50 protein-coding genes and 2 other annotated features (1 of these 52 running past the window's edge) are annotated in these 57,671 nt (G+C 42.0%); of the genes, 4 read left to right on the plus strand and 46 right to left on the minus strand.

Annotated elements, in window-relative coordinates:
• The 4 genes from safA to nadB form a co-directional block, all read right to left on the minus strand.
• Positions 1–1,757: SafA/ExsA family spore coat assembly protein (gene safA / locus J7I93_RS25390; RefSeq protein ID WP_214724947.1), on the minus strand; the 1,757-nt coding region annotated here is incomplete at its 3' end.
• 298 nt (positions 1,758–2,055) lie between these two features.
• Positions 2,056–3,162: a quinolinate synthase NadA gene (gene nadA, locus J7I93_RS07775; RefSeq protein ID WP_214724949.1), complete on the minus strand. Its 1,107-nt coding sequence runs from the start codon at positions 3,160–3,162 to the stop codon at positions 2,056–2,058.
• Positions 3,163–3,195: 33 nt separating this feature from the next.
• Positions 3,196–4,032: a carboxylating nicotinate-nucleotide diphosphorylase gene (gene nadC / locus J7I93_RS07780; RefSeq protein ID WP_214724951.1), complete on the minus strand. Its 837-nt coding sequence runs from the start codon at positions 4,030–4,032 to the stop codon at positions 3,196–3,198.
• Positions 4,001–5,587: an L-aspartate oxidase gene (gene nadB / locus J7I93_RS07785; RefSeq protein ID WP_214725117.1), complete on the minus strand. Its 1,587-nt coding sequence runs from the start codon at positions 5,585–5,587 to the stop codon at positions 4,001–4,003. Before nadB ends, nadC begins: the two co-directional genes overlap by 32 nt.
• A gap of 385 nt (positions 5,588–5,972) precedes the next feature.
• On the opposite strand from nadB, the gene J7I93_RS07790 reads away from it, so the two are divergent.
• Both J7I93_RS07790 and J7I93_RS07795 read left to right on the plus strand, forming a co-directional pair.
• A complete protein-coding gene (locus tag J7I93_RS07790) occupies positions 5,973–7,055 on the plus strand; it encodes an IscS subfamily cysteine desulfurase (RefSeq protein WP_353050262.1) in 1,083 nt (360 codons plus the stop codon).
• 66 nt (positions 7,056–7,121) lie between these two features.
• Positions 7,122–7,661, plus strand: a complete 540-nt coding sequence (locus J7I93_RS07795; protein ID WP_214724952.1) for a transcription repressor NadR — start codon at positions 7,122–7,124, stop codon at positions 7,659–7,661.
• A gap of 555 nt (positions 7,662–8,216) precedes the next feature.
• Here the strand turns inward: J7I93_RS07795 and pheA are convergent.
• The 23 genes from pheA to J7I93_RS07910 all read right to left on the minus strand — a co-directional run bounded on the left by pheA (position 8,217) and on the right by J7I93_RS07910 (position 32,447).
• Positions 8,217–9,095, minus strand: coding sequence for a prephenate dehydratase (gene pheA / locus J7I93_RS07800; protein ID WP_214724954.1), 879 nt, complete (start codon positions 9,093–9,095; stop codon positions 8,217–8,219).
• Between the two features lie 205 nt (positions 9,096–9,300).
• The gene (locus tag J7I93_RS07805) at positions 9,301–9,756 is read right to left on the minus strand and encodes an ACT domain-containing protein (RefSeq protein WP_214724956.1); all 456 of its coding nucleotides are present in this window, start codon (positions 9,754–9,756) and stop codon (positions 9,301–9,303) included.
• Positions 9,757–9,781: 25 nt separating this feature from the next.
• Positions 9,782–11,077: a GTPase ObgE gene (gene obgE / locus J7I93_RS07810; RefSeq protein WP_214724958.1), complete on the minus strand. Its 1,296-nt coding sequence runs from the start codon at positions 11,075–11,077 to the stop codon at positions 9,782–9,784.
• Positions 11,078–11,222: 145 nt separating this feature from the next.
• Positions 11,223–11,774: a sporulation initiation phosphotransferase B gene (locus tag J7I93_RS07815; RefSeq protein ID WP_214724960.1), complete on the minus strand. Its 552-nt coding sequence runs from the start codon at positions 11,772–11,774 to the stop codon at positions 11,223–11,225.
• Between the two features lie 493 nt (positions 11,775–12,267).
• Positions 12,268–12,561, minus strand: coding sequence for a 50S ribosomal protein L27 (rpmA, locus tag J7I93_RS07820; protein ID WP_026585361.1), 294 nt, complete (start codon positions 12,559–12,561; stop codon positions 12,268–12,270).
• Positions 12,562–12,903: a ribosomal-processing cysteine protease Prp gene (locus J7I93_RS07825; RefSeq protein WP_214724962.1), complete on the minus strand. Its 342-nt coding sequence runs from the start codon at positions 12,901–12,903 to the stop codon at positions 12,562–12,564.
• 14 nt (positions 12,904–12,917) lie between these two features.
• Positions 12,918–13,226, minus strand: coding sequence for a 50S ribosomal protein L21 (gene rplU, locus J7I93_RS07830; protein WP_076257366.1), 309 nt, complete (start codon positions 13,224–13,226; stop codon positions 12,918–12,920).
• Between the two features lie 13 nt (positions 13,227–13,239).
• Positions 13,240–13,364 (minus strand) — a sequence feature (ribosomal protein L21 leader region).
• A 187-nt stretch (positions 13,365–13,551) separates the two neighbouring features.
• A complete protein-coding gene (locus J7I93_RS07835) occupies positions 13,552–15,027 on the minus strand; it encodes an Rne/Rng family ribonuclease (protein WP_214987890.1) in 1,476 nt (491 codons plus the stop codon).
• Positions 15,028–15,377: 350 nt separating this feature from the next.
• Positions 15,378–16,244 carry a M50 family metallopeptidase gene (locus J7I93_RS07840; protein ID WP_214724965.1) on the minus strand — a complete coding sequence of 289 codons (867 nt, stop codon included), beginning with the start codon at positions 16,242–16,244 and terminating at the stop codon, positions 15,378–15,380.
• Complete coding sequence (locus J7I93_RS07845; RefSeq protein WP_214724967.1) at positions 16,237–17,013, minus strand: M23 family metallopeptidase; 777 nt, start codon at positions 17,011–17,013, stop codon at positions 16,237–16,239. Before J7I93_RS07845 ends, J7I93_RS07840 begins: the two co-directional genes overlap by 8 nt.
• Before the next feature lie 137 nt (positions 17,014–17,150).
• Complete coding sequence (gene minD, locus J7I93_RS07850) at positions 17,151–17,954, minus strand: septum site-determining protein MinD (protein WP_214724969.1); 804 nt, start codon at positions 17,952–17,954, stop codon at positions 17,151–17,153.
• Between the two features lies 1 nt (position 17,955).
• Positions 17,956–18,633 (minus strand): septum site-determining protein MinC, encoded by a 678-nt coding sequence (gene minC / locus J7I93_RS07855; RefSeq protein ID WP_214724971.1) that lies wholly within the window; start codon positions 18,631–18,633, stop codon positions 17,956–17,958.
• A 751-nt stretch (positions 18,634–19,384) separates the two neighbouring features.
• Positions 19,385–19,900 carry a rod shape-determining protein MreD gene (gene mreD, locus J7I93_RS07860; RefSeq protein WP_214724973.1) on the minus strand — a complete coding sequence of 172 codons (516 nt, stop codon included), beginning with the start codon at positions 19,898–19,900 and terminating at the stop codon, positions 19,385–19,387.
• On the minus strand, positions 19,897–20,781 hold the full coding sequence (gene mreC, locus J7I93_RS07865) for a rod shape-determining protein MreC (protein WP_214724975.1): 885 nt from the start codon (positions 20,779–20,781) through the stop codon (positions 19,897–19,899). Before mreC ends, mreD begins: the two co-directional genes overlap by 4 nt.
• Positions 20,782–20,981: 200 nt before the next feature.
• Entirely contained in the window at positions 20,982–22,004 is a 1,023-nt protein-coding gene (locus J7I93_RS07870; protein WP_214724977.1) for a rod shape-determining protein, read from the minus strand.
• A 186-nt stretch (positions 22,005–22,190) separates the two neighbouring features.
• On the minus strand, positions 22,191–22,880 hold the full coding sequence (radC, locus tag J7I93_RS07875; protein WP_214724979.1) for a RadC family protein: 690 nt from the start codon (positions 22,878–22,880) through the stop codon (positions 22,191–22,193).
• A gap of 52 nt (positions 22,881–22,932) precedes the next feature.
• A complete protein-coding gene (locus tag J7I93_RS07880; protein WP_214724981.1) occupies positions 22,933–23,502 on the minus strand; it encodes a Maf family protein in 570 nt (189 codons plus the stop codon).
• Between the two features lie 223 nt (positions 23,503–23,725).
• Positions 23,726–24,787 (minus strand): hypothetical protein, encoded by a 1,062-nt coding sequence (locus tag J7I93_RS07885; protein ID WP_214724983.1) that lies wholly within the window; start codon positions 24,785–24,787, stop codon positions 23,726–23,728.
• Between the two features lie 156 nt (positions 24,788–24,943).
• On the minus strand, positions 24,944–25,705 hold the full coding sequence (locus tag J7I93_RS07890) for a prepilin peptidase (protein ID WP_214987853.1): 762 nt from the start codon (positions 25,703–25,705) through the stop codon (positions 24,944–24,946).
• 601 nt (positions 25,706–26,306) lie between these two features.
• Entirely contained in the window at positions 26,307–28,022 is a 1,716-nt protein-coding gene (locus J7I93_RS07895; protein WP_214987851.1) for a sensor domain-containing diguanylate cyclase, read from the minus strand.
• A gap of 84 nt (positions 28,023–28,106) precedes the next feature.
• On the minus strand, positions 28,107–29,420 hold the full coding sequence (locus J7I93_RS07900) for a bifunctional folylpolyglutamate synthase/dihydrofolate synthase (RefSeq protein WP_214724985.1): 1,314 nt from the start codon (positions 29,418–29,420) through the stop codon (positions 28,107–28,109).
• Positions 29,421–29,642: 222 nt separating this feature from the next.
• Complete coding sequence (locus J7I93_RS07905) at positions 29,643–32,291, minus strand: valine--tRNA ligase (RefSeq protein WP_214724987.1); 2,649 nt, start codon at positions 32,289–32,291, stop codon at positions 29,643–29,645.
• A gap of 3 nt (positions 32,292–32,294) precedes the next feature.
• The gene (locus J7I93_RS07910) at positions 32,295–32,447 is read right to left on the minus strand and encodes a hypothetical protein (protein WP_214724989.1); all 153 of its coding nucleotides are present in this window, start codon (positions 32,445–32,447) and stop codon (positions 32,295–32,297) included.
• Between the two features lie 183 nt (positions 32,448–32,630).
• Positions 32,631–32,901: a binding site (T-box leader), on the minus strand.
• Positions 32,902–33,187: 286 nt separating this feature from the next.
• On the opposite strand from J7I93_RS07910, the gene J7I93_RS25135 reads away from it, so the two are divergent.
• Positions 33,188–33,379, plus strand: a complete 192-nt coding sequence (locus J7I93_RS25135) for a hypothetical protein (RefSeq protein ID WP_110067415.1) — start codon at positions 33,188–33,190, stop codon at positions 33,377–33,379.
• A gap of 14 nt (positions 33,380–33,393) precedes the next feature.
• Here J7I93_RS25135 and ysxE read toward each other — a convergent pair whose 3' ends face one another.
• The 8 genes from ysxE to hemA all read right to left on the minus strand — a co-directional run bounded on the left by ysxE (position 33,394) and on the right by hemA (position 42,491).
• Positions 33,394–34,452, minus strand: a complete 1,059-nt coding sequence (ysxE, locus tag J7I93_RS07915) for a spore coat protein YsxE (protein ID WP_214724991.1) — start codon at positions 34,450–34,452, stop codon at positions 33,394–33,396.
• A 307-nt stretch (positions 34,453–34,759) separates the two neighbouring features.
• Entirely contained in the window at positions 34,760–35,980 is a 1,221-nt protein-coding gene (gene spoVID, locus J7I93_RS07920; protein ID WP_214724993.1) for a stage VI sporulation protein D, read from the minus strand.
• Positions 35,981–36,226: 246 nt separating this feature from the next.
• Positions 36,227–37,513 (minus strand): glutamate-1-semialdehyde 2,1-aminomutase, encoded by a 1,287-nt coding sequence (gene hemL, locus J7I93_RS07925; protein ID WP_214724995.1) that lies wholly within the window; start codon positions 37,511–37,513, stop codon positions 36,227–36,229.
• Positions 37,514–37,543: 30 nt separating this feature from the next.
• On the minus strand, positions 37,544–38,524 hold the full coding sequence (hemB, locus tag J7I93_RS07930) for a porphobilinogen synthase (RefSeq protein ID WP_214724998.1): 981 nt from the start codon (positions 38,522–38,524) through the stop codon (positions 37,544–37,546).
• The gene (locus tag J7I93_RS07935; RefSeq protein ID WP_214725000.1) at positions 38,524–39,315 is read right to left on the minus strand and encodes a uroporphyrinogen-III synthase; all 792 of its coding nucleotides are present in this window, start codon (positions 39,313–39,315) and stop codon (positions 38,524–38,526) included. Before J7I93_RS07935 ends, hemB begins: the two co-directional genes overlap by 1 nt.
• Entirely contained in the window at positions 39,312–40,247 is a 936-nt protein-coding gene (gene hemC, locus J7I93_RS07940) for a hydroxymethylbilane synthase (protein WP_214725002.1), read from the minus strand. The genes J7I93_RS07935 and hemC overlap by 4 nt, the downstream gene beginning before the upstream one ends.
• 49 nt (positions 40,248–40,296) lie before the next feature.
• Positions 40,297–41,130 carry a cytochrome c biogenesis protein gene (locus tag J7I93_RS07945; protein ID WP_214725004.1) on the minus strand — a complete coding sequence of 278 codons (834 nt, stop codon included), beginning with the start codon at positions 41,128–41,130 and terminating at the stop codon, positions 40,297–40,299.
• Positions 41,131–41,144: 14 nt separating this feature from the next.
• Positions 41,145–42,491 carry a glutamyl-tRNA reductase gene (gene hemA / locus J7I93_RS07950; protein WP_214725006.1) on the minus strand — a complete coding sequence of 449 codons (1,347 nt, stop codon included), beginning with the start codon at positions 42,489–42,491 and terminating at the stop codon, positions 41,145–41,147.
• A 216-nt stretch (positions 42,492–42,707) separates the two neighbouring features.
• Here hemA and J7I93_RS07955 point away from each other — a divergent pair, with 216 nt between their 5' ends.
• Positions 42,708–43,193, plus strand: coding sequence for a LiaI-LiaF-like domain-containing protein (locus J7I93_RS07955; RefSeq protein ID WP_214725008.1), 486 nt, complete (start codon positions 42,708–42,710; stop codon positions 43,191–43,193).
• Between the two features lie 53 nt (positions 43,194–43,246).
• Here J7I93_RS07955 and J7I93_RS07960 read toward each other — a convergent pair whose 3' ends face one another.
• The 11 genes from J7I93_RS07960 to leuC form a co-directional block, all read right to left on the minus strand.
• On the minus strand, positions 43,247–43,984 hold the full coding sequence (locus tag J7I93_RS07960) for an amino acid ABC transporter ATP-binding protein (protein WP_285289067.1): 738 nt from the start codon (positions 43,982–43,984) through the stop codon (positions 43,247–43,249).
• Positions 43,985–43,999: 15 nt separating this feature from the next.
• Positions 44,000–44,647 carry an amino acid ABC transporter permease gene (locus J7I93_RS07965; RefSeq protein WP_214725010.1) on the minus strand — a complete coding sequence of 216 codons (648 nt, stop codon included), beginning with the start codon at positions 44,645–44,647 and terminating at the stop codon, positions 44,000–44,002.
• A gap of 381 nt (positions 44,648–45,028) precedes the next feature.
• Complete coding sequence (locus tag J7I93_RS07970; protein ID WP_214725012.1) at positions 45,029–45,811, minus strand: transporter substrate-binding domain-containing protein; 783 nt, start codon at positions 45,809–45,811, stop codon at positions 45,029–45,031.
• A gap of 326 nt (positions 45,812–46,137) precedes the next feature.
• Positions 46,138–46,719: a ribosome biogenesis GTP-binding protein YihA/YsxC gene (yihA, locus tag J7I93_RS07975; protein ID WP_214725014.1), complete on the minus strand. Its 582-nt coding sequence runs from the start codon at positions 46,717–46,719 to the stop codon at positions 46,138–46,140.
• Positions 46,716–49,043 (minus strand): endopeptidase La, encoded by a 2,328-nt coding sequence (lon, locus tag J7I93_RS07980; RefSeq protein WP_214725016.1) that lies wholly within the window; start codon positions 49,041–49,043, stop codon positions 46,716–46,718. Before lon ends, yihA begins: the two co-directional genes overlap by 4 nt.
• Positions 49,044–49,316: 273 nt before the next feature.
• A complete protein-coding gene (gene lonB, locus J7I93_RS07985; protein ID WP_214725018.1) occupies positions 49,317–50,984 on the minus strand; it encodes an ATP-dependent protease LonB in 1,668 nt (555 codons plus the stop codon).
• Positions 50,985–51,167: 183 nt separating this feature from the next.
• Complete coding sequence (gene clpX, locus J7I93_RS07990; RefSeq protein WP_144543496.1) at positions 51,168–52,433, minus strand: ATP-dependent protease ATP-binding subunit ClpX; 1,266 nt, start codon at positions 52,431–52,433, stop codon at positions 51,168–51,170.
• A 682-nt stretch (positions 52,434–53,115) separates the two neighbouring features.
• Complete coding sequence (gene tig, locus J7I93_RS07995) at positions 53,116–54,402, minus strand: trigger factor (RefSeq protein WP_214725020.1); 1,287 nt, start codon at positions 54,400–54,402, stop codon at positions 53,116–53,118.
• Between the two features lie 159 nt (positions 54,403–54,561).
• Positions 54,562–55,593 (minus strand): tetratricopeptide repeat protein, encoded by a 1,032-nt coding sequence (locus tag J7I93_RS08000; protein WP_214725022.1) that lies wholly within the window; start codon positions 55,591–55,593, stop codon positions 54,562–54,564.
• Between the two features lie 107 nt (positions 55,594–55,700).
• Complete coding sequence (leuD, locus tag J7I93_RS08005; protein ID WP_214725024.1) at positions 55,701–56,288, minus strand: 3-isopropylmalate dehydratase small subunit; 588 nt, start codon at positions 56,286–56,288, stop codon at positions 55,701–55,703.
• 16 nt (positions 56,289–56,304) lie between these two features.
• Positions 56,305–57,671: the 3' portion of a 3-isopropylmalate dehydratase large subunit gene (gene leuC / locus J7I93_RS08010; protein WP_214725026.1), read on the minus strand. Its footprint extends 49 nt past the window's final position; 1,367 of the gene's 1,416 nt are visible here — the last part of the coding sequence; its start codon lies off the right edge, out of view; its stop codon occupies positions 56,305–56,307.

A 57,671-nucleotide genomic window follows, 5' to 3' on the forward strand; every position in this document is an offset into this window, starting at 1 on the left:
AATCCTGGGCCTGCTCCAAATCCTGGACCGTACCCTCCAGGTCCCATCTGCGGTCCACCACAGCCGCAATCGTCTGAAGCACCCATTACCGAATCAGGCATCAATGGCATTTGACTTTGAGACGGCATAAGAGGCATTTGTGCCATGCCTGGAGACTCTTCCATTACTCCTTGAACCTGAGGCATTTGATGCGGCATCTGGTGTGGCATCTGGTGCGGCATCTGCTGGCCATACTCGGCACCCATCACTCCCGTCGGCATTTGGTGCGGCATCTGCTGACCATACTCAGCACCCATCACTCCGGTTGGCATTTGGTGCGGCATCTGCTGGCCATACTCAGCACCCATCACTCCGGTCGGCATTTGGTGCGGCATCTGCTGGCCATACTTAGCGCCCATCACTCCGGACGGCATTTGGTGCTGCATCTGCTGGCCATACTCAGCACCCATCACTCCGGTCGGCATTTGGTGCGGCATCTGCTGGCCATACTCAGCACCCATCACTCCGGACGGCATTTGGTGCTGCATCTGCTGGCCCATTTGCTCGGCACCCATTACTCCTGTTGGCATTTGAGGCATTTGGGCCGTTGGCATAAACGGTGACGATTCATCGTAATCAGGGCTCTCAACTCCGGCCATCATACCCATGTGCGGCATTTGATGCTCTGGCATCATCGCACCCTGGACTTGCGGCATTTGATGCGGCATTTGGGCCATCGGCATCATTGCACCCTGGACTTGCGGCATCTGGTGTGGCATTTGAGCCATCGGCATTTGGTGTGGCATCTGAGCCATCGGCATTTGATGCGGCATTTGGTGTGGCATCTGCTGGCCCATATATTCTGCTCCCATTACTCCGGATGGCATTTGGTGCGGCATTTGGTGTGGCATCTGCTGGCCCATATATTCTGCTCCCATTACTCCGGATGGCATTTGGTGCGGCATCTGATGAGGCATCTGTGGCATCATTGCACCCTGGACTTGCGGGAAAGGCATTTGTTGGAAACAATTGGGATTATATGGATACATTGGCTGATATTGACCTCCTTTTTGTGTGTAAACAGGTGATTCACTTTCAGGCGATTCCGGACTTTCATCTGCAATCGGCTTTGCCTGCGGGAGGATATTGACTGGTTTAGGCGGGAGCTGCGGCTGTGGTTTAGTCTCTGAAATAGGCAATGGCTTTTGCTGGGGCTTAACTTCTGAAACAGGCAGCGGTTTTTGCTGTGGTGCCGGCTGTTGGACAGACATATTCATCATGTAATAATTGTTTATATCAATTTCTGGCATGACTGGCTTAGGCATCTTTGGAGTATAAGGTTTTTTGGGTAATTCCTTTGGTACTTCTGCTTTTGGCGCAGTTACTTTTGGAACTTCCTTTGGAATTTCAACCTTTGGTGCCGTAACCTTGGGCATTTCTTTCTTTGGCGGTGCCGGTTTTGGCACTTCTTTTAGAGGCTGCTCCTTAGGTGCTTCAACAACAGGCATGGTAATAGGCTTCTCTTTGGCAAAAGGATATTCTGCTTTTGGCATTTCCTTTTTGGCACCCATATTTATTTTAGCTTCCGGTTTGCCCCCGATTGGAGCTTCTTTTTTTATAGAGCCTCCAGTTGCGGGAACTTTTATTTTCATACCGGGCATAATCATATCAGGGTTGCTGAGCTGTGTATTCATCTTTTTCAGCTCTTCAAAATTCACGCCGTACTTCTTGGCAATCTTCCAAAGAGTGTCCCCTTTCTGTACGATATGGATTTTCACTCTGAATTCCCTCCTATGCGTAAGGTGATACTTCCATCAGCAATGTATCGCTGATGGTTAGTAGAACCAATCGGGCATTTACGGGCCGTTCATCCATCTTTTGAAAGGTGTAGATCACTGCCCGTTAAATCGCGATAAGTCCATATAGTGTATGAAGAAATGGGCAAATTGCTAACAATCTACACAAAAAGATATGCTGTATTTCCAATAATTATGATTTATTCTTATCTTCAAACCCTATTAAGAGAGGCTTTAATGACAAATAAAAATCCTCCCAATTGGGAGGATTTTATTTTTATTATGGCCGTTCCATCATTCTGTCCAATGCTAGTTTGGCAAAAGCTGCTGTATGCTCTTCTACTTGGATAAGATTGTTTTCCTGACCCTGTTCAATTGTTTCCAGGCACCAAACCAGGTGCGGCAAATCAATCCGGTTCATGGTCAGACAAGGGCACATATGCGGATTAAGAGAGATAATCTGCTTATCAGGATGCTGATTGATAATCCTGTTGACCAGATTCATTTCCGTTCCAATCGCCCATGAAGAACCCGGTTTGGAATTTTCGATTGCCTCTATTATATAATTCGTCGATCCAGCCATATCGGAGATTCCTACAACTTCCCTCTTGCATTCAGGGTGAACAATGACTTTCATTTCCGGGTACTGTTTCCGGACTTCTTTTACATTTTCCACAGTGAAATTTTCATGAACGGAACAATGGCCCTTCCAAAGGATCACTTTAACGTTCTCAGGGGAGCCCTCATATTCCAGCTTATCTGAAACCGGGTTCCATACAGCCATTTCATCGAGCCCAACTCCTAAATTATAGGCAGTATTTCTGCCTAAATGCTGATCAGGCAGGAATAATATTCTCTGCTTTTGCTCAAATGCCCAGCTCACCATCTTTTCAGCATTTGAAGAAGTGACCGTTGCTCCCCCATGACGGCCCACGAAAGCTTTAATGGCTGCCGTGGAGTTTACATAAGTTAAAGGAAGCATGGTTTCGCCGAATAAATCAGTGAGCTTTGTCCAGGCTCTTTCTGTTTGGTGTATATCTGCCATATCAGCCATGGAACAGCCCGCACGCATGTCAGGCAAAAGTACTTTTTGTGCCGGAGTTGTCAATATATCGGCGGTTTCAGCCATAAAGTGAACTCCGCAAAATACTATATATTCTGCATCCTTATTCTCCTTTGAAAGCTGGGCAAGCTTTAAGGAATCACCAGTGGCATCCGCAAACTGAATAACCTCATCTTTTTGGTAATGATGGCCCGGGATAAATAGCTTCTTCCCCAGCCTTCCTTTTATCTCCCTTACTCGCGACTCGAGTTCCAATACGGTCATCCCGCGATATTTTTCCGGAAGAATATTTGCTTGTTTTTCTGCTGTCTGAAAAATATTCATACCTTCATACCCCTTTGCCATATATGCTTGTTTTTATTCGACTGTAACTTTCACACTGATATCAAGCGCCTTTACTGAATGTGTGAGAAAACCGATCGAAATAAAATCAACCCCTGTATTGCTAAAACTCGCCAGGTTTTCTAATGTTATGCCCCCGGACGCTTCTGTCAAGGTTCTTTCAGGAACAAGGCTGATCCACTCTTTAATTTCTTCAGGCTTTCTGTTGTCAAACATAATAACATCCGAACCTGCCTCAACTGCTTCGATTACCTGTTCTTTTGTCTCTGTTTCAACTTCGATTTTTACCATATGCCCTATTCTCGACCGTACCGCTTCTACTGCTCTTCCAATCGAACCAGCAAAAGAAATGTGGTTATCTTTAATCATAACTGCATCATAAAGACCGTAACGATGGTTAAATCCGCCTCCGCACCGGACAGCGTATTTTTCCAGCATCCTTAGGCCCGGAGTTGTTTTCCTTGTATCGCAGATTTTTGTATGGGAGCTATTAAGAACTCTTATAGCCTCATTTGTTTTCGTTGCAATCCCGCTCATTCTTTGGAGCAGATTCAAAATAACTCTTTCCCCTTTTAGAAGGATGGCTACTGGGCCATGTGCTTCCGCAAGGATTTGGCCATTTTCAATCCTTTCTCCATCTCCCACTCTTAAATCGATATCCACACGGGAGTCAAGAACAGCATATCCGGATCTGATAATTTCTTCCCCGCAAAAAATACCATTCTCCTTGGCAATGAAAACAACCTTCCCTGTGTTTCCTTCCCCAAAAATCAGCTCGCTTGTCAGGTCACGGTCGCCGATATCCTCCAGAAAAAATTGTTCAAGTTGCAATCGCAGTTTTAATTTGTTCATTTTTACCATCCTTTTCTATTTTACGGCATTGAATAATTCTTTTTCGAAGCCATTCATGATTGTTTTCGACTGGATAATCCTGGCGGAAATGGCCACCCCGGCTTTCTGTCCTTTTTAAGGCAGAATCGGTTACAAGCCATGCCGTAATAAGCATACATGCCCTTGTAATTTCATCAGGGGAAAGATCATCAAATTCCGTTGCTATCCATTTTTCGATTTGAAAGCTTTCCAGCCAAGCAAGCTGATTCAGCAGTCCTTCCTTCGTTTTGATAATACCTGCATGCTTCATCATTTTTTTCTTTATATCTTCTTTGGAAGGTAAATAACCGGTTGAAGGAACCCTTCCTTTTGACTCTGGACTCGAACTCATTTTACCGATTTCACAGGGTGGCTGTTCATTTACCCATTCCGCTAGTTTTTTTCCGAAGAATAAGCCCTCAATCAGTGAATTGCTTGCAAGCCGATTTGCGCCATGAATGCCTGTGCACGCTGCTTCACCAATTGCATACAAACCGGGTATACTGCTCCTTCCCAGTAAATCGGTTTTAATACCGCCCATCAAGAAATGGCTGCCAGGTGAAACAGGTAACCTTCCGAGACTTACGTTTACATCATTTTGCTTACAGATAGCGGTAATGGTGGGAAATCTTGATTCAAAGTTTTCTATTGAAGATATATCCAAAAAGACCGATCTTCCCTCTTTCAACAGATTGTAAATAGCTTGTGATACAACATGCCTTGGTGCCAGATCTCCTAGTGGATGAATGCCTTCCATCACTGGTTTGCCCTCATCAGTGACCAGACGGCCACCTTCCCCCCTCACCGCTTCAGAGACGAGGCCTAAAGCTGTGCCGTTTTTATAGAGCAGTGTAGGATGAAACTGTATAAACTCCATATCTACAATCTCTGCTCCTGCCCGGTATGCAAGGGCAATGCCGTCTCCTGTTACGGTTTCCGCATTGGATGTAAATTCATATAGCTGTCCGCACCCGCCAGTAGCCATCACAACATGGTTTGAAAAGAACCTATGAATATTGCCATTAGTGTCTTTCCCTTTTGCGCCTATGCACCTGCCTTCCGACTCATTTATCAGCAAGTCAAAAACATGCATATTTTCTATGATTCTAATGTTTTCGTTTATCTTTGTTAACATAAAGTCCATTAATGTCTTTCCGGTTGCGTCTCCGCCTCCATGGACAATTCTATTTTCTGTATGGGCGCCTTCCCTGCCCAATGCGATGTCTCCTTTTGAATCTCTATCAAACATGCATCCCTCTACAAAAAGGCCATTAATGAGGGAGGGGGCTTCACTTGTAAGAGCCAAGACTGCATCAAAATCATTATGGAATCTTCCTGCCTCAAGTGTATCCATGTAGTGCTTTGAGGGATGATCGTTGCTTCCGAGGGCAGCAGCAATGCCCCCCTGGGCCATATTTGAATTTCCATTTTTCACAGCGGACTTTGTGAGAATTATCACATTCAAGTCTCGGCGCAGCTTCTTTGCCAGCTGCAAAGCGGCCACCCCGCTTCCAATAATTAGAACGTCGGCGTACATCATTATTTACCTCCTGTTTTTACAGGTGTCTTGACACCTATATTTACATAGATTTAGAATTATGACAAGAGTTTTCATAGAATAAGAGGAACTTCTATGTGTTTTAATTTTGGAACAAGGTAAATGCAAACTCATTTCCATCGTTCGATGCTTATTCGCGGATGCTCATTCATAGTCAGCGGGAGAAGCGATTCCCAGGGAGACCCACAGGCCAAGTGCTTGAGGAACGTCGGGCTGCGCGCGGTTCGCTGATCGCCTTAAGGGGAAATTTACAGGCAAAGTTAACAGAGCCAAAGATTTATAAAAATCGAAAGCAGGTGAGATTATAAAATACTTTGATTATGCCGCCACATGTCCACTGGATAGTGAAGCGGCAGATGCCTATATAAAAGCTTCAAGTGAATTCTTTGGCAATTCAAGAAGCCTTCATGATACAGGCAGTGAGTCTGAAGGGCTTCTCGAAAATTGCCGTAGTGAACTCGCAAGAATTCTGGGTACAGAGAGTGAAGGAATCTACTTTACAAGCGGGGGTACAGAGGGGAATTTCCTTGCGATTCATGCTTTGCTTTCTTCCTCAGAGAAAATAGGGAAACATATAATCATGGGGATGGCCGAACACTCTTCCATTCATAGCATAGTGGAAAAGGTCAGTCTGGATAAAGGCTATGAAATTACCAAGGTCCCTTTTGATATGGATGGACGCATTGACCAGGAAAAATTAAAGTCAGCCATAAGGGATGATACCGTATTAATTACTATTCAGCATGGTAATCCTGAAATAGGCACATTGCAGCCAATCCCTGAAATTAGGAGTATTTGCAAGACGAAAGGGATTTTGCTGCATAGTGATTGTGTCCACACATTTGGCAAAACAGACCTAAAGGAAGTAGCCAGGAATGTTGACAGTTTATCTTTTTCAGGCCATAAATTTTATGGTCCAAAAGGGGTTGGAGCCGTTTATCTCCAACCAGGATTGCGTTGGGATGCATTTTTACCAGGAGTATCCCATGAAAAAGGATTTAGGCCGGGAACAGTGAATGTTCCAGGGATTGCAGGGATGACAGTAGCTGCCCAGAAAGCATATGAAAATCTTGATGTCCACAACAGCCATTTTCAACTGTTGCGCAATGCCCTTCTGCTTGAACTTGAGCCAGCAAAAGGGAATTTCGTGATTTACAACTTTGAGCGTGAGTACCAGCTCTCTTCTACATTAGGTATGCGTATGAATGGACTTGAAGGGCAACATGTCATGCTCGAATGCAATAGACACGGATTTGCCATTTCAACTGGCAGTGCATGCCGGAGCGGAATGAAGTCTATATCAAAAACGATGGAGGCACTCGGAGTGTCCGGAAAAAGCGGCAAAGAATTTTTCCGAATCTCTTTTGGCTGGAAAACTTCTGTGGAGGAAGCAAAAGCTTTAGGCAGAACACTTGCACAAATCGCACACTTAGCAGTGCCCCTCTAAGTTTTTATCTTCTTCCGGTTATTATGTTAGAATGAGACATTATCGGAAAGTAAGGGAGAGTAAAACATGAAGGAACAAAAAAAGGTACTCGGAGAAGAACGAAGATCCTTTTTGCTCCAGCTTCTTAAAGAAAGCGGGCAGCCCATTACGGGCGGTGAGCTTGCTGCGAAAACAAATGTAAGCAGGCAAGTTATTGTAGGAGATATAACATTGCTTAAAGCTAGAGACGAGCCGATTATTGCAACAAGCCAGGGGTATATGTACCTTCAGCAGGCGTCACCTTCTGTTATGGCGGAACGGACCATTGCCTGCCATCATCACCCTGAGAGGACCGAAGAAGAATTAAATCTACTTGTGGATCACGGGGTCACAATAAAGGATGTAAAAATCGAGCACCCTGTATATGGGGACTTAACCGCTTCTGTTATGGTGTCGACCCGTAAAGAAGTAAAGAAGTTTATGGAAAAAATAAAATCCACAAATGCGGCTTTCTTATCAGAATTAACAGACGGCATACACCTTCACACGATCTCGGCGCCATCCGAACAAAAACTGGATGAAGCGGAACAGTCATTAAAAAAAGCCGGTTTTCTTATTGACCTTTAATATGAGAAGCACATCCGGCAGTGCTTTTTTATAATGGCTGCTTTCTAAAAGATTATTGTTTTTGAATAGGTATAAGAGATAAACAAGGTTGGTTAATTGGAGCGGAAGGTGCTAACCCCGCGAAAATGCATTTCGCATTCGTTCGTTGTGTTAATGCAAGGAAGCTTATTCAAAGTCCAGCGAGAGGAGTGGGACAGGTGAGAGCCTACAGCCGCTGTTCGCTGATCATCCTGGAGCGGAAATCAACCTCTCCTCACTACTTGTTTAAAAAGCAGCAAAGTTTGCGAAAAGTGGCTTTATAATCAAAATAAATCTGCGCCAGAACATGAGTGTCGCAAAAAAGGATCCCGTCTAAACGCGGATCCTTTTTCATACACCCAAGATGTTCATTAATACTAAGGCAGTGTTAGAGCTCATTGTTAATCTTGGCACCCTGTTGATTGGAGCGGGAGGAGAATCAGACCGCCCGAGATTCAATAAACTCCTGGAGCCGGAATCAGCAGGCAAGTTTAACAGAACCTACACTAAAATTGTTTAACCCAAGATAAAGCCATATTAATCTTGAAGAACCTTGTTCTTCTTCTTATGGAGCTGAAAATACGGGTAGCTCCCCAATATTTTCACACTGCATCCTAATGCTTCCAATTCCGCAACCGCCCCGGGTATCAGTACATCATCCTGTTTCATATCTACATCTATGATAAAAAAGTAATTGCCCAGTCCGGTTTTCATTGGTCTTGATTCAATTTTAGTTAAATTTAATTTCCTCCAAGCAAACGCAGAAAGCACCTGGTGAAGTGCTCCTGCCCTGTCAGCTGGCAATGTAACCATGACAGTCGTTTTATGTCCGGAAAACTCTTCTCTGTCTTCTTTAATTGTAATTTGTTTATTGGATAAAACAATGAATTTTGTATGGTTGAAATCAAAGTCGTGAATATCCTCTTTTGCAATAGCTAATCCGTAAACCTGTGCAGCTAATTCATTTGCAATGGCACCAGCTTTTTCACCTGGGTGGTCTTTAACATATTGTGCTGCAGCAGCCGTGGAGGTTGTGCTTTCACACGGGATTCCTTTCAGCTCTTTATGTAAAAATTTGTGGCACTGGGCAATTGCATGGGAATGGCTGTAAACCACATCTGTTTCAGCCCAATCTTCCAAATTATCGGGATGAACCATAAAATGCTGGCGTATAGGTGCCGTTAGTTCACCAACAATCGGCAAATCTACCTCATGGATTAAATAATCTAGAGTAATGTTCACTGAACCTTCCAATGCATTCTCAAGAGGAACTACCGCCAAGTCTATTTCATTACCAATCAAAGCATCAAAACAGGCAGGTATAGTCGGATAGGGAACAGCTATCTCTTCCGGAAATAAGCCTCTAACCGCTATATCTGTGAACGTAGCCTTTGGGCCCAAGAATCCAATTTTCACGGTAACTCCCTCCCTTCGTCAGAGTTGTTTTAACTTACTGAAAACTTTCTTTATACTTTATCACTTTAACATATGTGTGTAAAATACAAAATAATAATTTTAGAAAAACCTGCTTAGCCAACCTCTTATATTCGATATTGTGCAATCATTTACCTGCATTAAACTCCTTAGCGAAAAAAAGGGCCGGATACCGGAGCGTAATTCCTTACGCACCTGTTCCCAGCACCTCTACTTTCTCTACAAATTCCAATTTTCGGAGCCTGGTTAAAAGCTCATCAATGTCTATCCCCATTTCCGTTACATTTAAGGATAAAGTGACATTAGCTCTCCCTTGAAGGGGTATAGTCTGGTGAATCGTGAGGACATTGCATCCTGATGATGCTACTACTCCCAGCAAATGGGATAGGGTCCCCGACCGGTCTTCCAAATGAAAAAATAATGTTATAAGCCGTTCTTTTACAACGGTATGAAAAGGAAACACAGTGTCTCTGTATTTATAAAAAGCACTCCGGCTCAAATCAACCTTCTGGACGGCGTCCCAAACCGATTCAGCCTTTCCCCTTTCGATCATTTCCTTCGCATCCAATGTTTTCTTCATTGCTTCAGGCAAAACATCTTCGCGAACCAAATAAAATTTTTTATCGAATCTATCTTTTCTCATTTCTCCACCCCGTCAATCGAGAAGGTTAGTCAATAAACTCGAATTCATAATCAAGAAGCTTGACGATGTCGCCGTCTTTTGCTCCCTTTTCGCGAAGAGCATCATCTACTCCCATACCGCGCAGCTGCCTTGCAAATCTGCGGACAGATTCGTCTCTTGAGAAATCCGTCATCTTAAAGAGCTTCTCAATTGCATCTCCAGATACAACAAAAACTCCAGCAGGATCCCTTGTAATAACAAACTCTGTTTGATCGGCTTCATGTTTGTAGAGAACACGATGGACTCCTGTTTCTTCTCCCTCTTCTTCATGCGCAAGAGGAAATTCAGGTGTTTCTTCAATCTTATCTGCAATTGCAAATAATAAGTCTCTTAGCCCTTGGCGTGTAACAGCCGATATAGGGAAGATTGGGTAATCCTCCTCTAATTGCTCTTTAAACTTCTTAAGGTTTTCCTCGGATTCAGGCATATCCATTTTATTCGCAACAATAATTTGCGGTCTTTCTGTCAATCGCAGGTTGTATTCTTTCAGCTCGTTATTGATTGTTAAATAATCTTCATAAGGGTCTTTTCCCTCTACTGCTGCCATATCAATAACGTGAACAATGACTCTTGTCCTCTCGATATGCCTCAAAAATTGATGCCCAAGGCCAACTCCCGAATGGGCGCCTTCGATTAACCCCGGCAAATCTGCCATAACAAAGCTCCGTCCATCTTCTGTTTCAACCACGCCCAAATTAGGCACAATGGTTGTAAAATGATACTCGGCAATTTTCGGCCTTGCAGAGGATACAACAGATAAAAGCGTAGATTTTCCTACACTTGGAAAACCGACCAAACCTACATCAGCAAGTAGCTTTAATTCAAGAACGACATCTCTTTCCTGCCCCGGCTCACCATGCTCAGACAATTCTGGCGCTGGGTTCGCAGGTGTCGCAAAGCGGGTGTTCCCTCTTCCGCCCCGTCCGCCTCTTGCAATAACAGCTCTTTGGCCATGCTCTGTTAAGTCTGCTATAACTTCACCAGTTTCCGCATCCGTTACTACTGTGCCGGGCGGGACTTTTACAATCATATCTTTAGAATTTCTGCCATGCATGTTTTTGGACATGCCGTGCTCACCGCGAGGCGCTTTGAAATGACGCTGATAACGGAAATCCATTAACGTACGCAAACCCTCATTTACTTCAAAAACAACATTGGCGCCTTTACCGCCGTCACCGCCGGCAGGGCCGCCATTCGGCACATATTTTTCACGGCGGAAAGCAACCATTCCGTTACCCCCGTCGCCGCCTTTTACATAAACTTTGACTTGATCGACAAACATTTTTTTATTCCTCCCGTCTGCAGTATGTCCCGATTGCCTCGCATTCAGCCAAACGACCGGCACTGACTGGATCCACTCCTACATTGAAGGATTCCCCCCAAACCTGCAGAGTTTCACTTTATAGTATTACTTTTTACGACGGAAATCACTCTCTGCCATTTGCAGTAAATGGCACAAAAAGCTCCAGCGCTAGCTCCTGTTCAGCTAATTCCTGAACAGCAACAGTTATGTCAGCGGATTCCTTTTTTAAAAATTGCTCCAAGCTTTCCATATCTGTTATTATTCCGCTAAAATCAAAAAAGAAACGAGCACCTTCTTTTTCATGGCTGATTGAAACGGATAAATGATTTTCATGATAAGGCTTTACCGATGAGTTAAGACAGTTAAAAAAAGAGCCCGTCCACTCAGAAAGAATGCAATCATCCAATGGTCCTGCTATTGCATCATCCAGGACTTCATATTCAAGCTGGAAGGAATGATTCTCCCAGTTATATGTGAATAGAAGTGAAGCAAATTGAGGAAGGTTTAAATTTGACAGTTTTGCCTCCTGCTGTGCTTCCACCACAATTTCATCTATAATTTCCTTTGCCCTGTCAACCTTGTTAAGGGAAAGATTACCTTTAATTAATTGTATTTTATTTAGCCAGTCATGGCGGGCATGACGCAGCACCTCAATCATATTCCAGTCTTTATCCATATATGCACTCCTGTACGGTTTTTAAGGTGTCAGAAGACTGCTGCTTGCTGTAAGTATATCAAAAAAAAACAACTGACAGTAAGCAATTTTATGCTAAATAAGAAAATATTGCTTTATGTATCAAGAAGCTGCCTCACAAGAGTAATCTTTCTTCTAAAAGCTATAATTTCCATTAAAATAAGCGAAAGTGCATGTGTGAAGTTATTAAACCAGGGCTGTGTTAATGATAATGAATGATTTAACAATGTGCAGATGACCTAAAGGCACGAATAAGCCGAAAATGCTTTCGCGTTTCCTTCGTGCGGTGTTTATTCCCGGAAACAATGTCCTGCGGGAAAAGCTTACCAAGGGAGCTCCCGCAGACGCAGAACGCCGAGGTACTTCGAAGCCTGCGTTTCGCTGAGTGTCTGCAGCGGAATTCACCACGCAGGTTTAACAGAGCCTTAAACAAAAAGAAAACCCTAACCTTGGGCTAGGGTTTTCTCGAAAAGGCTTATGCCTCTTGAGCTGCAGGATATACGCTCACTTGCTTGCGGTCACGTCCAAGACGCTCGAACTTAACAACACCGTCTACTTTCGCAAATAGTGTGTCGTCTCCGCCTTTACCCACGTTTACACCTGGGTAGATCTTAGTACCGCGCTGACGGTATAGGATAGAGCCGCCAGTTACGAATTGTCCGTCTGCACGCTTAGCGCCAAGACGCTTTGCGATTGAATCACGGCCGTTCTTAGTAGAACCTACTCCCTTTTTAGAAGCGAACAACTGAAGATCTAACTTTAATAGCATTTATTCCACCTCCTGCTTTTTGAAGGTAATGTTTATATACTTTCCGTAGTCTTCTTCAATCGTCTGCAATGATATGACCATACCTTCGAGAAGAAGCTGGACTTTCTCATTTACGTCCTCCGGCAGATCCGGCAGAACACAGCGGAGAAAACCATCCCCACCCTGGCCAATCTCTGGCGTCACACCGGTTAAGGCGTGCACAGCATTGATTGCGCCAATGGCAACAGCGGATACGCCTGCACAGACAATATCCTTTCCTCTATTTGCGAAGAATGCATGGCCGCTAATTTCAAACGAATGAATAGTTCCGGAGCTTTTACGATTAATCGTAACTTCAATCATCTAATATCGCCTTATTAAGCGTTGATTTTTTCAATCACAACTTTAGTGTATGGCTGACGATGACCTTGCTTCTTACGATAGTTTTTCTTCGCTTTGTACTTGAAAACAGTGATTTTCTTTTGACGGCCTTGTTTTTCAACTTTAGCTGTAACAGTAGCACCATCAACTACAGGGCTTCCTACTTTTACACTATCTCCGCCAACGAAAAGAACCTTTTCAAAAGTAACTGTTTCGCCTGCTTCTGCGTTAAGCTTTTCGATGTAGATAGCTTGACCTTCTTCTACACGTAATTGCTTTCCGCCAGTTTCAATAATCGCGTACATGAACTGCACCTCCTCTTAGACTAAGACTCGCCATCCCAGGCGCCGACAAGAAAAGCGGAGAGTGCCTGTTTATCGGCACTCGCAGCTAGACACAACTGCGCGGACTTAACTACCTGTTCTGAGCGGTTGTAGCACGGGTGCGCTACAAACATAACATGAAAATCCTATCATATAATGAATAATCATGTCAATAAGAATTATATGATTCTCCCGAAAGGCATCCAATAAAATTTTAATGGCATGCCTTATCTATTATATAGCTTTTGTCCTTCCTGGGAAAGTGGCAAATAATGCTCTTGCTTCCCAAAACAAAAGCAGGCCGGGATTAGTTTTCCCTCGCCTGCTTTTTCTTTAATTCTTCCGCATAGCCAAACTGCCTTATTTCATAAAATGGCTTACAAGTCTCCTTTAAGGAAAAGATCACTTCCAAGCCAACACTGTCTTCTATTCTTTTTTTATGGATTCCATTCTTACCAGAAAAGACCGCTGCTACTTCCGATGTGGTTTCAACCAAAACTGCTTCATGGTCCTGGCCCCGGTGCTCCCATAATTCCCTTTCAAGTCTGAATGCAATCGTTTCACCACTCAAAACCCTTCCGGTGCCTTCACATACTGTACACCTTTCCGTAAGTGACTCAGAAATGGCCGCCTTCGTTTTTTTTCTGGTCAGCTGAAGGATTCCAAGAGGAGTGAATCCAACTAAATTAGTCCGCCTTTCATCTTCCTTCAGTGCGTTTTCCATTTTTGCAAGAATTTGTTTTCGGTCAGACTCTTCATTCATATCGATAAAATCAATTAAAATCATGCCTCCAATATCCCGAAGCCGGATGTGCCTTGCAGCTTCTTCAGCCGCCCATGCATTGGTCTTCAAAACCGTATCCCGGCGATCCTGCTTACCGGAAAATTTCCCGGTATTCACATCTATAACCGTTAAGGCTTCTGCTTCGTCAAAAATCAGGTAAGCTCCATTTTCAAGCCAAACAATACGCTTTAAGGCCTTGTCAATCTGATCTTCGATTTTTTGGGCTGCAAAAATATTTTTCTTGCCAGTGTAAAGGTGGATAGGCAGCCTGCTGGATTGCTGAAGCCTGTTTTTTAGGTTTAAATCGTCTACAATGACTTCTCCGTCTTTGACCTTCTTGATTTCTTCCAGAATTTCCGCAATAAAGGAATCACCTTCAAATACTATTCCTGGCTTTTTTAGGGCTTCAGCTGTCTTTAAAATATCCCTATACTCCATTCTAAGCTTATCAAGCTCTTCAATCAGTTCAGTTTCCTTCTTTTCTTGACAGGATGTCCTGAAAATGAGCCCTTCATTCTCTTCTTTTAGACGATAGCCAAACTGCCGCCATTTTTCTCTGACAGCACTATCCTCAATCTTTTTTGAAACGGCTACATAACGGCCATTAGGCATATAAATGATAGAATCACCAGAAAACTCAACCAGCCCCGATAATCTTGGGCCTTTCGTTCCTGTGGCATCCTTCTCAATCTGTACAAGCAGTTTTTCTCCTTGATGCACATAGGAAGAAATACTCTGTTTATCCTTAACAAGCTTTTCTTCGTTAGATTGAAGGTACGAAGCTAATTTGTCACGATGAAGAAATCCGCTTTGCTCTTCACCAATCTCCACAAAGGCTGCGTTCAACCCAGGCATGACCTTTGCAACCGTACCAAGATAAATATTGCCTACAGATGACCGCTGCTTCGGCTGATCAATAAAAAGCTTCTCGATCCTGTTATTTTTTAAGCGGGCAAATCTCCGCTCTCTAGTCACATAATTTACAACTAACGTATTCAAATTACTTTTCCTCACTTTAACGCAGTAATACGAGCTGTGCTTCTTTAAAAAAGCTGTTTTTAAAGTTTGTTGCTTTTTGAAGGCAAACTTGGTTTTTCTAACTGAGTTGATTGTAGCGGAGGGCATTTGACTCCTCGAAAATGCATTCGCATTTTCTTCGTGCGGTGTTTACTCAAAGATGCTCTTCCAATGTCCTGCGGGAAGAGAGGGAAGTGCGAGACCCCACAGGCGAAGCCGAGGAGGCTCGCATCGCTCCCCGCGGAAAGCAAATGCCCCGTGCTGAAATCAACGGTCTGAATCCAAAAGCAAAAACAACAATCAATGAGAAAATAGCCTTAAAAAAATGCTCATTAATAAACATACAGCAAGTCCCCTACTTTTGCTGTTAGTACCTTTTCTGCAAAATAAGCATGCAGCAGCTCATTTTCATCTAAAGAACCTTTTTCTTTCCCGTCTTTTTCAATTATGATTGGATGCTTACATCCACGCTGGAATCTTTCAAGAACATGAATAACCAACTCTTCTTCTTTTACAACCAGGGGCTTTAATGTCCGAAAATCGCTGTTTTTCCCATAATATCTCTCAAGGAGAAAGCGAATAAAAACAAACCGGCTTTGCTTCCATTCATGGTATAGCGAAAACATCAAAAAAGCGAGGATCACCCACATATTCAGATTAACAGGAGATGTCAATAAAGTAAAAATAATGAATCCAAATATACCAGCTCCTGATATCAGCAATGTTTTTCTGTGGGCATCTGGAAATGCCCGGTTACGTGACATCCATAAAAAAATCAGCTTTCCGCCATCTAAAGGCCAGACAGGAAGCAGATTGAATATCAAAATCATTAAATTAAATTGTATAAACAGCTGAAAGATTTCTTGCGGCATCCAAGTAAGCTGATAAAAAAGCAATGCCGCTCCCATCATCCAAATATGCTGAAGCGGCCCGGAAATTATTACTATAATTTCTTCCTTAAGCGGCCTATTTCCATGCTCATCCATTTCCGCCACACCCCCAAAGGGCAAGAGGGCTATCCTTTTGATTCTCCAGGAAAAGAGGGCTGCAGCTGCGGCATGACCCATCTCATGCACGAAAATAATCAGCAGCAATAGACATAGTTCAATAAAATGGGCAGTTGCCACTGACAACCCAATAATCGCCCATAACAAAGGATGGATATGAATATACTTTATCAATTCTGGAATTTTATTCAAATGGTATCACCTGAATCGGATCTATAAAGTCATCACCTTTTTTAATAGCAAAATAAAAGGAGCCTTTTTCACCATCTTCAGTATTACCCGCAGTACCTAATCCTGTACCTTTTTCAATATATTGATATGGATTTACATTAATATCTGCTAAATTGCCATACCAGGATTCGCTTTTATCACCATGCTGAATAATAACTGTGTTACCGAAACCGTCTTTTTTCCCGGCAAACCTTACTAGACCTTCGCTCATGGCCTCAACGGAAGCTTCCTTTCCGGTTTCAATTGTAATCCTTTGGCCATTATCATTAAAGTCTTCAAGAATTTTAGCAGAAGCAGGGAGTGCATAATCACTGTCTGCAGAAGAGCTCTGGGTCTCTTTTTTTCCGTCTGAAAACGGAAGGAATGCAAGCGGCTTACCAAACTGGTCTTCATACCAGCCTGAAACAGCAGCGAATTGAAAATCCTTTTCCATGGAAGCCATCACAAAATCCCTTGCAGGATTAAGCCTTGCCGTCTCGTTTTTAAAGAGAATCGCTGCAAGTAAAAAAATACAGGCTGAAGCAAGCAGTTTAAACAGAAATAACTCTTTTCGAAATAAAGGGTGGTCTCCTTCTCCCATTTTTGTGTCATAAGAAGGAAGCTTATTAAACCCGTAGCGTTCCTCATCCTCTGTCCAAAGAAGATGTGAATCTGCCTTCTTGGACAGCCTTTCATTCTCTTTTTTCCTCCGTGCAATTCTTTTGCGAATTTCATCCGCTCTTGAATTCATGAGATCCCCACCATTTCCTTAATAACTCTATTTGTACAAGTTTATGAGTTGTCCAAAAAGAGTATGACTCACGGAAGGAATAGATATAAAAAAAATAAACCGGGGAACTCTCCCCGGTTGTTTGCTGCCAGTATTCATTATTTAACGCCAAAAAACTTTTTAATTTTTGAAAAGACGCCCTTGTTCTCCTCTTCAAGAGGCTGAAGCGGCACCGATTCGCCAAGAATGCGGCGGGCAATATTTCGATATGCTACTGATGCTTTGCTGTTAGGGTTTAAAGCAATGGGTTCGCCATGATTCGAAGCCTTGATCACTTCATCATCATCTGCCACAATACCGATTAAATCAATCGATAGATGGGCTGTAATTTCATCTACATCCAGCATATCGCCATTTTTCATCATATGGCTTCGTATTCTGTTTATAATCAGCTTTGGCGCTTCTACATTTTCTTCTTTTTCAAGCAATCCAATAATTCGGTCTGCATCACGGACAGCCGAAACTTCCGGTGTCGTAACAACAATAGCCTTGTCCGCACCAGCAACCGCATTTTTATACCCCTGCTCAATTCCGGCTGGGCAATCGATTACAATGTAATCATAATCCTGCTTCAGCTCATCAACCAGCTTCTTCATCTGCTCAGGCTTCACGGCTGATTTATCGCTTGTTTGTGCAGCTGGCAGCAAATACAGCAAGTCGTCAAACCGCTTATCTTTTACAAGTGCCTGATGAATCTTGCATCGGCCTTCAACCACATCAACAAGATCATAAATGATGCGGTTCTCCAGCCCCATCACAACATCAAGGTTACGAAGGCCAATGTCTGTATCCACCAGGCAAACCCTTTTTCCCTGAAGGGCAAGTGCCGTACCTACATTTGCGGAAGTAGTCGTTTTTCCTACACCGCCTTTACCGGACGTAATGACAATCGCTTCTCCCATCCTAGCTTCCCCCTTGCAATCTAGTAATATTTGGTCTTAGATGCATTAAAACCTGTAATCTATCAACTGTAATTTGCTCATTTTCGTCTATGTAAGCACATTCCATTTCTCTCTTTTCCTCGTCTTGATCCTTGTCAGGAGCCCTGTTAATACAGTCACTGATCCTTAATTGGGAAGGCTTCATAAGAGAAGCAACCACAACCGCTTCCTTATTTCCATGGCAGCCTGCATGGGCAATTCCTTTTAAAGCGCCCATAATAAATATATTTCCTCCCGCCATTACAGTGCCCCCCGGGTTTACATCCCCAACAAGCAGAAGATCTCCCGGAACTTCTAATACCTGTCCAGATCGAATCATTCTTGCGACTGATACGATTTCACTTTCCTCTTTTCGTTTTTCAGCTTCATCTTTTGTTATAACATTGGAACTTATGGACTCAACGATCAGATTTTTCTTTTGCCGGATTAACTCCTTTAATTCTTCCTGCTGTCCATTGGTAAGATATCGATTGCCCACTTGAACTCTAACCGAAATAAGCCGGTCTTCCCCAGCCCTGGAACTTTCTGAAAGCTTCAGGTCAAGCTCTTTCTTCAGTTCTCTGTATGAGCAAGAATCATCGAGGTGCAATGTCAGCCCGTCTTTTGTCCCTTTGATTGTAACGTTTTGGTTTTTTTTCATTTCAAGATGTTCACCTCAATGATAAGAAACACATAAGTGGTTTATTGCACTCTATTTTCATGCAGCCCGGATAATAGGAACTAAGGTCAGTTAGGGCTGAATTTTTTAAACAAATGGCTGTTTTTGCGAACTTTGTTGTTTTTTAAACAAGTAATGAGGAGTGGTTGATTTCCGCTCCAGGTTGCTCTCTTTCCGCGGGGCGGGCGGTGAGCCTCCTCGGTGCAAGCACCTGTGGGGTCTCACCTGTCCCGCTGGAGTCTCGCACCTTACGCTGCAATCAACCAACCTTATTTATTAATGGTTTTATTCGAAAATCTATTTAGCAACAACAATCTTTTAGAAAAGAGCCAAACAAATAAATAAGACAATTATCCCTATCCTAAATAGCCCATAATAAGTAGAATTCGACAGAAACCTTCTAAAATCCTTTTTCCCTAATGCTGTTTTCGCAAACTTAGCTGCTTTTTTAACAAGCAGTGAGGGGAGGTTGATTTCCGACCCAGGATGCTCAGCGTGCAGCTCTTGTGGGCTCTCACCTGTCACACTCCTCCAGCCAGAGTCTCGCAGCTTACAGACCAATCAGCCAACCTTTTTTATCAATGTTTTTTAATTACAAAATCTATTAAAAAAAACAAACTTTTTGGAAAGAGCCTTCCCTAAAATTATTCATTTAAAAGAAACCGGGTTCAGCCGGTTTCTTTTCGCAATAATATTGATATTGAATGGTACACATGTTTCCTATTCCCCTACACTACTCATTTAAGCTATCTGCATATTTTTCAAATAATCTTTTGAATGGATAGGCAGCAAGGATAATAAAAATCAGATTCAAAATAAGTGTAGGCACAAGGCGGGACGATAAGAAGGCTGCAAAGTCCATGTTTGTACGATGAATCAAAAAATTCATTTGGTAGGAGCCGGCCTCAAGCAAGGCAACCCCCAAGAGAACTATTATGGAAGCCATGGCTATATTCGTCTGAAGAATTTTCATCAGTTTAGTCATAATATAAGCAATGATAGGAAACAGAAATAGATAAATACCTATTATTTCCACATAAACGATATCGAAAAGCAAGCCGAATAAAAGCCCGTATATGACACCGTGCTTTTTTGAACCGTAAATGGTCAAAAACAGCAAACTGGCAATCAGAAAACGCGGAACGGCAATTTTGCCGCTGCCAAACAGCTCAGGCGGGGTTAATTGAACGAATATGCTTTCACCAATAAATAAGCCCAGGAGTATGAGAGGAAGAAGAAATCTTCTCACAGTTCCTCCTCCTTCTCATCTATCATTTCCATTAATTCAGGCTGGAGAGCCCCTCTCTTTACAACCATTACATGGCCAATATCGTAAAAGTCAGCTCCTGGTTCTATATAAGCAGTTTGCGTCAGTCCAAACTCATCAGGAACTACATCTACGACTTTCCCGATTGGAAGACTTTCAGGAAATACGCCTCCGAGGCCTGAAGTAATAACATTCTGCCCTTTTTCAACTTTAGCATCATAAGGTATGCGTTTAAGGAGTAGAAGCCCCTTCTCTTTATCATAGCCTTCAATCAGACCGAAAAAGTTATTTTCTCCAGCCTGGATCTTTGCCGATATGCGATTGGTCGGATCCATAGAGCTTAGCAGCTGAACGGTTGAAGTGAAGGTATTGCTGCTTTTCACCTTACCGATAAGCCCTTTAGATGTAATGACAGCCATGTTCGGTTCAATTCCTGCATTTTTCCCTTTATTAATAATAAGCAGTTCATGCCATCGATCCGGGTTCCTTCCTATCACAGTTGCCTGCTTCGGTTCAAATTCACTTAATGAATCTTTTTTATCAAGGATCTCGCGAAGCTCAGTATTATCTTTTTTAAGTCGCTGAACTTCTGACTCCAGCCGGGCAAGTTCATCAAGCCGTGTTTTCAACTCTTTATTTTCTTTGTATGTATTTTGCAAGTCTTGGACATTTTCAAAAAATCCAGCCACATAGTTTACAGGACGGGATACGGCATTCTGCACAAAACCGGTAGTATCTTTTAAAAATTGCTCAGGCCAAGTTAAATTTTCTCTATCTTTTAAAGAAAACCCAATCAATGCCACGAGAATAATGATGCTGACAAGCAAAATAATCAGGCGTTTATTCAAAAAGAACTGTGGCATCAGTTACACCTCGATTAGTATTTTTTACACAGGTTATAAGAAAAGCGCATGGCGCCTCCCTATACCATCATTGCTTCCAAAGATAACATATATCTACAAATTTATCATTTAGCATACAAGATTAGACAATACGAAAGTTGAGCCCAAACACTTCAAACTCGTGAATGGGCTTCATGTTTTTTCGTATCTATCTTTGGTTTTTATCGTGACTCTTTGGCTTTATTTTTAAATAAGTCAATATGGTCCAGAGCTTTCCCAGTGCCAATTGCTACGCAATCAAGCGGGTTTTCTGCAATAAGGACAGGCATTTTCGTTTCTTCACTGATCACCTTGTCCAGGTTGCGAAGCAATGCACCCCCACCCGTTAGAACAATGCCGCGGTCCATAATATCAGCCGCTAATTCTGGCGGTGTTTTTTCCAGCGTGTTTTTCACTGCATCCACAATGGCATAGACAGTATCATTCAGAGCTTTTGAAATCTCTTCTGCAGTAATTTCGATCGTTTTTGGCAAGCCAGTCAAAAGATCGCGTCCGCGGATTTCCATGTTCTCCACACCCTCTGGATCTCCTGCAGAACCTACTTCAACCTTAATCATTTCAGCAGTACGGTCACCGATCATCAAATTATAATTTTTGCGGATATAATTTATAATGGCATCGTCCATTTCATCACCGGCAATACGGATAGATTGGCTTGTTACAATGCCGCCCAAAGAGATGATGGCTACCTCAGTAGTTCCGCCGCCAATATCTACAACCATGCTTCCTGTAGGTTCCCACACAGGAAGATTTGCGCCAATTGCAGCAGCAAACGGCTCTTCTATCGTATAAGCATCACGCGCTCCTGCCTGGCGGGTTGCATCCACAACTGCACGTTCCTCTACAGCTGTAATCCCAGATGGCACACAAACCATTACATAAGGCTTTCCAGAGAAGAAGCTCTTATTTTTATTGGCTTGTTTAATGTAATATTTCATCATGACGGCCGTTGTTTCATAATCGGCAATGACCCCATCCTTCATTGGCCGGAGTGCTACAATATTCCCGGGGGTTCGGCCGATCATATTTTTTGCGTCATTTCCGACCGCCACAATATTTTTTGTGTCCGTCTGGAGTGCAACTACAGATGGCTCTCTGACTACGATTCCTTTCCCTTTAACATAAACAAGTGTATTAGCTGTCCCTAAATCTATTCCAAGGTCTCTAGTACCGATTCCAAACATAAATGGTATCTCCCTTTCTGATACATAATGCTAATTTTAAGATAAGGTATAATAATTGAAATCTCTTTAATCTATCAGGTAAAATAAGCCTTTTAAACGCAAGGCATCTCAAAAATCATAACCAATATTATATCGTATCGTCAATTAAAAACATAGCTTTTTTACAAGGTTATTTCGAATGTTACATTACAAATAACCTTTTTCTTTCAAGCTGACAAATTTATTCTCGCCGATAATAAGATGGTCAAGTACATCGATGCCGATTATTTTGCCGGCCTCTGCCAGCCGCTTTGTTACTTCTATATCTTCTCTGCTTGGAGCAGGGTCTCCGCTCGGATGATTATGGATACAGATAATTGAAGCTGCAGATCTGCGAAATGCCTCTTTAAATACCTCTCTCGGATGCACAATTGATGCATTCAGGCTTCCAATAAAAATGGTTTGCTTATGGAGCACCTGATTTTTCGTATTTAAATAAAGGCATACAAAATGTTCCTGTGACAGGAACCGCATGTCGTTCATAACATAATTTGCACCATCTTCAGGAGAGCGGATGATATATCTATCATCGTAGGCAAGATTAGAAATTCTCCGGCCAATTTCGACAGAAGCAAGCAATTGGATCGCCTTCGCGGTTCCAATACCCTTAATTGCGGTGATTTCATCCAACGATGCATCCTTCAACAGCCGAAGGCCTTCAAATTGAGTGAGAAGCCTGTTTGATAATTGCAGAACGGATTCATCTTTCGTGCCCGTTCTTAGCAAAATGGCAATCAATTCGTGATTTGAAAGGCTTTGCGGTCCATTTTGGACAAATCGCTCGCGAGGACGTTCATCTTGAGGGAAATCTTTTATTAAAAAGGATTCAGTTTGCATATTATTTCCTCCCTAACCTATGGGCCAGGGAGCAAAAGATGAGGAAAATCTATTAAGGATGCGCGTAGCCCGCCTTCCTTAATTCCCGAACCGTTCTTGACACAGGAAGGCCGACAACCGAAAAATAATCTCCATTAATGCTTTTTACAAGCACGCTGCCAAAGCCCTGTATTCCATATGCTCCCGCCTTGTCAAATGGTTCACCGGTGCCGATATAAGAGTTAATTTCTTCATCTGTTAACTCCCAGAACACCACCTCGGTTTTTTCATAGAATTTTATTTGTTTGCCTGGTGCCAAAATGGAGACACCTGTGTAGACGGAATGAGTTGTTCCCGACAGGCTCTTCAACATACTGAAGGCTTCTTCGCTATTGCTTGGCTTTCCTAAAACATTTCCATCCTTGACTACCACTGTATCTGATCCAATCACAAAAGCATCAGGGTGCTTTTCAAAGACAGCAAATGCTTTCCTGAAGGCGAGTTCCTTCACAATTTCATCAGGTGTTAACCTGGGATCAAAGCTTTCATCAACATCACTGCTGGAAACTTCAAATGTTAAATGAAGATTTTTGAGAAGTTCTTTTCGCCGTGGGGAAGAAGAGGCTAAAATGAGGTTTTGCATCGAATCACCTTACCTTTATGTATCAATTTGGGAGATACAGACTTATCGTATCAAAAATCGGCTGCACAAACAATTTAAAAAACTGCTTTACATAATTATTTGATAAAAGTTTATAAGGATCGACAAAATGAAAGAGCCTGCCGAAATTTCCCGAACAGACTCCTTTAATATGCGATATTTCCCAGAAAATATTCGAATGGTAGAAATTTATGGCACTATTTGCTTACAATGACTGATAAGCGGCCAGAAACGCAAGCAGGTGCTGCTGAACTTTTTCGGCCGAAGCTGCATCTCCAGTTTGCTGGAAGGCATTCATTTGTTTGGATGCATTTTCGAGTTCTTCTTTTATAGAAATAAGCCCTTGTTTTTTGATTTGATCAGCTTGTAATTCATTTAATGCAGCACTCTGCTTTTTCATATCCTCAACCAAACCTGCGGGCATAGTTTTTTCAACAGCTGCACTGGCTGCACCTGCTGTAAGGGTTTGATACATGGAGGGTGCCATTTCAAGTATTTTTTTCTCCACTGCATTTAATCCCTCTATAGACTTCGCATCAAATATGATTTCTTTTGCAAAAACATCGATACCTTTACTTTTTAAAGCTCCGCCCATTTCTTTCGCATGCTCAATACTGTCAGCTACTCCTAAATAAAGAAATGTTTGTCCGTCCATTTCTATTAGTTTGCTATTTGCACCTTTTTGAGCGTTTGCTTCCTGTATTTGTTTGGCTGCTTCGCTATTTGAGAAGACTCCTCCCTGGACCACAAACGTGGCCAATGGGTCTAGTGCTGCTGTTTCCGTTCCGGGCGGCTGTCCAGAAGATGCAGGGGTTTCAGTTACGGCAGGAGCAATAGTCTCGGCTGCCTGGTCAGTGAATACCAATTTGAGCATAATGAATCCAAAGCTTGTCCCAAGCAGGACAGCAAAAAAGACAGCAAGAAAAATGGATGTGAGAAAACCTTGCTTATTTTTCCTCTTGAAGTTTTTGGCCAATGTACTGAGTCCTTTTTTTGCTGGGGATTTTGGAGGGGTTGCTACCTTAAACTCTTTAATTTCCGAATCCTCCGTCTCCTCTGGCAGGATCCAATCGAAACTGTCATCTGCTTCTTTTGCAGCAGCGGTTTGTATTGAAGTAAAGAACTCCGTTTCCTCGTGTTTTTCTTTTCTTTCCAGCTCTTTTGGCTTCCAGTTTTTTTTCTGCTTTCCTTCATTTTTCTCCTGAAACGGACGGTCCTTGCCATTTATTTTTATTGTGATCGTTTTTCCGTTATTAGGCTTGTCCACACCTTGTCCTCCTTCCATGTCGATTGCTGAATTGGTTTCATCCTAACATACTGCTAAAAAAAAATAACAAGACTTTTGTCGTCTTGTTAGCGAATGATTTCGTCAAATTTTTTAAGATCCTATGCAAGTTGGAAAAAGACATTTTAGCGGATAATTTTAAAAGCCTGAAGATAGCCATTGTAAGTATTGATTTATAATTGGAACACCAAAATAATAGGAAGTCAAAGTACCTGCCCCGATGAATGGCCCAAAGGGAATGGCGCTGCCTTTTTTTACTTTACCTGATATCAAAGCCAGCAGACCGAATAAAGCACCATAAAGGGTTGCAATAAAAAAGGATAGCAGCATTAATTTTGTGCCTATTACAAAACCAATAACTGCATAGAGTTTAATGTCACCGCCACCCATGCCGCCTTTACTAATAACTGCTATAAACAATAAAAGAGCAAATCCGCCTGCTGCCCCATATATTGAGTCGAACCAGGGATCTAAGGGTATAAATATTCTTTCTAATAAAAAAACCACTGAAAAAACTACCAGAATTTTATTCGGAATAATCATATACATAATATCAGAAACCACAATAATAATAATCAGAGAAGTGAGAGTCCATGCCACAAGCAATTCACTGGTCCACCCTAATAAAAGGGGAGCCGAACCAAACAATAACCCTGTACCCAATTCAATTAAGGGATATATAGGAGAAATCATAGCTTTACATCCCCTGCATCTTCCTCCTTGAAACAGATAGGATGCCACTGGAATAAGTTCAGATGGTTTTAACTGCCGGCTGCAAAACGAACATGAAGAGCCCGGAAAAACGATTGACTTTTTCAATGGAACTCTTAGCCCTACTACATTAAAAAAAGAGCCAAGTATTAAACCCAATATAAAAATAAAAACGAATATAAAACTCAATTCCTGCCACTCCCAAAATCTTGACGTATTGCTTTTTTAGATACATCCAAAGGATTAATAAGTTTATGCTAATATAATTGAGTTAGAGCACACCCTTACCATTTTTGCCAAAGTCATTTCGTATAGTTTGTTTTTTTGACTATAAAGCTTGCCCGTTGATTTCCGCTCCAGTTACGCAGCGAACGAACGGGAAAAACTGATTATGTAGTAAAGATCCATTAAGAATATACTATGATTCTCTTATTTTATTTTACAGGCCACCTTCACATTCCAAGAGTATTATAATTAATTCGCTTATTTACTACATGCTTAATATCCAACACTTTTGTGTCTTTTGACATAGAAAATGCGATCTTTTATCTGCAACTCATGTAAAAGCAGCCTGCGTGATACCCTCAGGCTGCTTTTTTATTTTGGCTCTGTTAAATCGGCCTGTTGATTTCCGCTCCAGGCACTCGCTTTCCGCGGGCGGTCCGGGAGCCTCCTCGACGCATTCACGCCTGCGGGGTCTCCCGCTGACACGCTTCTCCCGCAGGAGTCTCGAGCCTTCCGCTCCAATCAACAGGGTGCTAAAAATCAACATTGAACGTTAACACAGCCTTTATTTTACGTATTCTGCGACTCTGTTCCTTCCTGCCCGCTTTGCTCCGATATACAGGGCTCTGTCGGCATGGCGAATCAGGGCAAGTGAATCGTCTGCGTCCATTGGAGCAGAAGCTACACCAATCGAAGCTGTGATATGAACGGTTCGGCTTCTGCTGCTTTTATCCATATGGTGACGAAGGTTAAATGGCCGGTTGGCTATCGTTTGCCTAACAAGCTCCGCCCATTTCATTGCAGCTTCCTTGTTGGCATCCGGCAATAAAATAACAAATTCCTCTCCTCCGTAACGGGCAACTATCCCCTCATTCCCCATTATATTGGTCAGCCTATTTGCCAGCTCACAAAGAATTTCATTTCCGCTTTGATGACCATAAGTATCGTTCACTTGTTTAAAATGATCTATGTCCAGAATAATCAGTGATAAAAGGTCTTTTTCACCTTTTTGCATTCTGCTGAATTCTTCACTAAGCTTATTTTCTATATAGCGATAATTATATAGTTTAGTTAGTGCACAGCGTTCACTTTTCGCTTTGGTTTCTTCATGATGTTTTGCATTTTCAATGGCAATGGCAAAGTGTGAGCATAAAATATCAACGATCATCAGCTGTGACTTTTCATATGCCCGCTTTTTGTTCGAGGAAAGCAATAGCACACCAATCACTTCATTGCTGCGGACTATTGGCACACTGATAATGCTCTCCGCGCCATCAGGCAAGAATTCCTTAGCAACACTTTTCCACTCTTTTTTCGAATGAAATAAAGCGGATTTCCTAGTGAACCAGACACGCCCGCTAATTCCTTCATTTTTCTTGAGCGGCTTGAGGTCAAGCTCCTTCTTTTGGCCGTTTTCAACTCGATAGATTAACTGCAACGCGTTCTCATCCACAATATCTAGAATATAGGCATTATCTACCGGAAGCATCTCATTTAATTTTAAGATAAAGAGATCCATGACTTCATTTACATAAAGTCGCTCTGCCATTTGATGCCCTATTTCTGCTGCTTTTTGGAGGTAATCATTTATCTTTTCGCTAGAGTAATACAGATGGAGAATGATGGAAAGACTAACGAATGGCACCCCTACAAATAGCAATGCAAGCAGCCCTACTTCCAGGTAAAGTATATAAAGAACAAGACCGATCGGGAAAGTGATCAGCGAGGTGACTAATTCCCAAACAAGGTCTTTCTCAAAAAAGGAGCTCTTCCTCCCATAGACTGTATACTGAATTAAACTGAGCAGCAGCTGATTTAAAGTAAAATGAATCAGCGGATAGGCGGCGGCAACCCAGAAATATTGCGGGTTGGCAATGACATCAATTCCCGTTTTGCCCCCCATTGCAAAGTAGGCTAATCCACTTGCCAGCGACACCGCAAAAAACATTAAAGAGTTAAGCGGCAGACGGAAAAACTCGTGCTTTTGAAGTTTAAGCTTCATAAGGAGTATAATGACAGCTAATTGGACCATCACCATTTCTACCAATAGGCCAAATGTTAAGAACACAGCCATTGAGACCCATTGAAGCAAAAAAATCGGCGTATTATTGACCACCATAGGCATGACCGATACAAAAAACATCAATATAAAAAAGGCAAATAAATTAATACCCTGTCCGGCAATCTGAGGAGGGAAGAAATAATAAGTGATCAGCAAACCTGCTGGAAAAATGAGAAGCCAGATACCCCAGACTATAGCTTTTATTTGAGAACTAACCATTTCCCCCCTCCTCATCAATATTAATTAGGAAAAAAGTCGGATAACGTGCATATTTTATCAAATTTTCTAACTTTTGTCATATTATCATTTTTTATTTTCTAATAATTTCAAAAGATAGGGCTTTACTTCCGATAGAAAATAAAGTGATCCAGTAATTACAAAGACACTGTCTTTGTCTGTTTCTTTTAGTTCTTTATCCAAAAGCTGCTTCCAGTCTTTATTAAAATACTTCTTGTTGTTTGAGCTAATTTTATATAATTCTTCGGCCGCGGCTGCTCTTGGAAAATTAAATTCCGTGAAAGTGATCTTATCTGCAACAGAATCAAGACTATCAATCATTTTGTCGAGCTTTTTATCAGATAAGGCAGCAAAAACAATATTCCTTCTTCTATTTTGGAAACGCTTCTCCAACTCAGACGACAAAGCAGATATTCCTTCCTCGTTATGGGCTCCATCAATAATAATCAATGGATTTTCTGAAATGATCTCAAATCGCCCAGGCCAGTATGCTGCTTTTAGCCCTGCTCTTATATGTTCATCTTCTAACAGAAAGGAGTAATATTTATTTAAGAGCACTGCCGCCATCACAGCAAGTGAAGCATTTTCTGTCTGGTGCTTGCCTGCCATTGCCGTTTCAAGCCCTGGAAACTCCTTAAATACAGTCTTTAAGTTAAAGAATTCTCCCTTTGGTAAAGATTTATGTCCAGCAATGGTAAATTCGTTCCCCAGCTGGTAAACCGGCGCCTTCATTTTGAAAGCTTTTTCTTGTATGACATTCAATGCTTCTTGCTGTTTTATGCCAGTGATCACATTTATACCAGGTTTAATGATTCCAGCTTTCTCAAATGCTATTTCCTCATATGTATCCCCCAGGATGGCTGTATGGTCAAGGCCAATACTCGATATGATTGATAAAACAGGATAAATGATATTAGTGGAATCGTATCTGCCCCCCAGCCCTACTTCAAACAAAACAATATCGGCAGGCTGGACGTGTCCAAAATATTGAAATGACATGGCTGTAATGATTTCAAATTCGGTGGGACCCCCTAGTTCTGTCTTTTCAAGTTCTTCATCCAAGGGATATATATCATTAGCAAGCCGGACGATTTCCTCATCCCTGATTGGGACACCATTTAGGGAAATTCGCTCATTGAATTGCTCGAAATAGGGTGATGTGAAGGTTCCAACAGAATAGCCGGCTTCCTGAAGAATCGACCTCAAAAATGTAACCGTTGACCCTTTGCCGTTGGTCCCGCCTATATGGACAGATTTAATTCTTCTCTCTGGATGTCCGAGCTTTTCCATCATCCATTCCATTCTTTGAAGCCCTGGCTTGATCCCTAGCCTTAATCTGGAATGAACCCAGTTAAGCGTTTCTTCATAAGTCGAAAACATGCATTTGCACCTCCGTAATACAGGAAGGAAGACGAATCCTCTAAATGGACCCGCCTTCCAGATATATTGGTTATTCTCCTTTAAATATGTGTTCAATAAGGAGGACATAAAGAACCAAGAAGATCAAGGAAGCGCCGCATTGAGCAGCGGAGCGTATGTCCTTGATACGTGAGCAGCGAAAAGCAAGCTGACCCAGAGATTCGACTGCTATTTTTCCCGGACTTATTGAACTTCCTTAAGTTCTTTAATTCGTGCTTCAACAGCTGCTCTCTTCTCACTGTAATCTTTTTCTTTTGCCTTTTCTTCTTCAATTACTTTTTCAGGCGCTTTTTTGATAAAGCCTTCATTTCCAAGTTTCTTTTGAACACGTTCTACTTCTTTGTTTAATTTATCCCATTCTTTTTGCAGGCGTGCAACTTCTTCCTCAATGTTGATTAAGCCTTCAAGCGGAAGGATAATTTCTGCTCCGGTCACAACAGCTGTCATAGCTTTATCAGGTGCCTCAATCTCCAGAGCCAGTACGAGTTCTTCCGGATTACAGAAGCGTTCAATATAGCCGCGGTTATTCTCGAGAGTATATAGAACTTCCTGATCCTTTGCTTTTACCATCATTTTAATCTTCTTACTCATTGGTGTGTTCACTTCTGCACGGCTGTTCCGGACAGAGCGGATGATCTCTACAAGCAGCTTCATTTCATTCGCCGCCTGATGGTCAGTGTATTCTTCCTTAACAGCCGGCCACTGGGCTGCTGTAATAGATTCACCTGAATGCGGAAGGTTCTGCCAAATTTCCTCCGTTATAAATGGCATAAATGGATGAAGCAGGCGCATTGTGTTATCCAGCACATATGCCAGAATGGATCGTGTTGTTTTCTTGGCAGCTTCATCTTCGCCATATAGCGGAAGCTTTGCCATTTCAATATACCAATCACAGAAGTCATCCCAGATAAAGTTGTAAAGAACGCGCCCAACTTCACCAAATTCATAGCGGTCAGACAGTCGTGTGACCGTTTCAATTGTTTCATTTAATCGAGTTAAAATCCATTTGTCAGCAACAGATTTTTCTCCGCTTAGATCGATTTCTTCGTACATTAAGCCATCCATATTCATTAAAGCGAAACGGGAAGCGTTCCAGATCTTATTGGCGAAATTCCATGTTGCTTCTACCTTTTCCATGCTGAAGCGTAAATCTTGTCCCGGTGAGCTTCCTGTTGATAGGAAATAACGAAGCGAATCAGCGCCATATTGATCGATTACATCCATTGGGTCGACACCATTTCCAAGAGACTTACTCATTTTTCGCCCCTGTGAATCACGAACAAGACCATGGATTAAGACATCCTGGAATGGACGCTGTCCGGTAAACTCAAGTCCCTGGAAAATCATTCGCGATACCCAGAAGAAAATAATGTCATAACCTGTTACAAGCGCAGCGGTTGGATAGTATCTCTTGAAGTCGGCTGCCTCAGTTTCCGGCCAGCCCATTGTCGAAAATGGCCAAAGCGCTGAACTGAACCAGGTATCCAAGACATCTTTATCTTGTTCCCAGTTTTCAATATCTCCAGGTGCTTCGTGTCCCACATATACTTCACCGGTTTCTTTATGGTACCAGGCAGGTATGCGGTGACCCCACCAAAGCTGGCGGGAAATACACCAGTCACGGATGTTTTCCATCCAGCGAAGATATGTTTTCTCAAATCTATCAGGAACAAAATTCACTTTTTCCTCTTTATTTTGAAGGGCTATTGCTTCATCAGCAAGCGGCTGCATTTTTACAAACCATTGGGTTGAAAGATACGGCTCTACAACTGCACCGCTGCGCTCTGAATGGCCAACGGAATGCATATGTTCTTCAATTTTGAATAGAACTCCGTCTTCTTGAAGATCCTTCACGATTTGTTTGCGGCATTCAAAACGGTCCATACCTTGGTATTTTCCTGCTTTATTATTCATTGTGCCATCTTCATTCATAACCAGAATTCTTTCAAGATTATGGCGGTTTCCGATTTCAAAATCATTCGGATCGTGTGCAGGCGTAATTTTTACAGCACCTGAACCGAAATCCATTTCTACATAATCATCGGCAACAATCGGAATTTCACGTCCAGTGATTGGCAGCTTCACTGTCTTCCCAATTAAGTGCTTATAGCGTTCATCTTCTGGATGTACAGCAACAGCAGTATCGCCAAGCATTGTCTCGGGGCGGGTTGTTGCAATTTCAATATGGCCTGAACCATCAGTTAGCGGGTATCTCATATGATAAAAAGCACCCTGGACATCTTTGTAAATAACCTCAATATCTGAAAGGGCCGTTTTAGTGGAGGGGTCCCAGTTAATGATATATTCGCCCCGGTAAATTAACCCTTTATTATATAGTGAAACGAACACTTCTCTTACGGCTTTAGACAGGCCTTCATCTAACGTAAAACGTTCACGGCTATAGTCCAGGCCCAATCCAAGCTTTGACCATTGCTGGCGAATATGGCTTGCATATTCTTCTTTCCACTTCCAGGTTTCTTCTACGAACTTCTCCCGGCCAAGGTCATAACGGCTTTTGCCTTCGCTGCGAAGTTTTTCTTCTACCTTTGCTTGAGTGGCAATACCCGCATGGTCCATACCTGGAAGCCATAAAACATCATATCCCTGCATCCGCTTCATACGCGTAAGGATATCTTGAAGAGTCGTATCCCATGCATGGCCAAGATGAAGCTTTCCTGTTACGTTTGGAGGCGGTATAACAATTGTATAAGGCTGCTTCTCAGCATCGTCCGTCGCCTCAAAAAATTTGCCCTCCAGCCACCAGTCATATCGTCCTTTTTCTATGGACTGAGGATCATACTTAGTCGGCATTGATAATTCATTATTATCCATGTGTCATTCTTCCTTTCTAAAAGCACTCATAAAAGATATCGGCTGTTTTCTCATAAATTGCTGTTTAGCCTGAAAATAATGGCCGTTGATTTCCACTGCGGGCGCTTGCTTTCCGCGGGAGAGAGCCTCCTCGGCTTCGCCTGTGGGGTCTCTCACCCCTTCTCCTCCCGCAGGACATTGAAAATCTTCCCTGAATCAACACCGCAAGAAAAAAATGCGATAGCATTTTCGAGGATCAAGCGCCCTCCGCTCCAATTAACTCAGCAGGTAAAACTTAGTTAACAATTAAGAGCAACAAACTCTGCGAAAACAGCGAAAATAAAAAAACTCCATTCGCCATAAAAGGACGAATGGAGTTGCTTCGCGGTACCACCTTTTTTTCAATCACTAAAGAAAATTAACGGCTCACAATGGAGCAAAAAAACATTCTTATAGAGATTGACTCTTAAACAGATAACGGATTTCCCGTCTTTCACTACTCGGATTGAACCTTTTGCAAAAGATGCTCGAGGGCGACCTTCCAACGGTTTTGCCTGAAAAACCTCTCAGCTATTGGTCTTCCTCTCTAAAGGCAAAGGGCCATCGTACTCTTCCCTGTCTTAGCAACTATATACAGTTTTTATATATTAGATATACTACCGAAAAAAGGCTGTTATAGTCAATAAGGATAACCGAATTTTTTATATATTATACGTTTTTTCAATTTAGAGGTGAGGCATAACGTAAAATTAGGCAACAGGTGATTTAGGTTGAAGCCACGTAATTGTTGCTTAATATGATCTGGTCCTTCATTTACTGAAGTTGAAGTTACTCCCATTTGAAAATTAGGCACTTTAACGCTGGATGAATCATAGGATAGAAATAAATAAGGACATTCGGGAAAGGGGCATGCGAAGTTGAGAAGAAAATATAATCCTTATACACTGCCTCCCTGGTTAAGAACTTTTAGAAATGTGTGTGCACAGTTCATTATTCCTTTTTGTGTTTTTCAGGGCATAAGAACAATACTCTTGCCCACTACCTTCGATGTGCTATTGCTTTCGATTTTCATCCTTACAGCCATTGCCTTTCACCTGGAAATAATTTAGGAGCCCAAGTCCTGTCAGCTTTGGGCTCCTTCTTGCTGCTGTGCTTCAGCAGCTGCTTTTGCTTCTTGTTTTTGGCGTTCAATTTCATCTATTCTCATTGCTACATATTCGGTGTTTTTCAATAGCCAAAACTGCCTCTGAAGATGCTGGACGGCCTTTCTCTCCCCCCTTTTCTGTTCTCCTTTATGATATTGTTCAGCGGCCCTTATAATGGAACCAGGATGGGCGAAATAGCCTTGGAACAGCAGCATCTCATCTTCCTTAAATGGGAAATACTTTAAGTATGTGTATATACAATCCACACTTTCATCCGATCTCTTCGGAAAACTTTTCAAGGTCCGAGATAAAAATGGCAGCAAATCATGGAGAGGGGAACCTTGCCTTGCATTTTCAAAATTCATAAAGTAGCCATATCCTCTATCGTCATATAAAAAATGTTCAGTGGAGACTTTTCCATGTATGATGACAGTCCGGGCTTTATCGCTGTCCTTTGTTTTTTCGTACCAATCCTTTAATTTATTTGTCGAAAATTTAAGAGCCTGACTGACATCATGATAATAAAGAGTAAACAGCAGCTCAAAGGGCGACATATACTCTTTTCTTTCACAGGACTCTATAAATCCATCCAAAAATTCATTTTCTTTCTCCCACTCCAGCAGTGTTTTTTCATAATGCTCCGTTCTATCTTCCTTTTTGATGGGAACTTCACGTGCTGACAGGGTATGAAGGCGAGCCAGCTCCCTAAGCATTTGCTGATGACGTTCAAACCGGTCCTCTTTCTCCTCATTTGACAGCCAGGGCATCAAATAAAAAAGCTCATTCCTGTGAAGGACTGCATATCTGCCATCAACTGTAGGGTATATGGGTACAATTCGATTATAGCCTTTTTGGTAAAGGGTCTGGACATGCCGTATGAAATCCGCACCATGTTGAGGCTTAATTTTTTTCAAAGCAAAAACCCCTTTATTGCTATAAATCTTATGGACTCTTCCAAACTCCTCCACAAAATGCGGCTCTAAAGAATAATGCTTTAAAATAGGAGAAACTTTTCGCAGCCGATTTTTTTCTTCCACAGTATCCACTCACTTTCCAAATGGCTTGATTGCAATTTGGAGTATCTTTACTCTCAGGATATTTCCCTGAGTGCCTGATTCACTCCCGGTTGTCGCCATTTCCCGGTTCCTTCTCTTGGTATGTTGTATAGTTCCTTTCCTTTTACTCCATATATAAGTTTCTTCAGGAACTCCTACGGAAATATGGCGTCAGCCAACTCATGACACACTTTTACTCATTTTTCTCCAATGTTTGATTCGTGTCACATTTCTCAAGAAATGAAAACAGCTGAGCGGGTTATCACTACCTGCTCAGCTGTTTAACCATTTAATGGGCTACCGCAACAGGAATGTACAGCACTTGCCCTTCATAAATATCCTGATTTATTTCCAGGTGATTCACCCTTAATAATTGCTGGGCAGGAATTTCATACCTTTCAGCAATTGCATCGATTGTATCTCCATTCTGCACAATGCAGACCTTTAGCTTTACATGTTCTTCTTCCTCTTCTTTGCGGGCAAAGAATTCAGTTAAAGACATGCTTTTCTTTTTCGAGAATTTTTTCTTTTTAGCTTCCTGTTCAGAAGATGATGATTCTTCTTCCTCCGGACTTTCCTGTACTGCCATTTCTTCAGGCTTCTTTTCATAGGAAGGGCTATCTGATTCTAATGCTTCAGTCATTTGATAGATCTCCTGAGCTGTAGGTGGCTCTTCCTCACTCCGCTGGGAAGCAAATGAAATTTCCGGTGTTGACTCTGCAGGCTTTTCATCTTTCTTCTCCTGTTTTTCTTCAATTGCTGATAGAGTTTCCAGCTGCACTTCATCAGTTTCAGGCTGTTTCCTTGCCTCTGCCTCAAATGGTACAAATACTTCTTTAGGCTCGCTCTGTTCCTCTTGGTGTTCCTCTTGGTGTTCCTCTTCCCTATGCTCTTCCTCAGCAAAATCGTAAACCGGCTCAGCTTCTTCCTCCTCTGCTTGTTTTTCCTGATAAGCTGGCCATTCCTCCTGGTTTACCGCTTCCTCCTCAGTCTCTTCAACAGCAGCTGTCGACCTGTGAACTGGCTCCAGCTCTTCGACTTCAACCTCCTCTTGCCATTCCTGAACAGGGAGATGCTGTTGATCGCCGTATAAACCGGTGATTGTTAAATTAGCTGTTAGTTTCATGCAGCTTCTTTCGGGCAGAACATAGTCAAAGGATTCTACCGCTACGTCAATATCATATATGCTTTGGATTCTATTATTTGGGATTGTAATATCGACTGGAAAATAGTGTTGAAATTCGCAAGTTCCCTCTTCTCTTTCCTCAACTGCCTGAACGAATTTAGCTCCTGCAAAAACCTCTTCATCACCAGCTGTTTCTGCATCACTCCGTTTATACTCACCCGCAAGTTCAAGCGCTCCCTGAATTGTTACATATTGATCGCTTTCCTGAATAGTTATATTGGGATCTAACGAAATTGAAATCAGTTCTGATACTTCCTGTCCTTTTTGAAACCAGACCGATTCTTCTAAAGAAAATCGTAAGCACGATGGATTCCCCTGAGACAAAGCGACTCCTCCCTTCAAATCTTCGCGTTTAATCACTATGTCATTAACAATCCTATGAGAGTTTTATATACTTTATGATTAGAAAAATAATGACAGAAAGATTCTTTTATTGATTTTTTGATCGTTTCAAAAGCTCTTATAAATTGGCCTGTTGATTTCCGCTCCTCACTACTTGTTAAAAAAGCAACAAAATTCTCGAAAACAGCCAATAAAAAACACCCATCAATTGATGAGTGTTAAGTCTTTTTATTTTAGTTTGGAAAATGCTTTTTCGGCTGCCTCTATCGTCTTCTCAATATCGTCATCTGTATGAGCGGTTGAAAGGAAAAGCCCTTCGAATTGAGACGGAGGCAGGAATACACCCTGATTTGCCATTTCCCTGTAGTATTCTGCAAAGTATTCCAGATTGGAGGTTTTTGCTTTTTCATAGTTAATAACATCTTCATTGGTAAAGAAGAACCCGATCATGGATCCGGCACGATTAATTGTATGCGGGATTTCAAATTTCTCTGCGGCAGCTTTTAAGCCCTCTTCCAGCCTGTCTGCTTTCCGTTCGAACTCTTTATACGATTCAGGAGTAAGCTGACTTAATGTCTCAAAGCCTGCTGTCATCGCGAGTGGATTGCCCGATAAAGTACCAGCCTGGTAGATTGGGCCACTCGGTGCAATTTGCTTCATGATTTCAGCTTTACCGCCGTATGCACCGACAGGAAGTCCACCACCAATAACCTTACCGAGACATGTAATATCCGGTGTAACATCGAAGTAACCCTGAGCACTATTGTAGCCAACACGGAACCCTGTCATAACTTCATCAAAGATTAGTAAAGAGCCATTTTGCTCTGTAATCTCTCTTAAGCCTTCAAGGAAACCTGACTGAGGAGGAACAACTCCCATATTTCCTGCAACAGGTTCTACAATAACCCCTGCGATATCCTCTCCATATTGTTCAAATGCATATCTTACGCTTTCAAGGTCATTATACGGAACAGTGATTGTATTTTTGGCTACACCCTCAGGAACTCCAGGACTATCAGGAAGTCCGAGAGTAGCTACACCTGAACCCGCTTTTATGAGCAGGGAGTCCCCGTGTCCATGATAGCAGCCTTCAAATTTCATGATTTTATTTCGGCCGGTATAGCCACGTGCTAATCGCAAGGCACTCATCGTTGCTTCTGTCCCTGAAGAAACCATGCGCACCACTTCTATTGAGGGCACACGTTCAATAACCAGCTTTGCCAGTTCATTTTCGATTTCAGTCGGTGCACCGAAGCTCGTCCCCATTTCGGCCACCTTTTTAATTGACTCAACGACACGGTCATTCGTATGTCCCAGGATTAAAGGGCCCCAGGATAAAACATAATCAATATACTCATTTCCATCAATATCATAGATCTTTGACCCTTTGCCCCGTTCCATGAAAATCGGATCCATATTGACAGATTTAAAGGCGCGAACCGGGGAGTTAACTCCCCCGGGCATTAATTTGCTTGCTTCTTTGAAAGCTTCAATAGATTTATCGTAAGAACGCATGTCATCCCTCTTTTCTTTTTATAGGTAAAACTATCGCTGTTCCTTAATCCATCTGGCTGCATCTTTTGCATGGTAAGTAATGATTAAATCGCTTCCGGCACGCTTCATGCCAGTAAGCATTTCCATTACAATTTTCTCTTCATCGATCCAGCCATTTTGCGCTGCAGCTTTAACCATGGAATATTCACCGCTTACATTGTAAATGACAATCGGCAGGTTAATATTATTTTTTACATCACGTACGATATCAAGGTACGGCATACCTGGTTTTACAATCAGAAAGTCCGCTCCCTCCATTAAATCAGACTCTGCTTCACGCATTGCTTCCATGCGATTTGCAGGGTCCATCTGGTACGCTTTGCGGTCGCCGAATTGCGGAGTGCTGTCTGCAGCGTCCCGGAAAGGACCATAAAATGCAGATGCATATTTTACAGCGTAAGACATAACCGGAATATTTTCAAAGCCTGCTTCATCCAGCCCAGCGCGAATGGCAGCTGTAAAACCATCCATCATATTTGATGGTGCAATGATATCTGCTCCCGCTTTCGCCTGGCTGATAGCCGTCTGTACAAGCAATTCAAGCGATGCATCATTTAGCACTTCACCATTTTCAATCAGACCGCAATGGCCATGATCAGTATATTCGCATAGACAAGTATCAGCAATGACGATCACTTCAGGAAAATGGGTTTTAATAAATCTTGTTGCTTCCTGAACAATCCCATGGTCATGATAGGCCTGCTGCCCGCATGCATCCTTTTCTTTCGGAATCCCGAATAATAAAACGGATTTAATTCCAAGAGAAGCCACTTCATTCATTTCTTCTTCCAAATGGTCCAGTGAAAGATTATAGATTCCCGGCATAGAAGGAATCTCCCTTTTGATATCATTTCCCTCAGCTACGAAAATCGGATAAATTAAATCCTCTGTCCGCAAAAAGGTTTCGCGCACAAGCGCTCTCATGTTTTGGCTTTGGCGAAGGCGTCTATGCCTGGTAAATTGCAGATCCATTAAAATTCCCTCCTAGTCATTGTTTCCAAATAGGCAATAATACTTTCAAGCATGCTATGTACTGTATATTCTTCCGGAACAGCATGTACATTTAGACCGTAGGCTTCTGCTCGTTCTTTTGTGACAGGGCCAATACAGCTGATTAAGCTGTTCTTTACAGAATCTTGATATCCAAGTTCCCCTATGGCTCCCATGAAATGATCCACAGTTGAAGGGCTTGTAAAAGTCAGTATATCTAACCCTTTCCCTGAAAGCTGCTTCTGTAACAGGGCAATGCTTTCTTTTGGAAAAACAGTCTTATATACAATGATTTCATTCACCTCGGCGCCTTTTTCAGAAAGGGCAGTGGCAATATAGTCCCGTGCCAGATTTCCCTTGGGAATTAAAACCTTCGTTCCTTTTTCAACAAATGGCAAAAAATCCTCAACAAATCCCTCCGCAACATATTCCCGGGGGATAAAATCAGCATTAAGCCCTTTATCAGAAAGACATTTTTGAGTCTTTTCACCGATCACTGCAATCTTCGGTAAAGGTTTGTTAACAGGCATTTTATAATCCTCAAAGAAAGCTTCAACGGCTATTTTACTTGTGAAAATTACCCAATTATAAATGTGAATTCGCTTTCGTGCTTCAGATAAAGCTTTCGGGTTTCGTAAAGGCATAAAAGCAATCAGGGGGATCTCAACTGGTATCCCCCCATAGTTTTTAACAAGCTTTGAAAATGCCTGAGCCTGTTTTTTCCCTCTTGGCACCAAAACAGTCATGCCTTTTAAAGGGGAGGAACGGGTCATTGCCCGTCAAGCTCCTCTTTTACCCGGTCAATCAGCTCTTTAGCTCCCTGTGCAGTTAACTTCTCAGCCATTGCAATTCCAACATCTTCCGGGTTTGTACCAGTTAACTTTTCCTTGTAGATGATCTTCCCGTCAGGGGAACCGACAAGGCCGGTTAATTCAACGTCACCTGATTCATTTAGTGTGGCATATCCTGCAATCGGCACCTGACAGCCGCCCTCCATTTTATGCAGAAACGCCCGCTCTGCCCTTACAGTTTGGCTTGTCTCACGACATGTGAACTTGTCAAGCAACGAAAGAAGCTCTTCATCACTTTCCCGGCACTCAATGGATAGAGCGCCCTGGCCGACAGCCGGCACGCAGACTTCAGGCTCCAAAAATTCAGTCACAACATCGGAAGCCCAGCCCATTCTGGAAAGTCCCGCCGCTGCGAGAATAATCGCATCATATTTTTCTGTTTCCAGCTTTGCTAACCTTGTATCTATATTTCCTCTAATCCATTTAATCTCCAAATCAGGGCGCTGGGCTAAAATCTGTGCCCCCCTGCGCAAGCTGCTTGTTCCAATGACGGAACCGGCTTTTAAGTCACTGAGCTTTACACGCCCTTTTGAGATTAGTGCATCACGATGGTCTTCTCTTTCAGGAATGCTGCCTATAATAAGTCCTTCAGGCAGAACAGCCGGCATATCCTTCATGCTATGTACAGCCATATCAATTTCTTTATCAAGCATTGCCTGCTCGATTTCTTTAACAAATAACCCTTTGCCGCCTACCTTGGAAAGTGTTACATCAAGAATTTTATCTCCCTTAGTCACGATTTCTTTCACTTCAAACTCAAAGGAAGGATCAATGCTTTTCAATTGATTGATTACCCATTTTGTTTGGGTTAGCGCTAGCTTGCTTCTTCTGGAACCAACAATAATTTTTCTCATGACAGCCTCCTACAATTGTCCAGTTGACCATAAGCTGTGGCCGCTGGACTTATGAATACCAAAAATGGAAAGATGAAAGTTTTCCAAACAGAAAGAAATTAATTAATACAATTAGGAATGATGCTATATTCCAAAGTGCCAACGATTTGCCGTATAAGCCTTTCCCAACTTTCAAATAGAGATAGATACTGTATAAAGCAAGGACAATAAAAGACCCGATTACCTTCGAATCGAACCAAATCATATCAGGCACTTTGAGATAAGCCCACTGAATACCTAAAATTAAGCTTATCATCAGCATAGGTACCCCAATTACGTTTAATACATATGACATATATTCAAGCTTAGATAAATCCGTTATCCGCAGCAATCTGGTCCCCCATTTTTTCCTTTTAAGCAAATCATATTGGATCAAATATAGTAATGAAAAAACAAAGGAGAGAGAGAAAGCCCCATAAGAAAGAATCGCAACGGTTATATGGATCAGCAGAAGTTCCGATATAAGCTGCTGCGCCTTTACGGCCGAATCAATCTGGACGGGTGCGAATGTATGAATGGCCATAATAATGAAGCCGAGAACATTTGTAAAAAAGACGATAAAATCGACCCTTAGAAGCCGATTAATCCCCAGAGAGAGTGTGATAAGAACCCATGCATAGAAATAAAGGCCTTCAAAAATGGTCAATACAGGGAACCTGCCTGTATTTATCATGTATAAGACAAGGAATACAGTTTGCAATACCCACACAAATGCAAGTAACCAGAAGGCAATTCGGTTCGCCTTCCGGTTATGATGAAGAAAATCGATAAAATATAAAAGGACACATAAGGCATACAGAACCACCGTAAATTCATGCAGCCGTGTCATATAGATGTCAAACATGGACAGAACCTCTCTTATGATTGAAAGGAAGCCTGCGGTGATTGAGCGATAGCGTGTTTTGGCTTGGCTGCTGACGCGTTCTGCTGCTCTGAAACAAGTTCTTCTATATTAAAGATTTTTACAAATAAATCTAATGCCTGTTCGGAACCTTTCTGTCCAGCCATTTCTTTAGCTTGTAAAATAGGATCTTTTAATAGCTGATTAATGATGCTCTTTGTATGCTTGTTCAACACCTTTTTATCACGATCACTCAAGTGAGGCAGCTTTCTTTCAATGCTTGTCATGGTTTCACTCTGTATAGCCAGTGCTTTTTCACGCAATGCAGAAATAACCGGAACAACTCCAAGCAAATTCAGCCACTGTTTGAAATCAACAATTTCTCCCTCAATCATCAGCTGAATTTTTTCTGCTGCCTTTTTGCGCTCCTGAAGGTTTGCTTCGACTATTCCCTCAAGATCATCAATGTCATATAGGAAAATGCTGTCCAATTCAGCCAGCTTTGGATCCAAATCCCGCGGCACGGCAATATCCACCATAAACAATGGCTTCCCTTTGCGCATTTTTTCCACGTTAGTCATCATGCCTTTAGTAATAACAAACTCTTTGGCTCCTGTTGAACTGATTAAAATATCAGCATCCATAAGAGCATTTTGAAGCTCATCCAGCGTCTTTGCTTCACCGGCATAACGGCTTGCAAGATCCTGGGCTTTTTCATAAGTGCGGTTGATAACAGTTACTTTGCTCGCTCCATTAGCATGAAGGTTCTGGATCGCAAGCTCTCCCATTTTGCCAGCACCTAAAATAAGGACATGCTTATTTTCAAGCGTACCGAATATTTTTTTAGCCAATTCTACCGCTGCGTAGCTGACTGAGACAGCATTGGCCCCTATTTCCGTTTCCGAATGTGCGCGCTTTGCAAGGGTTACTGCCTGCTTAAACAGGTGGTTAAATACAGTACCAGTTGTATTTTCTGATTGAGCCTCCAAAAAGCTTGAACGCACCTGTCCCAAAATTTGTGTCTCTCCAAGAATCATGGAATTAAGGCCGCATGCTACTTTAAATAGATGCTCTATTGCCCCCTCCTCTTCATAGATAAACAGGAAAGGAGAAAATTCGTTTTGATCCATATTAAAGTGCTCTGCCAGAAATTCCTTTATATAATAACGGCCAGTATGAAGCTGGTCCACTACCGCATAAATTTCGGTCCGATTGCATGTAGACAGAATAACATTCTCTAAAATGCTCTTTTTATCATTCAATGTCTTCATCGCATCGCCCAATTGTGAAGAGTTAAAGGTTAGACGCTCACGAATTTCAACAGGGGCAGTTTTATAATTTAGACCGACGACCAAGATATGCATTTGAAATTGACACCCCCAGATAGATTGCATAGTTCACTACGATAATTATATCACTTCTATTTATTTAATTTAATGCTAAATTGTGAACAGAAATTGAACACATATGTTAATATGTTTTAGAAAATATAAATTTCTGAAATAGACAAATACTCCCTTAAGTACAGTAACAAAAAAACTTGCCAGATTCAAGTGAACCTTATTGGAAGTGGTGTTTTAATGAAAAATCAGCGTATTTTCCCGGGAATAATTTTAATCGGCTTTGGCGCCTACTTTTTCCTTCAGCAAACAAACTTCAGTCTTTTACAGCCATTTTACACTTGGCCTACGCTTCTTATGATCGTCGGAGCTGCCTTTTTATTTCAGGCATATCGCGCCAGAGACTATGAGGCAATTCTCCCAGGTGTGATTTTAGCCGGATTTGGCCTGCACTTCCATGTTGTGAACCGCCTTGAAATATGGCCCGATCACATAGGAACTTTTATACTAATCATCGCACTGGGTTTCCTTCTTCGCCATCAAAAGACAGGATCTGGATTGTTTCAGGGAATCTTATTTTTAATTCTTGCCGCCATGCTGCTATTTTATGACAGAGTCATTGAATGGATGGGGCTTTTGGAAAACGGCGTATCGAACGCCTGGCGTTTTTGGCCAATCCTCTTAATGCTAATTGGATTTTATTTTTTAATTGTAAAGAAAAAATAGAAAAGACAGGGGATACTTTACTCTTCCCCTGTCTTTTCTGCATTCAAACAATCTTATAGGACGGAATCCAAAAAGTTTTTAGTCCGCTCCTCTTTTGGGTTATTAAACAAATCCTCCGGATGCCCAACTTCCACAATTCTTCCGTCGTGCATATAGACAGCCCAATCTGCAACTTCTTTCGCAAAGCCCATTTCATGGGTAACGACCACCATCGTCATTCCTTCTTCTGCCAATTCTTTCATTGTTGAAAGAACTTCCCCTACAAGCTCAGGATCCAAGGCGGATGTCGGTTCATCAAAAAGCATGATATCAGGCTTCATCGCCAGAGCCCTGGCAATGGCAACACGCTGCTTCTGTCCCCCGGATAGCTTCGATGGATACACATTTTCCTTGTCAGAAAGCCCCACTTTTTTTAGCAGCTCCTGCGCTTCTTTCTTTACTTGATCTTTTGACAGCTTTTTAACATGCATAGGTGCTTCCATGACATTTTCGAGAACTGTCATATGGGGAAAAAGATGAAAATGCTGGAAAACCATTCCTACTTTTTCTCTGACTTTATTTAGGTCATGGGTTTCTTTTTCAACCTTTTCACCCTCAAAAATGATGTTTCCGCTATCCTTCAGCTCAAGAAAGTTCAAGCATCGGAGAAGTGTGCTTTTCCCTGACCCGCTTGCACCAATCAGGCAAACCACATCGCTTTCTTTAACTGTTATGTCAATATCCTTTAATACATGTAAATCACCGAATGATTTATTAAGCTTTTCCACTTTTATCATGTACGATTCACTCATGCCTATCCTTCCTCCTTAATCACTGCTTGCCATTCTTTTCTCAACCATATTTACAAGGACTGAGAAAATAAGTACAAGTACTAAATAGTAAACAGCTACGATCAGCAAGTAGCTCATGTAGTCATATTCGTTTGAACCATATGTTGTAGCCACATTAAAGAGCTCGTACATGCCGATGAAGGAAGCAAGTGAAGAATCCTTCAGAGCAATTATAAACTGATTGCCAAGCGGCGGCATTGCACGGCGGAAAGCCTGGGGAAGGATAATTCGCCTCATCGCCAGGCCGGCTGTCATGCCAAGCGAACGCCCTGCTTCCATCTGCCCCTTGTCAATAGATTGGATGGAGCCTCTAAATATTTCGGCTATATATGCGCCATTGTGGAAGGCTAGGCCGAGCACAACAGACCAAAACTGTGATATATCCAAAGCAGTCAAACCAAAATAGAAAATGAAAATTTGTACAACCAGCGGTGTTCCCCTTACAAGGAAAATATAAATATCAGCAATCCATTCCAAAACTTTTATTCTTGATATCTTTAAAAAAGCAAAAAACAAACCTATAAATATAGCAATAAAAACCGCTACAACTGTTAATTGAAAGGTTAACAGCATTCCCTTTAAGAATACGGGATATGTATCAATAAACTTAGTCAGCAAATCCAAAAGGATCCCTCCTATCCGATGCTAGTTGAGTTTGATGTTTTAAAAAAAAGCTGTTTTCTTAAAGTTTGTTGCTTACGGCAGCTAACGAATTTTAACCACTGAGTTGATTGGAGCGGAAGGCGCGAGATCCTCGAAAATGCTATCGCCTTTTCTTCGTGCGGTGTCCATTCTAGAAGCTTATTCAACGTCCTACGGGAGTAGCTTACCAAGAGACCCCGCAGACGCAGAGCGTCGAGGAGACTCCCGGTAGCCCCGTGGTTCGCTGAGTGCCTGCAGCGGAAATCAACGGGCAGAATTCATAAGCTATAACAACATTCTATGAGAAAAGAGCCTAAATAAATAAAACAGGCGAATGCATTCTACACACATCCGCCCGCAATGTTATTCCTTCTCAGGATCAACCGTTATATCTTCACCGATATATTTTTTGCTGATTTCTGTGAGTGTTCCATTCTCGCGAAGTGTTTCCAGAGCTTCATTTACCTTTTCCAAGAGCTCTTCATTGTCCTTTGCAACTGCAATTGCCTGCTCACTGCGTCCAAGAAGCTCTTTTCCTTCAATTTCCATGCCCGCGCCTATCGCTTCTTTTCCTGTAATAAAGTCAGTAATAACAGCATCATGCTTACCTTTGCTTAATGCTTCCAGTGCTACAACATCACTATCATAAAATTGAATATTATCTGTCACTTCTTCTGCATTTGCAGTGTATGTAGATCCTTTTGATACGGCGATTTCCAAGCCTTCCAAATCCTTAATTGTTTCTACTGAACTATCTGGACGCACATAAATTTGCGGACCTGAATAGTAGTAAGGCGTCGAGAAGTTTACAGCCTGCTTTCGTTCTTCAGTAATCGTATGGCTGGCTACAGCTGCATCAAAACGGCCTGATTTTACACCTTCCACAATTCCGCCAAATTTAAATTTATTCTGAACCGGTTCAAGTCCAAGCTCTTTCGCAACAGCTTCGGCTACTTCAATATCAAAGCCGCTCATGCTTCCATCATCATTTGTAAAACTAAAAGGCTTGAACTCTCCTGATGCTGCATAAGTAAACTTTCCATCCTCTACAAGGTCCATTCCATCTTTAGACGCTTCCTCTGATCCACATGCAGCCAGGACCAATACAAAAGCAGCTGCTATAATTCCTTTTAACCAATGTCTCACTAGTCTAAATTCCCCCTTCAGTTTCTCTCTATTGTAAACACCCTTTAACTTTATCATTATTATTAAATTTTCTCAAAATTCATATTTTATGATAATTCATGATATTAAAGGATTTGGCCGATTCTCATCAACTGACAAGCCTTGTGCTCCCATATGAACTTAGATACTCGACTATCCTGCAAATTCCTTTTGATTAGACATCAACACTAATGCTTATCTTGCCACACAGCTTGCCTCCTTCTGCAAGGATATGATAAACACTTAGCTATTTCCGCCTGCTCCATAAGTACGAAAAAAATCCCGCTGTATAGTACAGCGGGATTCCTTTAAATATAGCTTAGCAATGTTTTCCACGCCTGATCTTTTCCATATCCTGTTTCTGAAGAAAACATGATAATTTGATCATTCGGATCAATATCCAGCGTTTCTTTTGTTATCTTCATATGCTGTTGCCACTTGGCCTTTGGTATCTTATCAGCTTTAGTGGCAATCACAACACATGGAATATCATAATGCTTTAAAAAGTCATACATCATGACATCATCACTTGTTGGTGGATGCCGCAAATCAACAATCAGAACAACTGCCTTTAACTGCTCTCTGTTCGTTAAATAAGTTTCAATCATTTTACCCCATGCTTCACGTTCTTTTTTAGATACCTTTGCATAACCATAGCCTGGTACATCTACAAAGTGCAGCATCTCATTTATAATGTAAAAGTTTAGAGTTTGCGTTTTTCCTGGCTTGGAGGAAATTCTGGCAAGCCCTCTTCGATTGAGCATTTTATTAATAAAAGAGGACTTGCCGACATTTGATCGGCCAGCAAGGGCAAATTCCGGCAACTCACTATCGGGATATTGATCCGGCTTCACAGCACTGATGACGATTTCTGAGCTGGTTACTTTCATATTTGTGCACCGCCGTTCAGAGCATGCTTCAGTACTTCATCTACATGAGACACCAGGACAAAATCAAGTTCCTCCCGTATGCTTTCCGGGATATCCTCAATATCCTTCTCATTATCTTTTGGAAGGATAATCTTGGTCAGGCCGGCACGATGTGCACTTAAAGACTTCTCTTTTAAGCCGCCAATAGGAAGGACCCGTCCCCTTAATGTGATTTCGCCTGTCATCCCTACTTCTTTGCGAATTGGTTTGCCTGATAAAGCAGAAACCAATGCTGTTGTGATCGTTATGCCTGCAGATGGACCGTCTTTTGGAACAGCTCCTTCCGGAACATGAATATGAATATCATGTTTTTCATGGAAGTTCTCATCTATGCCTAATTCTTTTGCTTTTGAACGTACATAGCTGAACGCCGCCTGTGCGGATTCTTTCATTACATCTCCCAGCTTACCTGTTAAAACAAGTTTTCCTTTGCCTGGCGAAAGAGATACTTCAATTTGCAGCGTGTCGCCGCCGACAGTTGTATAGGCCAGTCCAGTGGCAACACCCACCTGATCCTCTTGCTCTGCCTGGCCATATCGGAACTTTGGTTTTCCAAGAAACTCTTCTATGTTCTTTGCAGAAACAATGACTTTCTTCTTGTCCCCCGAGACGATGATCTTGGCTGTTTTCCTGCAAATAGTAGCAAGCTGGCGCTCCAATCCCCGCACTCCGGCTTCGCGTGTATAATAACGGACTACCATTTGCAGCCCATCTTCGCGAATTTGAAGCTGCGACTTGGAAAGCCCATGCTCCTTCACTTGCTTTGGAAGAAGATGATCTTTTGCAATGTGTATTTTCTCCTGCTCGGTATAGCCGGCGATTGTGATAATTTCCATTCTATCCAGCAATGGGCCTGGTATTGTGCTCAAATTATTTGCTGTTGCTATAAACATAACCTTGGAAAGATCATATGTCTCTTCAATATAATGATCGCTAAAGTTATGGTTTTGCTCAGGATCTAATACCTCCAGCATGGCTGATGAAGGATCGCCGCGAAAGTCGGAAGACATCTTGTCTATCTCATCAAGCAAAAACACAGGATTAATTGTGCCAGCTTTCTTCATCCCCTGGATGATGCGGCCCGGCATCGCTCCTACATATGTTCTTCTATGTCCGCGGATTTCTGACTCATCCCGCACTCCCCCAAGAGATACCCTTACAAAATTTCTGTTAAGGGATGTGGCGATGGAACGTGCCAGACTTGTTTTGCCGACCCCAGGAGGTCCCGCAAGACATAGGATTGGACCTTTAAGGGAGTTTGTCAGCTTCTGGACGGCAAGGTATTCCAAAACGCGTTCCTTAACCTTTTCAAGTCCGTAATGGTCTTCATTCAGAATGCGTTCGGCTTTGCGGATATCCAGATCATCCTCCGTTGCATTTGACCATGGCAAAGTAACAAGCCATTCAATATAGTTGCGGATGACGGCACTTTCAGCAGAACTGGACGGTACCTTTTCATAGCGGTCAAGTTCTTTTAAAGCTGTTAGCTGGACATGCTCCGGCATACCTGCTTTCTCGATTTTATCAGTAAGGTCGGCAATTTCTCCAGTCTTGCCTTCCTTATCCCCAAGCTCCTTTTGGATTGCTTTCATCTGTTCCCGCAAATAGTATTCCTTTTGCGTTCTTTCCATTGACTTTTTAACACGCTGGCCAATCTTCTTTTCCAGGTTCAGAACTTCCTTTTCATTATGGATAATTTCAATAACCTGGTTCATGCGTTCTTTTACATCAATCGTTTCAAGTATTTCTTGCTTCTCCTTGAGTTTCAAAGGTAAATGTGAAGAGATGATATCTGCCATACGGCCCGGCTCTTCTATATCTGCAACCGAGGAATACGTTTCCGCAGATATTTTCTTCGATACCTTTATGTACTGCTCAAAATATTCCAGCATGGTTCTCATTAAAGCCTGGTCTTCCACATCCTTTGTGTCCGGATCTTCAAAGCCCTTAACACTTACGGAATAATGTTCAGCTTCTTCCTGAAATCCGATAATTTCAGCCCTTTTGAGCCCTTCAACAAGCACACGGATGGTTCCGTTTGGAAGCTTGAGCATCTGCTTTACCCTGGTAAGTGTACCCATGTGATATAAATCGTCCTCAGACGGTTCATCTATAGATATATCTTTTTGCGTTGTTAAGAAAATTAAATGGTCATCTACCATTGCTTTTTCAAGGGCTTGAACCGATCTTTCACGGCCTACATCCAAGTGTAGAACCATGGTCGGATAAACAAGCAAACCCCGAAGCGGCAGGAGGGGGACGATGATTTCTTTCTTTTTCGCCATTCCTTTGCACCTCCAAATGCATATCATTTTAACCCCAAAATTGCTAATAATTTCTTTGTACAATTCTATCGTATTTATTAAACAGTGTCTATCAAAGAGAAAAGCGGATGTCTGTATTGGAAAACTAACTGATAATTACACTTTATCCTTCTTTACGCAAATAAAACTTCGGTTTGTAGCCTAAACTGCAAACCGAAGTTTTTTACCGCTATTAGCGGGAGGCGTCTGACCAGGGAGTTTCTTAGAATTACCCTGTTTGCCTGAGCTAGACCACTAGATGCTCTCTTTTTTCGATAATTCGATTGAAGCTGTTATGGCTTGCTCTTTGTGAAAATCCTTTAGTAAGGCCCATTCAAATACTTCATTTAAGTGGCTTACAGGTACAATTTTTATGCCTGTAATTTCTTTTAGTATGGATTGCATATTTTCTTTCGGGATAATGACGGTTTGGGCTCCTGCCTTTTTGGCAGCTTTCACTTTTGGGTATACTCCGCCAATTGGCTTTACGTGGCCATGAATGCTTATTTCACCGGTCATGGCCAGAGTATGGTCAACCGGACGCTTATAAATGGCTGAATATATTCCTGTCGCCATTGCGATACCAGCAGAAGGCCCGTCTATCGGAACTCCGCCCGGGAAGTTAACATGAATATCATACTCATCTGCCGGAACTCCCATTGATCTGAGCACGGTTATTACATTTTCAATTGACCCTTTGGCCATACTTTTTCTGCGGATTGATTTTCCTTGCCCGCCAATGCTTTCTTCTTCCACAATCCCTGTAATATTAATACTGCCCTTCTCTTTAGCCGGTATAACAGTAACTTCAATTTCAAGCAATGCACCTGTATTTGGCCCATAAACTGCCAGGCCGTTTACAAGGCCGACCGCTGAATTGGAATTGATTTTCCGTTCCATTCTCGGGGTAAGCTGGCTCGATTGTATAACCCATTCAATATCTTCATCTTTTATGTAATCTCTATCTTCGGTAATAGCGAGTCCAGCTGAAATTTGGATCATATTGACAGCCTCACGTCCATTTCTTGCATAGTTCGCAAGGGTTCCGAGAGCATTTTCACTAATTTTAAGGTTAACTTTTTCCGCTGCTTTTTTTCCGACAACAGCAATTTCCTCTTCGGCCAATTCCCTGAAAAATACCTCCATGCATCTTGAACGTATGGCTGGCGGAATCTCATTGGGCGTTCTGGTTGTTGCTCCAATCAGCCGAAAGTCTGCAGGAAGCCCGTTTTTAAAAATATCATGAATATGATTTGGAATTTGTGTATTTTCTTCATTGTAATAAGCACTCTCAAGAAATACTTTACGATCCTCTAGCACCTTCAAAAGCTTGTTCATTTGAATTGGGTGGAGTTCTCCAATTTCATCAATGAACAGTACTCCTCCATGAGCATTTGTAACGGCTCCCTGTTTAGGCTGTGGTATTCCCGCTTGTCCCATCGCACCGGCTCCCTGGTATATAGGATCATGGACAGAGCCTATGAGAGGATCAGCAATACCCCGTTCATCAAACCTGGCTGTCGTTGCATCCAATTCAATAAAAACGGAGGCTTGCTGAAATGGAGACTTTGCATTTTTCTTCGCTTCCTCTAAGACCAATCTGGCTGCAGCCGTTTTCCCCACACCTGGAGGCCCATAAATTATGACATGCTGAGGATTAGGTCCGCACAATGCAGCTTTCAGAGACTTAATTCCGTCTTCCTGCCCGACAATATCTGCGAAGCTGGATGGACGCACTTTTTCTGCCAATGGCTCAGTTAAAGATATTGAGCGCATCTTTTTTAAAACATCCATTTCTTTTCTTGATTCCCGGTCAATTGAAACCTTTTGTGTCCGCTGGCTTCTTAGCAAATTCCAAAAATAAAGCCCGATGACAATTCCAAAAAACAATTGGATAAATAAAGCAATCCCCGTCCAACTCATTGTGTTCCCTCCTGCATTATTAGTTCTCGCTGATAATGCTAGTATCTCCCTCACTGAGTTGGAATAAACAAGGAATTCACTTAAAAGTATGTAAAGAGGGCGACAAAAGGGAAAGAAGCAAAAGTCCGCTTAAGGACATAAATCCAATAAAAATGGCCAGGCCCATAAGGGCTGGCCATACAATCATGCAGAGGTTTTGCGTTCTTCTTCAACAACTGTTCCATCCTCTAAAACAAGCTTGGGAGTACCGTTGTCGATAACTGTTTCTTTTGTGATAATACATTTTTTAATATCTTCACGTGAAGGAAGATCAAACATGACATCCAGCATAATTCCTTCAATAATGGAACGTAGTCCGCGAGCCCCTGTCTTTCTTTCAATTGCTTTTTTAGCGATTTCTTCAAGTGCGCCTTCCTCAAATTCAAGTTCCACATCATCAAGCTCAAGCATTTTCTGATATTGTTTAACAAGAGCGTTTTTCGGCTTTGTTAAAATTTCAATCAATGCTGCTTCATCAAGCTGTGAAAGGCTTGCAATAACCGGGAGTCTTCCGATGAATTCGGGAATTAACCCAAACTTCAGCAAGTCTTCTGGAAGCACCTTTGCCAGAAGATCCTTTGGTTCGATTTCTTTCTGTTTCTGGTCAGAACCGAAGCCAATTACTTTCTGGCCAAGACGGCGTTTAATGATTTGCTCGATGCCATCAAATGCACCGCCGCAAATAAATAGGATATTGGTTGTATCGATTTGAATGAATTCCTGATGTGGATGCTTACGGCCGCCTTGAGGCGGTACGCTGGCAACTGTACCTTCCAGGATTTTTAACAAGGCCTGCTGTACACCTTCACCTGAAACATCACGAGTAATGGAAGGATTTTCCGACTTTCGTGCAACTTTATCAATTTCATCGATATAAATAATCCCTTTTTCAGCCTTTTCAACATCATAATCCGCTGCCTGGATCAGCTTTAAGAGAATATTTTCAACATCCTCCCCGACATACCCGGCCTCAGTCAATGAAGTGGCATCTGCAATGGCAAACGGAACATTAAGAATGCGTGCCAGTGTCTGGGCAAGCAATGTTTTACCGCTTCCTGTCGGGCCGATCATGGCGATATTACTTTTTGACAGCTCTACTTCATCAATCTTACTGTTGGAATTTATGCGTTTATAGTGGTTATAAACGGCGACAGATAAAGATTTCTTTGCCTGGTCCTGCCCTATAACATATTCATCTAGAATGTCACGGATTTCCGCCGGCTTTGGCACATCCTTGAATTCTACTTCTTCTTCTGTACCAAGCTCTTCCTCAACAATTTCTGTGCAGAGCTCAATGCACTCATCACATATATAAACCCCTGGTCCTGCAACTAGTTTGCGAACCTGGTCCTGTGTCTTTCCGCAGAAAGAACATTTTAATTGCCCTTTTTCATCATTAAATTTAAACAAAATCCTTCACCCCTTGAAAGAAACTTCAAAACGATATATTAAGCTTGCGGAATCACATGCAAAAAATCAAAAATCAGCCATAGAAAAGTTGGTTATATTTATAAGGCTCCGTTAAATTAGCGTATTGATTTCCGCTGCAGGCACTCAGCGAACCGCAGGCTACTTGGAGCCTCCTCAAATCAGCATCGCACGAAGAAAATGTGTAAGCATTTTCAAGGATCTCGAGCCTTCCGCTCCAATCAATACGGTGTTAAAACATAGCCATTTAGGTCCTCAAAAAATCTGGCAGCAGCCTATCTTAAATAATTCACACTTTCTTAAAAATCAAAACCTTCAGCAGTTATGTATTGCATTGTAACACATTTTTACAGTGGACAGGAAATGATAACTCTTAGAAACCATGTAGATTATGTATGCATGCATGTGATCGTAATCCGCAAATAAAAACAGGCTGAATTTATATGTACTTCCATAAGCTTAACCAAAAACGGCTAAATTAAGTCGGCCACTTTCGCCGATAATTAAATTAACTATATATATGTATTTGTATTCCTGTCCATGTCCAATATGTCGTAAAACTTTTCACTTGGCAAAGATCCAAGAGAACGCGGTGCTGTTATGTATAGTCTAGATTGTATAAAACAAGGCACGATAAACTCGCGCCTTGTTTCTATTACTTCTATTATGCAACAGTTTTACTATTTTCTACAAGGAAATCAACTGCTTTTTTAATTTGAAGATCTGCTTTTAGGCCTTCAAGGCTTCCTAGCGCTTGTGTGATCTGGTCAACAGACATGTTGTACATTTCTGCCATTTTGTTAAGTTCCTCTGTAACTTCTTCATCCGCTACTTCAATGTTTTCTGCTTTTGCGATTGCTTCAAGAGTTAGGTTTACACGTACACGCTTTTCAGCTTCCTCTTTCATTTGTTCGCGTAATGCAGCTTCATCTTGGCCAGAGAACTGGAAGTATAATTCAAGATTCATGCCTTGCATTTGAAGGCGCTGTTCAAATTCCTGCATCATGCGGTCAACTTCAGTGTCAACCATTGGAGAAGGAATTTCAACTTCTGCATTTGTTGCAGCAGCTTCTACTACAGTGTCACGAACATGATGCTCAGCTTCATGCTTCTTGCTTTCTTCTAAGCGTGCTTTGATTTTTTCTTTTAATGCGTCTAATGTTTCAACTTCTTCGTCCGCATCCTTAGCAAATTCATCATTCAGTTCAGGAAGTTGTTTTGTTTTGATTTCATGTACAGTTACTTTGAAAGTAGCAGGCTTGCCAGCTAGCTCAGCAGCATGGTATTCCTCAGGGAATGTCACTTCAACATCTTTTGATTCACCAGCAGCCGCTCCAAGCAATTGGTCTTCAAATCCTGGAATAAATTGGCCAGAACCAAGTTCAAGTGAGTAGTTTTCAGCTTTTCCGCCTTCGAAAGCTTCGCCATCAACGAATCCTTCAAAGTCCATAACAACTGTATCGCCGTTTTCTGCTTTGCCTTCTTCTTTAACAGCAAGCTCAGCTTGTCTTTCCTGAAGGGAAGTTAACTCGTTGTTAACATCTTCATCTGTAACGTTTGCATCAAGCGGCTGAACTTCAATGCCTTTATATTCGCCCAGCTTTACTTCTGGCTTAACTGTTACTGTCGCTTTGAAAATTAAGCTCTTGCCTTTTTCAATTTGCTCAACATCAATTTCAGGACGGTCTACAGGCTCGATTCCTGTTTCATCGATTGCATTTGCATAAGCTTCAGGAAGTAGAAAATCTACTGCATCCTGGTATAAAGATTCAACTCCGAAACGCTTTTCAAACATTCCACGAGGCATTTTACCTTTACGGAATCCAGGTACGTTAACTTGTTTAACTACTTTTTTAAATGCAGCGTCTAAACCTTCGTTTACTTTCTCTGCATCTACTTCAATTGTAAGAACCCCGCGGTTCCCTTCTAACTTTTCAAATTTAGCAGACATACAATCATTTCCCTCCAAAAATCTATTATCATTTCATTCACAGCAGAATGTTATGAATATCTCTTGTTTTGCAAGCCATATCCATGGATTAAATGTATATATACACATAATACAACGATTATATTATAACATACGTACCTGGTCTTTCAACATTGAAGGCTAAATATTGGGATAAGAAATTTCTTCTATCTTTCTTATGAAGGCAAGAGCTTGTTCTACTTCCTCTTCGGGAGCCCCATATATTTGTGCCAGCTTGTTATTAAGATCACCCTGTCCATGGTACTCGTTGGCAAGACTATGGTATGCTGCTGCCCAGGATGCTGAATTAGCCGGTTCCGCCTCAATTGGATAAAGTATAAAAAAATGCCTTTCAATGAGGCTTTTTGTATTTTCATATAGTATCGGGTCTTCCTGCTCCAAATGGGCACCCAACCGGCTTACAATTGTTAATAGCTGTGGCTGCTGGTGTACCGAAGGAAGCTCAGAAGGCCTGATCTTAATGCTTTTTCCAAATTTCCGCAGCAATACTTCCTTATCATACTCATGCTCTGACAGTACATTTAAAAGCATTGTTTTAAAAAAAGGATGCCCCTCGCTGGATTCTAGATATGCTTTAATATCTTCTATATAAGGCCTTATATTGTTTTTTGCAAGCTGTGCAGCCAGCTGTATTTGCTCATTTTGATCCTGATAAGAAAATAGATTCAGCTTTTTATTTTTAAACTCTTCAATAGGAGGAGCTTCTTTCTCCCGTTCTTCCGGATTTGAATGAGCCATTTTTCTGCTGAATTCAAGCATTCTGCTAAAATGCTCAAACTTCTCCTTTGGGATCTCTCTTTCTTCCAGCAGAACCTCAATAGTTGTAACGATCTCACTATACTGATGGAGCTGAACAAGAATCATTAAATATAAATCCATTACCTGGATGTAATCCCCAATACCTGTTTGAAGCATTTTATTAGCAAGTTCTTTTGCTTTTTGCAGTGCACCCGCTTCAAAATAAGCCAGAACAAGACCAATATGGATATCTGTATTATCAGGTTCGATTTCCATCGCTTCCTCAAAGAAACGGATGGATTCCTGATACCTTCTTTGCTGGAAGCTCTCAAGCCCTTTTTCCAACAATCTTTTCTCAACGTCGGGAAATAGAATAATTTTACTGTTCTGTTTTTTCCGTTCCCGTTTGTCCATGCTAGTACCGCCTCAATTTATTATTTTTGAAGTTAGTTTAGCATGAATTATAAAAAAAACAAAAAGATTCATGGCATCATCCATGAATCTTCTTCTTAATTTTTATGTTAAACGAGCTCGCTTTTTTCAAAATCTGCAATGCTGTTCTCTAGTTGAAGGGTGATCTCGATCTCATCCCAGCCATTAATCAGCATCTTCTTCCAATAATCATTGATAGAGAATTGCGCTGCAAAGCCCTGGACATCTTCTATAGTTTCATTTTGCAGGTCAATTTTAAGTTCATATGGCTGGTTCTTGGCGCGTTCAAGCAAATAATCAACCGTTTCAGCAGGCAGACTGATAGGCAATAGACCATTCTTTAAACAGTTTTGATGGAATATATCCGCAAAAGAAGGTGCGATTATCACTTTAAAGCCAAAGTCTCCCAGTGCCCACGGAGCATGCTCACGTGAAGACCCGCATCCAAAATTTTCATTCGCAATAAGAATGGGGGCACCCTGGTTTTCTTCTTTATTCAGTTCAAACTCAGGGTTGGGTTCTCCCTCTTTATTAAACCTCCAGTCATAGAAAAGATATTGGCCAAACCCTGTCTTTTCAATTCTTTTCAGAAATTGCTTAGGGATAATTTGATCTGTATCTACATTCGCTCTGTCTAAAGCTACTGCTTTTCCTTGTAAAGTTTTAAATCCGCTCATACTGCTTTCCTCCTTCTTATTGAACTGTTTCCGCTGCCAGCAAAGCCCCCACGTCCACAAAGTGTCCATACAATGCTGCTGCAGCTGCCATCACAGGGCTGACAAGATGTGTTCTTGCACCGGATCCTTGGCGTCCCTCAAAATTACGGTTTGAGGTTGATGCACAATGCTCGCCGCTCGGCACAATGTCATTGTTCATGCTCAGGCACATGCTGCAGCCTGATTCTCTCCATTCGAACCCAGCTTGCTTGAAAATAACATCAAGGCCTTCAGACTCTGCCTGTTTTTTCACCTGCTGCGAACCAGGAACAACAAGCGCTCTAACTTGCGGATGAACATTTTTACCTCTGATGATTTCCGCTGCCTGCCTCAAGTCCTCTAATCGGGAATTCGTGCACGATCCAATGAAAACGTGCTGGATTTGAATGTCCTCAATTTTTTGCCCTTCCTTCAAGCCCATGTAAGCTAAAGCTCTTGACAGCGATTTTTGCTCAAGCTCGGTATCGCAATCCTCAAGCTTGGGAATTTGTTCTGTTACTTTTGAGGTCATCGATGGATTCGTACCCCAGCTGACCATTGGTGCAATATCAGCTGCATCAATTTCGATGATTTTATCGTAGGCTGCATCCGGGTCTGAAGCAAGCTCCTTCCAGCTTTCAACTGCTTGCCCGAAGGCTTCTCCTTTTGGAGCGAACTTTCGGCCTTCCAGATAGGCAAACGTCGTTTCATCCGGACTAACCAGCCCTGCTCTTGCCCCTCCTTCGATTGACATATTGCAAATTGTCATTCTTTCTTCCATGGTCATTTGGGCAATGGTATCCCCGCAATACTCAATAACATGGCTGGTACCAAAACCAATCCCGTTTTTGGCTATCACATAAAGAATGACATCCTTTGCCGTAACACCCTTGTTCAATTCTCCATTAATTTCTAACTTTAATGTCTTAGGCTTTGTTTGCCATAAGGTCTGGGTTGCCATCACATGCTCCACTTCACTTGTGCCAATTCCAAAAGCAATAGATCCAAATGCTCCATGAGTAGAGGTATGGCTGTCACCGCATACAATCGTCATCCCTGGCTGTGTAAGCCCCAGTTCAGGTCCGATAACATGCACGATCCCCTGTTCTGGGCTGTCCAGCCCGGCAAGCGGAACCCCAAATTCCTTACAGTTTTTTTCTAAAGTGGTCATTTGGTTTAATGCAATCGGATCATTAATGACCTTTCGGTTATCAGTAGGAATGTTATGGTCTACTGTGGCAAAGGTTTTATCAGGTCTTCTCACTTTTCTATTTTTCATTCTTAAGCCGGAAAAGGCCTGAGGGGATGTAACTTCATGCACTAAATGAAGATCAATGTACATTAAATCCGGCTTTCCTTCTTCTC

This window comes from Bacillus sp. ISL-47, from assembly GCF_018613175.1.
Classification (GTDB): domain Bacteria; phylum Bacillota; class Bacilli; order Bacillales; family Cytobacillaceae; genus Cytobacillus.

Coding starts and splice junctions, on each gene's coding strand:
- hemL (WP_214724995.1), bottom strand. CDS start 37,513: ATGCGTTCTTACGATAAATCTATTGAAGCTTTCAAAGAAGCAAGCAAA.
- J7I93_RS07870 (WP_214724977.1), bottom strand. CDS start 22,004: ATGTTTGGAATCGGTACTAGAGACCTTGGAATAGATTTAGGGACAGCT.
- tig (WP_214725020.1), bottom strand. CDS start 54,402: ATGTCTGCTAAATTTGAAAAGTTAGAAGGGAACCGCGGGGTTCTTACA.
- nadA (WP_214724949.1), bottom strand. CDS start 3,162: ATGAATATTTTTCAGACAGCAGAAAAACAAGCAAATATTCTTCCGGAA.
- yihA (WP_214725014.1), bottom strand. CDS start 46,719: ATGAAAGTAACCAGCTCAGAAATCGTCATCAGTGCTGTGAAGCCGGAT.
- nadC (WP_214724951.1), bottom strand. CDS start 4,032: ATGAACAAATTAAAACTGCGATTGCAACTTGAACAATTTTTTCTGGAG.
- mreC (WP_214724975.1), bottom strand. CDS start 20,781: ATGCCACAGTTCTTTTTGAATAAACGCCTGATTATTTTGCTTGTCAGC.
- leuD (WP_214725024.1), bottom strand. CDS start 56,288: ATGAGCGGATTTAAAACTTTACAAGGAAAAGCAGTAGCTTTAGACAGA.
- J7I93_RS07795 (WP_214724952.1), top strand. CDS start 7,122: ATGAAGGAACAAAAAAAGGTACTCGGAGAAGAACGAAGATCCTTTTTG.
- J7I93_RS07805 (WP_214724956.1), bottom strand. CDS start 9,756: ATGAGAAAAGATAGATTCGATAAAAAATTTTATTTGGTTCGCGAAGAT.
- J7I93_RS07825 (WP_214724962.1), bottom strand. CDS start 12,903: ATGATTGAAGTTACGATTAATCGTAAAAGCTCCGGAACTATTCATTCG.
- radC (WP_214724979.1), bottom strand. CDS start 22,880: ATGCAAACTGAATCCTTTTTAATAAAAGATTTCCCTCAAGATGAACGT.
- J7I93_RS07895 (WP_214987851.1), bottom strand. CDS start 28,022: ATGGTTAGTTCTCAAATAAAAGCTATAGTCTGGGGTATCTGGCTTCTC.
- hemC (WP_214725002.1), bottom strand. CDS start 40,247: ATGAGAAAAATTATTGTTGGTTCCAGAAGAAGCAAGCTAGCGCTAACC.
- J7I93_RS07880 (WP_214724981.1), bottom strand. CDS start 23,502: ATGCAAAACCTCATTTTAGCCTCTTCTTCCCCACGGCGAAAAGAACTT.
- J7I93_RS07845 (WP_214724967.1), bottom strand. CDS start 17,013: ATGAATTCAAGAGCGGATGAAATTCGCAAAAGAATTGCACGGAGGAAA.
- J7I93_RS08000 (WP_214725022.1), bottom strand. CDS start 55,593: ATGGACAAACGGGAACGGAAAAAACAGAACAGTAAAATTATTCTATTT.
- hemA (WP_214725006.1), bottom strand. CDS start 42,491: ATGCATATCTTGGTCGTCGGTCTAAATTATAAAACTGCCCCTGTTGAA.
- J7I93_RS07905 (WP_214724987.1), bottom strand. CDS start 32,291: ATGGATAATAATGAATTATCAATGCCGACTAAGTATGATCCTCAGTCC.
- lonB (WP_214725018.1), bottom strand. CDS start 50,984: ATGAGTTGGACGGGGATTGCTTTATTTATCCAATTGTTTTTTGGAATT.
- J7I93_RS07960 (WP_285289067.1), bottom strand. CDS start 43,984: ATGAGTGAATCGTACATGATAAAAGTGGAAAAGCTTAATAAATCATTC.
- obgE (WP_214724958.1), bottom strand. CDS start 11,077: ATGTTTGTCGATCAAGTCAAAGTTTATGTAAAAGGCGGCGACGGGGGT.
- nadB (WP_214725117.1), bottom strand. CDS start 5,587: ATGTACGCCGACGTTCTAATTATTGGAAGCGGGGTGGCCGCTTTGCAG.
- J7I93_RS07815 (WP_214724960.1), bottom strand. CDS start 11,774: ATGGATAAAGACTGGAATATGATTGAGGTGCTGCGTCATGCCCGCCAT.
- minC (WP_214724971.1), bottom strand. CDS start 18,633: ATGAAAAAAAACCAAAACGTTACAATCAAAGGGACAAAAGACGGGCTG.
- rpmA (WP_026585361.1), bottom strand. CDS start 12,561: ATGCTATTAAAGTTAGATCTTCAGTTGTTCGCTTCTAAAAAGGGAGTA.
- lon (WP_214725016.1), bottom strand. CDS start 49,043: ATGGCGAAAAAGAAAGAAATCATCGTCCCCCTCCTGCCGCTTCGGGGT.
- J7I93_RS07945 (WP_214725004.1), bottom strand. CDS start 41,130: ATGTTTGACATCTATATGACACGGCTGCATGAATTTACGGTGGTTCTG.
- J7I93_RS07900 (WP_214724985.1), bottom strand. CDS start 29,420: ATGTTTTCGACTTATGAAGAAACGCTTAACTGGGTTCATTCCAGATTA.
- rplU (WP_076257366.1), bottom strand. CDS start 13,226: ATGTACGCGATTATTGAAACTGGCGGAAAGCAATTACGTGTAGAAGAA.
- J7I93_RS07955 (WP_214725008.1), top strand. CDS start 42,708: ATGAAAAATCAGCGTATTTTCCCGGGAATAATTTTAATCGGCTTTGGC.
- minD (WP_214724969.1), bottom strand. CDS start 17,954: ATGGGAGAAGCGATTGTCATTACGTCCGGTAAAGGCGGTGTAGGAAAA.
- hemB (WP_214724998.1), bottom strand. CDS start 38,524: ATGGATCTGCAATTTACCAGGCATAGACGCCTTCGCCAAAGCCAAAAC.
- J7I93_RS07935 (WP_214725000.1), bottom strand. CDS start 39,315: ATGACCCGTTCCTCCCCTTTAAAAGGCATGACTGTTTTGGTGCCAAGA.